Raw genomic sequence first — 46,697 nt, 5'->3', positions numbered from 1 at the left:
GGACCCCGGACCCCCACCCACCGGGCAAACGCGCCGCCGGGGCGGGGCACCCGCGCCACCAAGCCCGTCCGGCGATTGAGGACAAAACCCGCACCCGGAGCGCCGCGCCGCCCGCGGGGCACCCGCACAAACAAGCCCGTCCGGCGATTGAGGACGGAACCCCGAGCCACAGACAGGGGCAAGGCACAGAACCCCCGCCCCCGCCGTACGCTCGTACACATGACGACTGACGTACCCCTCCCCGCCCCCGGACGCGAGATCCAGACGCTGGACACCCTCTTCCCCGAGCAGGCCGAAGCCGTCGCGGAGCTCCTCGCCGAGGCCGCGCGGTCCGACGGCCGGCAAGCCGTCTCCGAGCAGGGGCGGCTGCAGCTGCGGGGCGGGCACCGGGAAGGCGTGCGGCACTTCCTGCTGACCGCCGGCGGCACGCTGGTCGGGTACGCGCAACTGGAGGACACCGACCCCGTCGAGGCACCGGCCGCCGAGCTGGTCGTGCACCCCTCGCACCGCGGGCACGGCCACGGGCGGGCTCTCGGGGCGGCGCTGCTTGCCGCCACCGGCAAGCGCCTGCGCGTCTGGGCGCACGGCGGAAAGTCCGCGGCACGACACCTCGCGCAGGTGCTCGGCCTCTCACTGTTCCGCGAACTGCGGCAGCTGCGACGCCCGTTGACCCCGCTGAACATCGCGGAGCCGGCCCTGCCCCCGGGTGTCACCGTCCGCACTTTCGTGCCGGGCGAGGACGATGCCGCGTGGCTCGTCGTGAACAGCGCCGCTTTCGCCCACCACCCCGAGCAGGGGTCACTGACCCAGCGCGACCTCGACGACCGCAAGGCGGAGCCGTGGTTCGACCCGAAGGGCTTCTTCCTCGCCGAGCGCGCGACCGATGACGGCGGCACCGAGCTCATCGGCTTCCACTGGACGAAGGTGCACGCCGACGAGCAGCTCGGCGAGGTGTACGTGGTCGGCATCCGGCCCGACGCCCAGGGCGGCGGCCTGGGCAAGGCGCTGACCGCGATCGGGCTGCGCCACCTCGCCTCGGAGGGCCTGCCCACCGCGATGCTCTACGTCGACGCGGACAACACCGCGGCCGTGGCCGTCTACGAGCGGATGGGCTTCACCACCCACGAGGTCGACCTGATGTACCGCACGGAGTCCTGAGCCTCCCTCAACACCCCCAGGGGCGGCGCCGCTTGACGCCGCCCCTGCTTTGCGCCACCCTTTCACTACTCAATTAGTGAAAGGGGTGAACATGGCAGAGTCCGCAGCGGTCGAGTTCCGCATCGACCGGCGCAGCGGCGTCGCCACGTACCTCCAGATCGTCCAGCAGACCAAACAAGCCCTGCGGCTGGGGCTGCTGGAGCCCGGCGACCGGCTGCCCACCGCCCGCGAGGTCGTGGAGGCCACCGCCATCAACCCGAACACCGTGCTGAAGGCGTACCGCGAACTGGAGCGCGAGGGTCTCGTCGAGGCGCGGCGCGGCCTCGGCACTTTCGTCACCCGGGCCCTCGGCGGCGCGGCGGCGGCCGACGACGCCCCGCTGCGCGCCGAGCTCACCGACTGGGCCCGCCGGGCCCGCGCCGCCGGCCTGGACAGGGACGACGTGGGCGCGCTCTTCACCGCCGTACTGGACAAGACGTTCGAGGGGGATCACACCGGATGACAGGCGCTGCGATCGAGGCCGTGGGCCTCGGCATGACCTATCGGAGCAGGGGCGGGAGCCGGGTGCTGCACGACTGCTCGTTCCGGCTGCCCGCCGGACGCGTGTGCGCGCTCGTCGGGCCCAACGGGGCCGGCAAGTCCACCCTGCTGGGCATCGCCGCGGGGTTCCTGCGGCCTGCGGAGGGAACAATACGGGTGCTGGGCCTGACGCCCGCCGACGCCCGCGCCCGGATGGCCTTCGTGGCCCAGGACAAGCCGCTGTACCCGCAGTTGACGGTCACGGAGACGCTCTGGGCGGGCGCCGAGCTGAACCCCGCCACCTGGGACCGGGCCACCGCCGAACGCATCACGGAGCCGCTCCCCGGCGGCGCGAAGGTCCGCACCCTGTCGGGCGGTCAGCGCACCCGGCTCGCCCTGGCCCTCGCGCTGGGCAAGCGGCCCGAACTGCTGCTCCTGGACGAGCCGATGGCCGACCTCGACCCCCTGGCACGGCACCAGCTGATGGGCGCGCTGATGGCGGAGTCCGCCGAGCACGGCACGACCATCGTGATGTCCTCACACATCCTCACCGAGCTGGAGGGCGCCTGCGACTACCTGCTCCTCGTCGACGGGGGCCGTATCCGCCTCGGCGGTGAGACGGACGACCTGATCGCCGCGCACACCCTGCTCACCGGCCCGGTGGGCGACCTCGCCCCGCACACCGTGGTCGAGTCCCGCACCACGGGGCGGCAGCTGACCGCACTCGTCAGGAGGGAGGGCCCGGTGGACGCGTCCGCCGGCTGGGAGACAGCGGAGCCGTCACTGGAGGAGCTGCTGCTGGCGCACCTGCGGTCACCGGACGCGCCACCGCTGCTCACGCCGAGCGCGGACGGCCCGGCCCGCGAGGCGGTGAGCGCCGCATGAGCACCCTCGCCCTGCGCGGCCCGGCCCGCATCGTCGTACTCCAGCACCGCCGCGCCCTGTGGATCGCGGGCGCCCTCGCACTCGCCGGGGTCGCCATGCTCATGACGGCAGTGTGGTGGAACTCCGGCCCGGCTGACACGTACACGGACAGCGGGTGCTCCTACATGGACACCTCCCCACGCTGCCTCGCGGCGCTCGACGACGTCCTCAGCCACCAGGCGTGGCTCAGGGACGTGCTGCGCTACACGGGCACCGCCATGATGGTGCTGCCCGCGGCCATCGGCGTGTTCGTCGCCGGTCCGATGATCGGCCGGGAGCTGGAGAGCGGCACGTACCGGCTGGCCTGGTCCCAGTCCGTCTCCCCCGCTCGCTGGCTCCTCACCAAGCTCACCGTTCCGGCGGCGATCACGGTGGTGGCGGTGCCGGTGCTCTCGGCCGTGTACGCCTGGTGCCGGACCTCCCCCGACACCGACCGCCCGGCCTGGTACGACACGAGCGTGTACGCCGCGACGGGCACTCTGCCCACGGCCTCGGCCCTGCTCGGCATCGCCCTCGGCGCGCTCGCCGCGCTGCTGGTGCGCCGCACGCTCGTCGCCATGAGCGTCACGGCCCTGGTGTACGGGGCGGTGGCGCTCGCGCTCGGCGCCGTACGCGACAGCCTGTGGGCGGTCACCACGGTGGTCACGCCGCTGAACGCCACCCCGGCCGGTCTTCCGGGCAGCACCCTGTTCGTCGGGAGCGGGCTGATGGCGGGAGAGCAGCAACTGCCCGGCGAAACCTGCTACCGGGACCCCGTGCCCGAGCTGGTGAACCGCTGCCTGGCCGACCACCACGTCACCGGCACGTACACCGACTACCACCCCGCCTCGCACTTCTGGCCTCTCCAGCTGGTCGGGACGGGCATCGTCCTCGTCCTCACCGCCGCCGCCGTCGCCCTCGCCTTCCGCGTCCTGCGCCGCCGCCACGCCTGACCGGAGGACCGCACGGAGCCGTGCCCGGGGAGCCGAACCGTCCCCCGGGCACGGCCACACCGCTTCCTGCATGTCATGTCGCCGTTACCGGGCATTCAGACGCCCTTGCGACCCTCTCAGGATGCAGCCAGCTGTGCCGACCCCCCGCAACGGGAGAAATCCCGGCGGAGAGCGCGCCGACCACGCGATCTCCGCGATCTCATCCCTCTCCGACGCGCCTCCGGAGCACTCCACGCGGAAGAATGGGCCCATGAGCCAGCAGCCCAGCTCCGAGGTCCCGGTCCAGCCCACCGCCCAGCCGTCCGTCGGCTCCCTCGCCGCGCACCGGCCGCACGCCACCCCGTCGTCCTCGTCCGCCGCCCTGTCCACAGCGGCCGACCTGGATCCCGAGCTCGACGCCGACGCCGACGCGTACGAGCCCGACGTCGACGGGGACGAGCTGCCGCAGGGCCGGTTCCTCGACCGGGAACGCAGTTGGCTCGCGTTCAACGAACGCGTTCTGGAACTGGCCGAGGACCCTGCGACACCGCTCCTCGAACGGGCTAATTTCCTCGCCATCTTCGCTTCGAACCTGGACGAGTTCTTCATGGTCCGGGTGGCCGGTCTCAAGCGCCGCATCGCGACCGGTGTCGCCACCCGGTCCGCGTCCGGCCTCCAGCCCCGCGAGGTCCTCGACCTGATCTGGACCCGCTCGCGCGAACTCATGGCGCGGCACGCCGCCTGCTACCAGCAGGACGTCGCCCCCGCCCTGTCGGACGAGGGCATCCAGCTGATCCGTTGGCCGGAGCTGACCGAGAAGGAGCAGGCCCGCCTGTTCACCTTTTTCCGCCAGCGCGTCTTCCCCGTGCTGACCCCGCTGGCCGTCGACCCGGCGCACCCCTTCCCGTACATCTCCGGCCTCTCGCTCAACCTCGCCGTCGTCGTACGCAACCCGGTCAGCGGCCACCGCCACTTCGCCCGCGTCAAGGTGCCGCCGCTGCTGACCCGCTTCCTGGAGGCCTCGCCGCAGCGCTACGTCCCCATCGAGGACGTCATCGCCGCCCACCTCGAAGAGCTCTTCCCCGGTATGGAGGTCCTCGCGCACCACATGTTCCGGGTCACCAGGAACGAGGACCTGGAGGTCGAGGAGGACGATGCCGAAAACCTCCTCCAGGCCCTGGAGAAGGAGCTCATGCGGCGCCGCTTCGGCCCGCCGGTCCGCCTCGAGGTCGAGGAGTCCATCGACCCGTACGTACTGGACCTGCTGGTCCGCGAGCTGAAGGTGTCCGACGCCGAGGTCTACCCGCTGCCCGGGCCGCTCGACCTCACCGGACTGTTCGGCATAGCGTCGCTGGACCGCCCCGAGCTGAAGTTCCCCAAGTTCATCGCCGGCACGCACCGCGACCTGGCCGAGGTGGAGTCCGCCTCGGCGCCCGACATCTTCGCCGCCCTGCGCGAACGCGACGTGCTGCTGCACCACCCGTACGACTCCTTCTCCACCTCCGTCCAGGCGTTCCTGGAGCAGGCGGCGGGCGACCCGGACGTCCTCGCGATCAAGCAGACGCTGTACCGGACGTCGGGCGACTCCCCGATAGTCGACGCCCTGATCGACGCCGCCGAGTCCGGCAAGCAGGTCCTCGTACTCGTCGAGATCAAGGCCCGCTTCGACGAGCAGGCCAACATCAAGTGGGCGCGCAAGCTGGAAGAGGCGGGCTGCCACGTCGTCTACGGGCTCGTCGGCCTCAAGACGCACTGCAAGCTCTCCCTCGTGGTCCGGCAGGAGGGCGACACCCTGCGCCGGTACTCGCACGTCGGCACGGGCAACTACCACCCCAAGACGGCCCGGCTGTACGAGGACCTCGGGCTGCTCACCGCCGACCCGCAGGTCGGCGCGGACCTCTCCGACCTCTTCAACCGGCTCTCCGGCTACTCGCGCCGCGAGACCTACCGCCGCCTCCTGGTCGCCCCGAAGTCGCTGCGCGACGGACTGATCGTCCGGATCAACAAGGAGGTCGCTCACCAGCGGGCCGGCCGCCCCGCCTACGTACGCATCAAGGTCAACTCGATGGTGGACGAGGCGATCATCGACGCCTGCTACCGGGCCGCCCAGGCGGGCGTCCCCGTCGACATCTGGGTCCGCGGCATCTGCGCGATCCGCCCCGGCGTCACCGGTCTCTCCGAGAACGTCCGGGTGCGCTCCATTCTGGGCCGCTTCCTCGAACACTCCCGGGTCTTCTCGTTCGGCAACGGCGGCGAACCCGAAGTCTGGTTCGGCAGCGCCGACATGATGCACCGCAACCTCGACCGCCGTATCGAGGCCCTGGTCCGGGTCACCGACCCCGCGCACCGGGCCGCTCTCAGCCGGCTCCTGGAGACCGGCATGGCCGACACCACCTCCTCCTGGCACCTGGGCCCCGACGGGAACTGGACCCGGCACGCCACGGACGCGGAGGGCCGGCCGCTGCGCCACGTACAGGAAATGCTCATTGACGCCCGGAGGCGCCGGCGTGCGACGCCCTGACCACCAGACACAGGCGGCCGTGACCGCGGGATCGGTGCTCGCACCGTATCTGCGGGCCCAGGCCGCGGACTTCCTGCGCAGCCTGCGCCTGCACCGCGAGAGCAGTGCCCCCAGCGACGCCGGACCCCAGGCCGCCGAACAGGCCGCCTGGGCCCTGCGCCGCTCGTCCCGCCGCATCAGCGGCACGCTGCACACCTTCCGCGCCGCGCTCGACCCGCTCTGGGCCGAGCACCTGCGCACCGAACTGGCCTGGCTGTCCGGCACGCTCGCCCGCGAGCACGCGTACGCCGGCCGGCTGACCCGGCTCCTCGAAGCACTGCACGGCCTGTCGGGGGCTGCCCTGCCGACGGCCCGTGCCGAGGCCGGCGGCGCCGTCGCCGTCGTCGACAAGGAGCGCGCCGTCCTCGGCGTCGGCGCGGCGCGCGCCGGCGCACTGCTGGAACGGCAGCTGACCCTCGCCCGGACCCGCGCCCACTCCGCGGCGCTCCAGGCGCTCGGGTCCTCCCGGTTCCACGCCGTGGCCGACGCGGTCGCGCTGCTGGCCTCCGAGGTGCCACTGTCCGCCGAGGCCGCCGAACCCGCCGACGAGCTGCTGCGCGGGCCCGCCGACCGGGCGGAGCAGCGGATGCTGGGCGCCGTCGCGGCGCTCCCCTCGGACGAGACGGCCGAGCCGTACAACGAGGCGCACGACGCACCCTGGCACCAGACCCGGCTGCTGCTGCGCCTGCACCGGTACGCCCACGAGGTGGTGCGGGGCGCCCCCGATCCGGTCCTGGCCGGTCCCGGTCACGCGCTCGATCTGCACCGGGACGCGGCGGAGGCGGCCGCGGCGGCCTCCGCGGCCGCCCGCACGCCCCGCATCGCACCGACGACCGCGTATGCCCTGGGGGTGCTCCACGCCGACCAGCGCCACGAGGTGGAGGCGGCGCGGTCGGTCTTCCGGGAGAGCTGGCCGTACGCGACGACGGCGGCGATCCGGCCATGACCCGGGCGGTGGGCGGCACGGTGCGGGCGGCGGGCTGTGTGCTGTGGCGCCGCCCGCCCGCCGCGGCCGACGAGGGCGTGGAGCTCTGTCTCGTACACCGTCCACGTTATGACGACTGGTCGTTCCCCAAGGGCAAGCTGAAGCGCGGCGAGTCCCCGCGGGACGCCGCCCTGCGCGAGGTCCTGGAGGAGACGGGCCACCACTGCGTGCCGGGGGCGGTGCTGCCCCTGGTCCGGTACGTCGCGAACGGCCGGCCGAAAGAGGTCACGTACTGGTCGGCCGAGGCCACGGCAGGCGCCTTCGTACCGAACAGTGAGGTGGACGGCGTGCTGTGGCTTCGCCCTGCCGCCGCCCGCGCCCGCCTGACCCAGCCCCGCGACCGCGATCTGCTGGACGCGGCCCTGCGGACCCTGCCGCGCGCGTAGCGGGTCCGGCCGCCCCGCCCCCGACGCGCGTAGCGGCTCCGGCCGCCCCGGCCCCGTCCCGTGGGTGAGGGCGGGCCCCTCGGCCCCCATGTGTGGCGTCCGCCCCAGGGGCCCGCCGGGCGGAACCAGGCCGCCCGACACGGTTCACCTCCCGTTCACTCACCCCCGCAAGCCACTTCACCTGTTCTGCCTAATTTCGGCAGTGCACGGTGCGAGGAACACACCGCACCGGACAGGACTTCCGCTCCACCCATCACCTCGCACGCCGTCGTAGACCGAAACCACCGCGGCGGCTCCTGGAAGGAACACCCGAAAGTGAAGCTTCAGCGCAAGAACCGGCTTCGTGCCACCGCGCTCGGTGCCCTCGCCGTCTCCGGCGCCCTGGTCCTCACGGCGTGCGGTTCGGACAACAACAGCGGCGGCGACACCGGCGGGAGCGGCGGCCAGACGAAGGCCGCGTCGAACGTCAAGTGCGACGGCGCCAAGGGTCAGCTGCGCGCCTCCGGGTCCAGCGCCCAGAAGAACGCCATGGACCTCTGGGTCAAGGAGTACATGGCCGCCTGCTCCGGAGTGGAGATCAACTACAACTCCTCCTCGTCCGGCGAGGGCATCGTCGCCTTCAACCAGGGCACCGTCGGCTTCGCCGGCTCCGACTCGGCGCTGAAGCCCGAGGAGGTCGCCGACTCGAAGAAGATCTGCAAGACCGGCCAGGGCATCAACCTCCCGATGGTCGGCGGCCCCATCGCGATCGGCTTCCACCTCGACGGTGTCGACAGCCTGACGCTGGACGCCCCCACCCTCGCCAAGATCTTCGACACGAAGATCAAGAAGTGGAACGACGAGGCCATCGCCAAGCTGAACCCGGGCGCCAAGCTCCCGGACAAGGCGATCCAGCCCTTCCACCGCTCCGAGGACTCCGGCACCACCCAGAACCTCGGCAAGTACCTGGGTGCCGCGGCCCCGAGCGACTGGAAGTACGAGGCCGAGAAGAAGTGGCCGGCCCCCGGTGGCCAGGCAGCGTCGGGCTCCTCCGGTGTCGCCACCCAGGTGAAGCAGGTCGACGGCTCGATCGGTTACTTCGAGCTCTCGTACGCCGCCTCGCAGCAGATCACCACGGTGGACATCAACACCGGCGGCGCCACCCCGGTCAAGGCCTCCTCGGAGAACGCCTCCAAGGCCATCGCCGCCGCCAAGGTCAAGGGCACCGGCAAGGACCTGGCGCTCGACCTCGACTACACCACCAAGGCCGAGGGCGCGTACCCGCTGGTCCTGGTGACGTACGAGGTCGTCTGCGACACCGGAAACAAGGCAGACACCCTCGGCACCGTGAAGTCCTTCCTGACCTACACCGCCTCCGCGGACGGCCAGAAGCTCCTCACCGAGGCCGGCTACGCCCCGATCCCCGACGCGATCAACGCCAAGGTCCGCGAGACGGTCGCCGGCCTCTCGTAACCCGCACACCCCGCACGACGAACCACGCACGACGCAACAGGCGGCCCGGTCCGGCGCACCTCTCCGGACCGGCGCCCGCCACCCCGACCCATCCGGTGCACCGCCGCCAGGGGAGCTCTCCGCTCCCCCACACAGACCGGAAAGACCATGGCTTCCACCACGCAGACAGAAATTCCACCGGCCCCGCCGGGCAGGCGCACCCGCGCCAGGTCCACCGGCCGCGCCGGTGACAAGATCTTCCTGGGGCTCTCCCGCGGCTCGGGCATCCTGCTGCTCGTGCTCATGGCGTCGATCGCCGTGTTCCTCAGCTACCGCGCCGCGATCGCCATCTCCAAGGACGAGGGCAACTTCTTCACCACCCTCGACTGGAACCCGGCCGGAAGCCCGCCCGTCTTCGGCATCGCCGTCCTGCTCTTCGGGACCGTCGTCAGCTCGATCATCGCGATGGCCATCGCGGTTCCGATCGCTGTCGGCATCGCCCTGTTCATCTCGCACTACGCACCGCGCAGGCTCGCCGGCGTGATCGCGTACGTCATCGACCTGCTCGCCGCGGTGCCCAGCATCGTCTACGGCATCTGGGGCGCGCTCGTCCTCGTGCCGTACCTCGAAGGCCTCAACCTCTGGCTCGACCAGTTCTTCGGCTGGACGTACCTCTTCGAGAAGACCGAGATCGGCGTCGCCCGCTCGCTCTTCACCGTCGGCATCCTGCTCGCGATCATGATCCTGCCGATCGTGACCAGCGTCAGCCGCGAGGTCTTCCTCCAGGTACCGAAGATGAACGAGGAGGCCGCGCTCGCGCTCGGTGCCACCCGCTGGGAGGTCATCCGCCTCTCGGTGCTGCCCTTCGGCCGCTCCGGTGTGATCTCCGCCTCGATGCTGGGCCTCGGCCGTGCGCTCGGCGAGACGATGGCCGTCGCCACGGTCCTGTCGCCGAGCTTCCTCATCTCGCTGCACGTGCTCAACCCGGGCGGCGGGACGTTCGCCCAGAACATCGCCGCGAAGTTCGGCGAGGCCGACGCGTTCGGGCGCGACGCCCTGATCGCCTCCGGCCTGGTCCTCTTCGTCCTCACCCTGCTGGTCAACGGCGCCGCGCGGCTCATCATCGCCCGCCGCAAGGAGTACTCGGGGGCCAACGCATGAGCCACGCATCCACCAGCGTCCAGGACCGCCCGGTGCCGACCCCGCCCGCGCCGACGGGCAGCCTCAGCAGCCGCACCCTGCCCCGCCTGGCCCCGCTCGGCTTCGCCGTCGTCTCGATCGCCCTCGGCACCGGCATCGGCGCGGCCGCCGGCTGGCACAGCCGCGTCCAGTGGGGCCTGATCTCCGCGCTGCTCTTCCTGACGATCTCTTACGTCGCGACCAGCGTCGTGGAGAACAGGCGCCAGGCCAAGGACCGCCTCGCCACCAGCCTCGTCTGGGTCTGCTTCCTGATCGCCGTCGTCCCGCTGGCCTCGCTCCTGTGGACGACCATCAGCCGCGGCTCGGAGCGCCTGGACGGCTACTTCCTGACCCACTCGATGGCCGGTGTCCTCGGGCCCGAGGCCAGCGGCGGCGTCTACCACGCCCTGATCGGCACGCTGGAGCAGGTCGGCATCGCCACGCTGATCTCCGCCCCGCTTGGCCTGCTCACCGCGGTCTACCTGGTGGAGTACGGCAAGGGCGCGCTGGCCAAGGCCGTCACCTTCTTCGTCGACGTGATGACCGGGATCCCGTCCATCGTCGCCGGTCTGTTCATCCTCTCGATCATGCTGATCGCGGGTCTTGAGCCCTCCGGCCTGATGGGCGCCCTGGCCCTGACGATCCTGATGATCCCCGTCGTGGTCCGCTCCACCGAGGAGATGCTGAAGCTCGTACCGAACGAGCTCCGCGAGGCCTCCCTCGCCCTCGGCATCCCCAAGTGGCGCACCATCCTGAAGGTGGTCCTGCCGACGGCGATCGGCGGCATCGCCACCGGCGTCATGCTCGCCGTCGCCCGCATCGCCGGCGAGACCGCGCCGATCATCCTGCTGGTCTTCGGCAGCCAGCTGATCAACCCGAACCCCTTCGAAGGCGCCCAGTCGTCACTGCCGTTCTACATCTACGAGCAGTACAAGATCGGGGAGGCCGCGTCCTACGACCGCGCCTGGGCAGCGGCCCTGGTCCTGATCGCCTTCGTCATGATCCTCAATCTGGTGGCCCGCGGCATCGCCCGCTGGAAGGCCCCCAAGACCGGCCGATAGGGCCAGCAGAAAGCAGTGATTCAGATGGCCAAGCGCATCGACATCAGCGGCCTGTCCGCCTTCTACGGCAGCCACAAGGCGATCGACGACATCTCCATGACCGTGGAGCCCCGCTCCGTGACCGCCTTCATCGGCCCGTCCGGCTGCGGCAAGTCCACCTTCCTGCGCACCTTGAACCGGATGCACGAGGTCACCCCCGGTGGCCGCGTCGAGGGCAAGGTGCTGCTGGACGACGAGAACCTGTACGGATCGAACGTCGACCCGGTCACCGTGCGCCGCACGGTCGGCATGGTCTTCCAGCGCCCGAACCCGTTCCCGACCATGTCGATCTTCGACAACGTCGCGGCGGGCCTGCGGCTGAACGGCAAGTACCGCAAGAGCGCCCTCGGCGACATCGTGGAGAAGTCGCTGCGTGGCGCGAACCTCTGGAACGAGGTCAAGGACCGGCTGAACAAGCCCGGCTCCGGCCTCTCGGGCGGTCAGCAGCAGCGGCTGTGCATCGCCCGCGCCATCGCGGTCGAGCCCGATGTGCTGCTGATGGACGAGCCGTGCTCCGCCCTCGACCCGATCTCCACCCTGGCCATCGAGGACCTGATCGGCGAGCTCAAGGAGCGCTTCACGATCGTCATCGTGACGCACAACATGCAGCAGGCGGCCCGGGTCTCGGACCGCACGGCGTTCTTCAACCTCGCGGCGGTCGGCATGCCCGGCAAGCTCGTCGAGATCGACGAGACGGAACGCATCTTCTCCAACCCCTCGGTCCAGGCCACGGAGGACTACATCTCCGGCCGCTTCGGCTGAGGGCTCCCAAGGACGGCCTTGGGGTGCTGCATGGCGGTGCCACCACAAGGCGAAGGGTCCGCCCCGCTCTCCATGAGGAGGGCGGGGCGGACCCGTTCGTACGGTCTGCGGGGCCGTTACCCGAAGATCAGCGCGACGATCCCGTAGCTCGCGGCGGCGACCAGCGCCGCCGCCGGCATGGTGATGAACCACCCGAGGATGATGTTCTTCGCGACACCCCAGCGCACCGCGTTCACGCGCTTCGTGGCGCCGACACCCATGATCGCCGAGGTGATGACGTGCGTCGTGGAGATCGGCGCGTGGAACAGGAACGCCGAGCCGAACATGATCGAGGCCCCCGTCGTCTCCGCGGCGAAGCCCTGCGGCGGGTCCAGCTCGATGATCTTCCGGCCGAGCGTACGCATGATGCGCCAGCCACCGGCGTACGTGCCCAGCGACAGCATCAGCGCGCAGACGAGCTTCACCCAGACCGGGATCGGGTCGCTGTACGTCTCGTGGCCGGAGATGACCAGGGCCATCACCACGATGCCCATCGTCTTCTGCGCGTCCTGGAGACCGTGCCCGAGCGCCATGCCCGCGGCCGAGACCGTCTGCGCGATCCGGAATCCGCGCTTGGCCTTGTGCGGGTTGGACTTCCGGAACATCCACATGATGGCGACCATCACCAGATAGCCGACCACCAGGCCGATCACCGGCGAGATGAACATCGGGATGACGACCTTGTCGAGCACCCCGCTCCAGTGCACCAGCGTCCCGCCGGCCAGCGCCGCGCCGACCATTCCGCCGAACAGGGCATGGGAGGACGACGACGGCAGGCCGAAGTACCAGGTGACCAGGTTCCAGATGATCGCGCCGACCAGTGCGGCGAAGAGGATTCCCATCCCCTTGTCGCCCGTGGGCGTCGCGATCAGGCCCTCGCTGACGGTCTTGGCGACCCCGCTGCCGAGGAACGCGCCGGCGAGGTTCATCACCGCCGCCATGGCCAGGGCCGCACGGGGCGTGAGCGCCCGGGTGGAGACCGACGTGGCGATGGCGTTCGCCGAGTCGTGGAAGCCGTTGGTGTACGTGAAGCCGAGCGCGACGCCGATGGTCACGACCAGCACAAAGGTGTCCACGTGGTTCAGGACTCCTTGACCGCGATGGTCTCCACCGTGTTCGCGACGTGCTCGAACGCGTCGGCAGCCTCTTCCAGCACGTCCACGATCTGCTTCAGCTTCAGCACCTCTATGGCGTCGTACTTGCCGTTGAAGAGCTGGGCGAGCAGCTTGCGGTGGATCTGGTCGGCCTGGTTCTCCAGGCGGTTGACCTCGATCCAGTACTCGGTGAGGTTGTCCATGGTCCGCAGGTTCGGCATCGCCGCGGCGGTCAGTTCCGCCGCCCGCGCCAGCACCTCGACCTGCTGTTCGACACCCTTCGGGAGCTCCTCGACCTGGTACAGCACGACCAGGTCGACGGCCTCCTCCATGAAGTCCATGATGTCGTCGAGCGACGAGGCCAGGTTGTAGATGTCCTCGCGGTCGAACGGCGTGATGAAGGAGGAGTTCAGCTGGTGGAAGATCGCGTGGGTGGCATCGTCCCCCGCGTGCTCCGCTGCCCGCATGCGCTCCGCGATCTCGACTCGGGAGGCAGAATCCGCCCCGAGCAGTTCCATGAGGAGTTTCGAGCCCGTGACGATGTTGTCCGCGGAGGCGGAGAACATGTCGTAGAAGCTCGTCTCCCTGGGGGTCAGACGAAAGCGCACGTGGGGTCCTCGGGGTGCTTTGGATTCGGTCAGGCTGATGCTAGGCGCATCATCCGGCCACGGCTAACCGGCATTCTTCAGTGTCGCGCATCAGGCACAGTGATCAGCACGGGGCCCCGGTCACGTTTCAGCTGAATTCGTTAGGATATACCCACCAGGGGTATCTAAACGGCAGGGTAAGGGAAAAACGGGAGGCAGCAATGACCACCACCGAGGCCACCGAGGCGGACCGCTCGCCCGACGCGACGGGCGGAGCGGGCACGGCCGAGGCCACGGCTCCCGCCGAAGCGATCGTGACCGACCACGACCGGGGGATACACGGCTACCACCACCAGAAGGCCGAGCACCTCAAGCGCCTGCGCCGCATCGAGGGCCAGATCCGCGGACTGCAGCGCATGGTCGACGAGGACGTCTACTGCATCGACATACTCACCCAGGTCTCGGCGTCCACCAAGGCGCTCCAGTCCTTCGCGCTCCAACTGCTGGAGGAGCACCTGCGCCACTGCGTCGCCGATGCCGCGGTCAAGGGCGGCGAGGAGATCGACGCCAAGGTCGAGGAGGCCACCAAGGCCATCGCCCGCCTGCTGCGCACCTGATCAGAGGTCGACAGCGCACCGGCCGCCCGCCCTGTCACCCCCGGTGATCCGCCTGCCGGGGGACGGTGGTGCGCTCGGTGTTCACCTTCACGTCGAGCACCTCGTCGATACGGTCCGCGCTGAGCCGCTCCCCGATGGCCGCGGACGCCGCGATCATCAGCTCCCCGCAGAGCTCGATCTCGGCGAGGGCCACATGGTCCGATACGGTCCGCGGGCTGAGCGTCACCACGTCACTCACCTCTCACTGCCGTCGCCGGCTTCCCAGGGTAGGGACCGCGGCACACACCGCGCATGGCACGGACGGACCATTTCGCCGCCGCCGGATGGCTAGGGCCTTCCGTCCGGATCACGCCGTTCCTGGGTCGATCTCTCCGGTGTAGATGTCACGCGCGTCCGGCAGCGGTACGGAGACCACCACCCCGAACCCGTACAGAAGCGTCGTCGACACCACCTCGCGCGCCTCTCCCTCGTTGGCGAAGCTGAAACGGTGACGCACCTTGCGCAGCCGGCCCTGCTCGTCCAGATAAGCGTCGAACGACACCGTGTCCGTGCGGAAACCGTTCGCCGCCGCCGTCAGCGCACCCCGTGAAGCAGCCGAGGCCCGGCGCGCGGCCCGCCCGATGTCCGTGGTCCCCCGGTAGTGCCGCACCGTCACCCCGGCCAGGTCGGTCTCGCCCACGTACGTCACCGCGCTCACCCCGCCCAGCAGCTCGGCCGCGGCCATCGGATCGGTGGCCCCGCCGGTCACCAGGTTGCCGTCCGCCAGCGCCGTCGTGTCGATCCTGACCCACTTGTCCGCGGGCACTCCGGCACCGCGGTTCATCATGTAGAGCGCGCCCGGCGCCAGCAGCTCCGTGATGGGCCGGTGCTCGTCCTCGCCCGCCGGGTCCTGCGGCAGCACGACCTTGAGCCGGCCGGACTGGGTACGGAAGTCGTACGCGCCCTTGCCCCTGATCGTCACCCGGGTGCCGCCGGCCGCCGTCTCCAGGGACGTGCTGACCTCCGCGCTCCCGGCCCGGTGCCCGGCCCCGTTCCCCGCCGCGAGCACCGCCGCCGCCCGTCGCACCGCTGCGACGGCGCCGGGACCTGACCGGTCGTCGGCCGCCGCACGGTCCCCGCCCCCGCCGGCCCCGGCGCACCCGGAGGCCGCGACCATCACGCCCACCACGGCGAGGGCGCACACAGCGCGCGTCCCGCCTCCGGACCTGTGCTGCTGCACCACCATCGCCTGCCAACCCCCAACGCCGACCGCCTGCCCGAGCTCCCCACCCGTTCCGCATAACGACCGCCCGTGCCCCTCGTAACGCCGCTCGCACACCACTCACCGCCGGACGGCCCTGCCCAGTACCTTGGACGCGTGTACGACCAACACACCGCCGAGGTCCCGCCGGCCGTGCCGCCGGCCCGGCCCGCCCATGAAGCCACCACCGTCGAACGCGGCTCGTTCTGCACCGCCCGCTGCACCTGCGGCTGGTCGGGACCGGCCCGCCGCTCCCGCGACCGGGCCCGCACGGACGCCGAGGACCACCGCACCGCCCCGGCCTGACCACCGGCCCTCCGCCCCGTCCCCTCCCCCCACCCCGGAGGTCCGATGAACCTGCCCAACCGGCGCACCGTCCTGACCGCCGGCGCCGCGGCCGTACTCACCGGCGCCACTGCCCTCGCATGCGACGACCCCGGCCCCGGCGCCCCCGCCGCCGGCCCCACCCCGGCCACGTCGGCCGCCACGACCGGCGCCCCCGCCACCCCGTCGAAGACCTCGCCCCCCGTTCCGGCGGACTGGCCCGCCCTGGGCAGCAGCCTCGCCGGGCACCTCGTACGCCCCGACGACGCGGCCTACCCGACCGCCCGTCAGCTCTACAACACCCGTTACGACGGGCAGCGGCCGGCCGCGGTCGCCTACGTCCGGCACGAGGCGGACATCCGGGAGTGCCTGGCGTTCGCCCGCCGCAGCGCCGTACCGGTCTCCATCCGCAGCGGTGGCCACTCCTACGGCGGGTGGTCGAGCGGCAACGGACGACTGGTCATTGACGTCTCGTCACTGAACCGCGTCGACCGGAACGGCACCATCGGCGCGGGGGCCCGGCTCCTCGACGTCTACCAGGGCCTCGCCGCGCACGGCCTGACGATCCCCGGCGGCTCCTGCCCCACGGTCGCCATCTCCGGCCTGACCCTCGGCGGCGGTCACGGTGTCGCCTCGCGCGCGTACGGCCTGACCTGCGACAGCCTCACCGGCGCGACGATCGTCACCGCCGACGGCAGGACGCTGACCGCCGACGCCAAGCACGACCCGGACCTGTTCTGGGCGCTGCGCGGCGCGGGCAACGGCAACTTCGGCATCGTCACCGAACTCCGCTTCCGAACCCGCCCCGCTCCGCAGACCGTCTCCGCGTACATGTCCTGGCCGTGGTCGCGCGCCCGGGCCGTGGTGACGGCCTGGCAGGAGTGGGGCCCTGCCCAGCCGGACGAGATCTGGTCCGCCGCACACGTCGCGGCGGGGCCGGGCGGCGGAAACCCGACGGTCTCGGTGTCGGCGTTCAGCCTCGGCACCTACGGCGATCTCCAGAACGCCGTCGACCGCCTCGCCGACCGGATCGGCGCCTCCGCGTCCTCGGTGTCCCTGCGCCGCCGCAGCTACCAGGAGGCGATGCTCGTGTACGCGGGCTGCTCGGGCATCACCGACGCCCAGTGCCACCTGCCCGGCACCACACCGGGCCGCGATCCGCAGGGTTCGCTCCAGCGCGAGACGTACGCGGCGGCGTCCGACTTCTACGACCGCTCGCTGCCTCCGGAGGGCGTCCAGGCCCTCCTCGACCGGACCGAGGCCTTCACCCGGCTCGACGGAAGCCAGGGCGGCGGCGGATCGGTGGCGCTCACCGCGCTGGGCGGCGCGGTCAACCGGGTCGACCCACAGGCCACCGCGTTCGTCCACCGCGGTTCGCGGATGCTCGCCCAGTACATCGGCGCGTGGCGCGCGGGAACTGCAGGCACCGCGCAGCAGAAGTGGCTGAAAGACACCCACTCCGCGCTGCGCCCCTACGCCTCGGGGGCGGCCTACCAGAACTACACGGACCCGGCCCTGACGGACTGGCGCAAGGCCTACTACGGCCCGGCGCTCGCCCGCCTCGACGAGGTGAAGAAGCGGTACGACCCGGAGGGGTTCTTCACGTACCCGCAGTCACTGTGACGTGGGTGGGACCCGGAGGGACCGCCCTCACTCCCGCACCCCGGCCGCTGTGACGTAGGCCTCGGGCTGACCGCCCCTCACCCGACGCCGAGGGCGGGACAGCCCTCAGGCGGCGAGCCCTTTCTCGCCTTCCGAGCCGCCCCCCGAGCCGGGGCGCGGCTCGGGGATCCCGAGCGCATCGCCACCGTCGTCGGCCTCTGCCGCGAGCGGACTGCGTGACCTGACCAGCCTGCCCAGCCGGCCCGACCGTGAGACGGCGCCCACCAGGGGGGTCAGGAGCATCATCGCGAGCGGGGCGAGGAGCAGCGCGGCGGCCGTGCCGAGCGCGAAGCCGCCGATGACGTCGGTCGGGTAGTGCACGCCCATGTAGATCCGGCAGAACCCCTCCAGCAGGGCGAGCCCGATCGCCGCGATGCCGAACTTCCGGTTCGCCACGAAGAGCCCGACGCCGAGGGCCATCGCCATGGTCGCGTGATCGCTGACGAAGGAGAAGTCGTTCTTCCCGTCCACCAGGACGTCCAGCCCCTGGTGGTCCTTGAACGGCCGCGGCCGTTCCACGAATCCGCGGATCGGGATGTTGATCAGCAGGGCGATCCCGGCCGCGAGCGGCGCCCAGACGAGGCCGGCGACGGCGCTCACCGAATCCTCGGCCGTGCCGCGCCGGCGGACACTCCACCAGCACCACACGACCACCAGGACCATGCCGAGCATGATCCCGTATTCACCGACGAACTCCATGACCCGGTCGAACCAGGTGGGAGCGGCCTTCGCGAGCCCGTTGATGTCGTAGAGCAGGCTGACATCGGGGTTCGACCCATCCAGTGCGAGTCCAGCCATCTGCCGCGGCCCCTTGCCTTGTCTGCTGCTGCTGCTGCGGCACACACCCATGTGCGCCGCTATGACGAACCCCCGTGTTCGGTTCGGTCACTTACGTGCGTGGGGCGACGCTAGGTCAATGGCTGCGGCCCCGGTCCCACCAGAGAACGACGCGTCCCGTGCGTACGTTCCACTCTCTACCGAATGATCACCATGACGTTATCGAAGAGTGACTCATCGTCGCAGCTCAGGGCCCAGGCTTCACAGAGAGTTCCGGCCACCGACGCCCGCATGTCAGGCCGCCGGCTGCGCGGTCGGAAGGGCCGCGGCACCGTCCTTGGTGACGCGTGTCGCACCGAAGTAGTCGGGCGTGTCGATCTTGTCGAACCGGATGACGGCTCCGGTGTACGGAGCGTTGATCATGTATCCGCCCCCTACGTACAGGCCGACGTGGTGAATGGCCCGGGAGTTGGCCAGGTCGTCGGAGAAGAACACCAGGTCCCCGGGGAGCAGCTCGTCCCGCGAGGGGTGCGGACCGGCGTTGTACTGATCGTTCGCCACGCGGGGCAGCTCGATGTCGACGGTCCGGTACGCCGCCTGGGTCAGCCCCGAACAGTCGAACCGCCCGCCCTGCTCCGGAGTGCCGTTCCCGCCCCACAGATACTTCGTACCGAGCTTCTTCTGGGCGAAGTAGATGGCGCCCGCGGCCTGCTGAGAGGGCTGCACCCGCCCGACGGGCCGGGCGAAGCTCTTCTCCAGGGTCCGGATGATCTTGACGTAGTTCTGCGTCTCCGCGATGGCGGGGACCCCACCCGACTTGATGACCCGGTACGCACCGGCGTTGTAGGCGGCCAGCATGTTGTCGGTCGGGTCCCCGGGCACCTTCTTCACGTACCCGGCCAGCTCGCAGTCGTACGAAGCGGCGGACGGGATCGCATCGGCGGGATCCCAGACGTCCCGGTCCCCGTCGTTGTCCCCGTCGACCCCGTGCGAGGCCCAGGTCCCCGGGATGAACTGCGCGATGCCCTGAGCGGCGGCCGGACTCTGCGCACGCGGGTTCCAGCCGCTCTCCTGGTAGAGCTGCGCGGCGAGGAGGGCGGGATTGATGGCCGGGCAGAGGTTGCCCCACTTCTGCACAAGGGGCTGGTACTTGGCCGGCACGGCCCCCTTGGCCAACGCCACGGCCCCACCCCCACCCGCGCCACCGAGGCCGGCGGCGGCGGAGTACGTACCGACGACGAGCAGCGCCACGAAGAGCATGGCGACGCCGGCGCCGATCCCACCTGCCATCCAGTATTTCCGCACCCCTCAACCATCCCCCATCGGGGAGGGGTTCATGGGTGTTTTCGACGGTGTGTACGAGTCATTGGGGTCACTGATGAGCCATCAGGACGCGCCGGCGGACCAGAAGTCGGAGTGGACGTTGGGGCGGGGGATCACTTCGGCCCCCGCGTAGCTTGGTCCTGGTGGCTCCGCAGCTGGCTCAGCCACCTCTGCCTCTCGGACACAAGGGCTGTCAACCTCGAAAAAGACTTGCCCTGCACCTCCAACAATCAGGCTTACGCCGAATCCATCCCTCGTCTGCGCAAAGATGGCCGGCACCTCCAGATCATCGTTGACCGCCTTGATCCTGTAATGGCTCTTTCGCCAAAATCGATCGACCAGCCCCAGGAGGCTCCCGCGGCGCTCCGCAGAAACGACGGTCATCACAGCACGCCTGCGGGTTACGTCACAGACACCCGTGGTTGTCGGGCCATGCACCCACTGAACCTCCGGGTGAATCTCCGCAAGGACCGCATCTAGAATTCCATCGGCATGCTCGGCGGCCGTTTGCATGTCCATGCGATCACTACCTCTTCCGCTCGGTTTCCCGCCACCGCTGACGCATGAGGCAGTTAACATACACAAGATCAGCATGATGCCAATCGCGCTGCACTTGCACCTCATCGATACCCCTCAGTTTTGATTTTCTCAGGGCGTCCCGCCGTAACGAGAGCAATGTTATTCGCCGATACTGCATCTCTATTCGGGTCGAAATAGTGAGAGTGAGCATCAAGTGAAGCTCCATCCGAACCAAGCAACTGAGGCCCGTCGTCAACCTCAAAGCGGCGCGCCCCAAAGGATCTACTTGCAGGGTCCCGACCGAACCAGAGGTCATCATCCCCCTGGTCCGCAACCTCACCGAGAAGATGCACCCCGACAGGTCCTGTAGCAGCAAAGGCAGCAGCACCTAGCGCGCTCTGCTGTTTTGACGGCAGCTTGGTCACTACATCGTTCTCCGCCGCACCAACGAAGACATGGTCTTTACCCACTCCGAGATCCTCTGCGTGATCTACACCGACCCCGGGGCTGCCCACCAGAACGATGTCATCCACCCCTGGGATACCCCCACCGTGCTGCGTGGCGGCCCCTACCGTTCGAGAGCCATACGAGTGACCAATCGCAGTCATATGGGGATCACTATTTTGATTCGTGGCCGACAAACCCCCCATGAACTGATGAAAGGAGCTGCCGCCTCTCTCGGCACGCTCATCCCCCATAACATCAAGTCCGTCCAAACCATCTGGTGACTGAGGCGCATCGTATCCGAGCCACACAATGGCAGCACTCGACGGATCATAATATCGAGCACCAATAGCCGTGTCGCGCGCCCGCTTCAGGTCACCTTCCGCAAACTCTTTATCGAGCGAGGTATTCAACCCCGGAACGTATGTGGCAACGTTCCTTGCCGTGTCTGGGTTACCGAACGAAACAACCGCCCGCCCGTTCCCCTCGTCCCCGATGCCCAGCAAGTACATGGGCGGCTCGCCGGCCCGGCGCCCCGCCTGCAACTGCCGATCAATCTCCCGCAGCCCCGCCAACTGCGTCTCCGCCCTCTCCCCGCCCTGCCCCTCCAGCTTGCCGATCAGCAACTGCAGGTTGTCGCGGTTCGCCGTGTCGCGGACCAGGGCCGGGATGCCGTCCAGGTTGCCGATCTGGTCCGGGTACACCGCGAGGTACTCCTCGCGCTGTTCGTCCGTCAGGCCCGCCCACCACTCCCGCCGCTCCGCCGGACTCGCCTCGTGCGGGATGGCCGACTTCAGGTACCCCCACGCCGCCTCCCGGACATCCGCAGCGTCCCCCGCCGCGTCCGTCCAGGTGCGGTCTGGGACCGTCAGGCCCTCCTCGGCCTTCAGCTTCCGCAGGATCCTGGCGAACCGCCAGTCGGTCTCGGCCGCCGTACGCACGGCCTTCGTCACCCGGTCCGCGATGTCCTGCGCCTTGGCCGCATTGGGGTTCGGGGCCACCAGACCCGACGGGGGCAGCAACCCCGGCCTCCCTCTCACCGCCGCCGTCCCGCCCGCCAACGGCTTCCCGTCGACCAGGCCCTCCCCCGCCTCCGGATACGTCACCGACCCGTCCGCGTGGACCGTGAACCCCAGCGCCTGCGCATCCTCCAACGCCTCCCGCAACGCCCGCTGCTGGGCCTTCATCTCGTGCGCGAGGCTGTTCAGCGTCGTACGCACGAGACCGCACTCCGTGTACACGTACTGCAGGTTCCGGCTCATCTGCCGCAACCTGCGCACGGCCGCGTCCGCTGCCGCGCCCTGCTGGGTCTCCCGCAGACCGTTCAGCAGCTGCTTCTCGATCCGGTCCCGCCCGGCGTCGGCCCGATTGCTCGCCGTGCCCCAGCCGTCGGCCGCACCCTCCAGCTCGGCGCACTTCAGGTCCCGTAACTGGGCCCAGGTCAGCCTGGAAGCTCCCGCCGTCATCGTTCCACCCCGTGCGTCCGCCTCGCCACGGGTGCGAAGGACGACTTCACGGTCTCGTTCGTCTCCCCCTGCGCCCGGGCGACCGCCCGGAGGCTGCCCGCCAGGGACCCGCACTCACGGCGCGCGGTTTCGAAGCGCCGCTCCCACGACTCGCGTACGGAACCGAGCTCGGCCAGCGCGTTCAGGCCGACGGTGCCCGCGAGCAAGCCTTCGTGCGCGGTTGCCAGTTCCGTACGCACCGGTCCGAGGTGCACCCCCATCCCCTCCGCGCCCCCGGCAGCGCGCAGCCACACCCCGTCGCTGTGCCTCAACCCGTCCCCGCCGGCGGGTCCGCCCCCGCCACCCGCCAGATCGCTCAGCCTCTGCCGCACACCGCTCACCGCTTGCCCCGTTCCTTGATCGTGGAGCGGCACTGTGCCAAACCCGACGGCCCCGACACGCCGCGCACCCCGACGCCCGGAAGCGGCCCGGCCCCCCGCTCCCCGGGCCTCCCAACGCATCACCTCCGGACCGAGATCACCCGAACGGTGGACCGGCGATGGACCGGCCCCTACGCCCCGTACGCCCTCGGGTCCTCCGTCGCGAGCCGGTGCACCGCGGCGGCCGCGCGATCCTCCGGCGGGGTGCCGGCCTCCGACATGCCCCCCATGGAGTACGCCGGTGAGCCGTCCTCCCCCGCGTACCGCAGGCACAACACCGTCCGGTCCGGGTCCCTGAAATCCGTACCGGCCCAGTTGCGTTCCGCGCCCCAGCGGGTGAGCAGCTCCGGCCGGTCCCGCGCACGCCCCGACGGATCACACCGGGGCCGCCCTCGCCCCACCGCGCATCCGCTGCGTGCGGCACCCACAAAGGGGTGCGCCCGCTCCCCGCAGCCGCGACACGGGGAGAATGCGCCCCCATGAGCCATTCGCAACCCTCCCCCACCCCATGGCACCGGCCCATGGTCGCCCGCCTGTCCCACGAGGAGCACCGCACCGCGACCATGCTGGAGCTGTTCTTCGACCTCTGCTTCGTCACGGCGGTGGCCCAGGCTGCGACGGCGTTCGAGCACGAACTCGCGGAGGGGCACATCGGTCACGGCGTCCTCGGCTACGCGATGGTGTTCTTCGCGATCTGGTGGGCCTGGATGAACTTCACCTGGTTCGCCTCCGCCTACGACACCGACGACGTGCCCTACCGGTTGCTCACCCTCGTCCAGATCACCGGCGCCCTCGTCCTCGCCGCCGGGGCGTCGGAGGCTCTGCAGCACGAGGACTTCACGGTCATCACCTGGGGCTACGTGATCATGCGGCTCGCGATGGTCACCCAGTGGCTGCGGGCGGCCCGGTCCGACCCCGAGCGGCGCACCACCTGTCGGCGTTACGCCGGGGGGATCTTCGTCGTGCAGGTCGGCTGGGTCCTACGCCTGACACTGCCCGAGGACACCGGACTCGCCACCTTCGCCGTCCTGGTCCTCGCCGAGATCGCCGTTCCCGCCTGGGCGGAACGCTCGGCCACCACCACCTGGCACCCCCACCACATCGCCGAGCGGTACGGCCTGTTCACCCTGATCGTGCTGGGCGAGTCCATCACCGCCGCCACCGGAGCCGTACACGCCGCACTCGACTCCCACGCGGCACTCGGCGACCTCGCCACCCTGGTCGTCGGGGGCATCCTGACCGTCTTCGCCCTGTGGTGGCTCTACTTCGCACGGAGTGCGAGCGTGCACGACCGGCTGACCAGCCTGCGCATGGCACTGCTGTGGGGGTACGGCCACTACCTGGTCTTCGCGTCCGCGGCGGCCGTCGGAGCCGGCCTCGCGGTCAACGTGGCCCACACGACCGGGCACGGCCATCTCTCCGACCGGGCCGCAGCGGCGTCCTACACCATCCCGGTCGCCGTCTTCGTGGCCCTCGTCTGGCTGCTGCACCACCGCACCGGCGGGCTGCGCCGGGCAGCCGACGCACTCCACCCCCTCGCGGTCGTCGCCGTCCTGGCCGCCACGTTCGGGCCCTCCCCGGTCCTGGTCACGGGCATCATCACGGCGCTCCTCATCGCCGCGACGCTGGTCCTGTCCGCACGAGGGGGCGCACACGTGAACACGGGCGAGGGCCCGGACGAGGACGCCCCCGAAGGCGCCGGAGGAACCCCGCAGGCGCCGAGTCCCTGAGCCGGCGCGGGCCCGCCGAACACCGCCGTGCCCAGCTTCGCTCAGCGCGTGCGGCGGCCCCTCAGCGCGTGCTGCGGGCCGCCGCCGGCTGCCCCGGCAGCAGGATCCCCTGTGCCTGGGCGGCCTTCCCCGGGCGCAGGGTCCACGGCACGGGAGAGGTCTCGGCCAGCCATCCGTCGGCGAGGATCCCGCTCACCACGAGGCCGCGCAGCGAGCGTGACAGCTTCTTCCAGCCCAGCCCCTTGCACAACTGCCCGTACGAAGGGCCATGGCCGTGCTCCGCGCGGAAGGCCACGGTGAACTCGGCCGCCTCCCGGCCGCACTCCGGATGCGCTTGCCTCCACGTGCTGTAGTCGCCCGCCGCAGGCCGGGGCGCGGGGACGGGGGAGGGTGCGGACATGAACGCCTTGGCGACCCGCCCGAAGGAGCCGCGGCACAGGGCGCACTGCTCCACGGCCTCCACGTGCCGCAGCAGCGCAGGGCTGACACCGGACTTCCACTCCGCCCACTGTGCGGGTGTGATCTCCACGAGTTCGGCGGCGGCCGCCGCCTCCCGTGCCGCCCTGCGCGCCGCCTCCTCGGCCGCGAGCTCCGCGACCTCCTCCGGGGTGCGGAACATCCCGGCGAGGTGGCGCACCGCCGGGCCGAGCCGGTACGTCCGCCCGGACACCTCGGCCAGGAACCCCTTCTCCAGGAGGACGGGCACGGCCGGGTAGCAGGCGACGGGCAGCTCGTCGGGTGCCTCGCCGACGAGTTCGTCGGTGCAGTACGCCGCCAGGAACAGCGCGGCCAGCCGTGCGGCCGGCGAGGCCTTCTTCACGGGTTTGGCGATGCGCGTACGCATGGCCCATCCCGAGACCTTCGACCGGGTGCCCTTGCCCAGGGGCATCGCATGGTCCGGCCCGGGCGCCATCTCCGGCACGATGATCCCGGCCGGCGTGTCCGGATCCCCGTCGAGCAGTGAGCCGGGCACCTGCCATCCGGCGGCGGCCAGTTCGCCGACAGCCTGCTGCGGATCGTCCAGTCGCAGGGACCGCAGGTCGGTGCCCGTGAGGTTCCCGACCCCGGCCCGCGCGGCCCGGATCGCCACCACGACGGCGAGGAGTTGCGCGTCGACGGTGGTCAGCGGCAGACGGACCACGTACGAGAGGAGTTCGCGCGCCGCTTCCCCCTGCCGGGGCGTCAGCAGAAACGGCGGGGGCGCGGGAGGCGGAGGCGGCGCGGCAGCGGTCTCGGCCGAAAAGGCAGGCTTGGGCACATCACATCTAACGGTGATCACACCGCGAAAGTCACGCGTGACGTGGGGCACACCGCACACCCGAGCCCGCCGCGTTGTCCGGCACGGTATCGACTGATTCGTACGGCGTCAGCGGAACAGCGAAGTCCCCACCGGAAGGGTGGGGCCGGTGGGACCTGCCGCCTTCCGGGGGAGGCGTCAGCAGGACGTCAGGGAGGCGTTAGCAGAACATGAGCGGCGGGCGGGAAGGTTCAAGTGCCAGGTCAGGAGGGGGAGCGGTTCGCCGCAAGTTCCGGGCCTCGGCTGCATCGCCACACTCGACCGCCACACACTCGGGGAATTCACATGCGTACGATCCACTCCCGCAAGCGCACCGCCGCCTTCGGCGCCGCCGTGACCGCCGTACTCGCCCTGGCCCTGACCGCCTGCGGTGGGGACGGCGGCGGCACGAAGTCGGCCGGACCTGCGGACAGCTCCTCCGCCGGTGCCGCCTCGGCGGGCTCCTCGCAGCCTGCCGGTTCCGGCGAGGACACGGGCACCCCGACCACGGGCGGCTCGGCCAAGACGGTCACGTCCGGCACGAGCACGTCCAAGGGCGGAACTTCCAAGTCCGGCACGGCCACCGGCGGCGACACCAGCGACGGTTACGCCTACGAGCACCCGTGCCGGAGCGAGGACCTGTCGGTGCGGGTGTACGCACGTGAGGGCTCGGCCACCCAGCACGTGATCGAGGTCAACAACACCGGCGCGAACGCCTGCGGCCTGAGCTACTTCCCGCGCGTCAGCCTGGGCAGCGAGAGCGCCAAGGACCACAGCGGCGACATCAGGCCGCTGATCCCGAGCGGCCTGGGTGGCGCCCCCGCCTACCCGGTCAAGCCGAAGAACGCCGCCATCGCGGTGATCGACCTCAACCCGAGCGGTGCGAGCGGGGCCCTGACCTGGATCAACGAGCTGAACGTGCTGGCCGACGGCGACCACATACCCAATGCGGAGCAGCTCAACTTCCCGCTCGGCCCCGACGTGAAGGTCCTCGACCCGAAGCTGGGCCTGTACCGCGGCACGATCGCCGAGGCCGTGAACTCCATGAAGCAGGCGGACTCGAAGTCCTGACCCCCGCCCCACCCTCCCGAGCCTCCTGACGGCCACCACGGCCCGTCAGGAGGCTTCGTCGGCGCCTCAACTCACCCGGCCTGCTTCGGCTGCGTGAAGCGGATGCGGTTGCCGAACGGGTCACGGAGGCCGCAGTCCGTCCCGTACGGACGCTCGGTGGGCTCCTCGGTGAACTCGACGCCCTGGGCGAGCAGCGTCTCGTACGTCTTGCGGCAGTCGTCCGTGGTGAGGATGACCCAGCCGCCGATCGCCCCCTTCGTCACCAGGTCGCGGACCTGCGCCGCCGTCTCCTCGGACATCGCCGGGGAGCCCGGCTTCTCCAGGAGGATCTGGCGTTCGGGATGGCCCGGGACACTGACGGCCAGCCAGCGCATGAACCCCAGGTCGACGTCGGCCGCCACCTCCAGCCCGAGCTTGCCGACGTAGAAGTCGAGGGCCTCGTCCTGGTCGAGGACGTACATCTGCGAGTGCGTGATTGCGTTGAACATGACGTTCACGCTACGGAAGAAGCCGCGCGAAAACTTATCCAGAACTGCTCGATCGGCATGAGGTCCCGAAGCCGGACCGGGGGCGGCCTCGGCATGCGGCAGACAGGTCGCGGCTCGGGGTACGCGGCATACCGACGGCGTGGGAACCCCGGCCACGAGGACCTACTTGGATACGACCCGGCCCACCGCTGCGGGGCCGGTCGTCAGGGCCTCGGACGTGGTCCGCCACGCCGGATCGCCGGGGTGGAGCCGGGTCCGGAGGTAGGCCGCGGTGAGCCCGGCCACGGCCGCTACGCGCGCGGGGCTCTCGTCGGTGGTCTCGGCGGCGTCGTATCCGGCGATCCCCCCGAGCCCGTGTTCCGCGTCGAACAGGGTGAGCAGCGCCTTGGGGCCGGGGGCGAGGGTGTAGGGGTCGGCGTGCCACTCCGGGCCCATGTCCGTGAAGTGCCGCGAGTCGTCCTTGTCCCCGGCAACGACCAGAGCGGGTGCGGCCATGGTGGAGAAGTCGATGCCCCCGATGACCGGCCACTGCCCGGCCACGGGCCCGTTGTAGACCTCGCCGCCCCGGCCGGGCGCGGCGAGCAGGACGCCGGCCTTGATCCGGGGCTCGACGAGGCGCACCACGGTCCCGGTGTCGGGGTCGGTGAGCCCGGCACCCAGCAGGAGGGCGGCGGTGAAGCCGCCGAGCGAGTGTCCGGCGACGGAGACCTTGCTGTGGTCGATCCTCCCGGCGAGCTGCGGCACGGCGTTCTCGATCACGTCGAGCCGGTCGAGGATGTGCGTCATGTCCTCGGCGCGGGAGCGCCAGAAGTCCGGGGCTCCGGGGGCGTCGGCGACCAGGTGGCTCAGTGTCGCGGAGGTGAGATGGGTGGGCTGGACGACGACGAATCCGTGTGCGGCCCAGAAGTTGGCGAGCGGCGCGTAGCCGTTGAGCGAGGAGAGGTTGTTCGAGGGGCCGTGGCCGTGGGAGAGGAGGAGGACCGGGAGCGCGGTTCCGGTCGCGGGCGCCGAGACGCGCACCTGGAGGTCCACGGGGCGGCCGGGCACGTCGAGGACGACGGGGCTGAAGGACAGGACCGGGGCGGGCGCGCCCAGGGCCTCGGAGACGACGGCGGCGGTGGATGTGGAGGTGGATGTGCTCACGGTGCGGGTCCCTTCGGTGGCACCTGCCGCTCTCGGGTCTCCTGCGACCGGCGGCGGGCAAGGTGGTCAGGGGCGTCCCGCATCGTCCGACCTGAAAGCGGAACGCCGCTCCACTTAGTATCCGGAACATCGTTCCGCTTTGTCAACCGACGAGGGCAGCGGGCGGATGAGGACCACTGACGAACCTTCGGGGGACGTCGTCGGCACCCCGTGGCAAACGGGTCGACGCCAGGCGGAACCAACACACCGCGCCCTTGGCAGCCGCAGAGGTGTTCTGTTCGTCACCTCCGGCGTGGCCTCGCCGATCCGCCGGATCGCGGCAACCTCGGCATCGGACACGACGACAACGCCCGCTACGACCCCCGGCGCCTGATCGCCCTGCTCGTCCAGGGCGTGCGGCAACCTGACACTCCCGGCGCCCGGGAAGTCCCGCCCATCTGGGCGGCCCCAGCTTCCTCTCCGCCGGGCGCCCCTGCGGCCGTTCAGGTGCCCGGTCGCATCCACGCCATCGTGAAGCACGTCGGAACACCCGTAGCCACCACTTCCTTCCGGTACGCCCTCGGCGACCGGCCGACGATCTCCCGGAAGGTCCGGCTGAACGTCCCCGCGCTGCCGAAGCCGACCTCGAAGCAGATGTCCGTCACGCTGCGGTCGGTCTCCCGCAGCAGGAACATCGCGCGCTCGACCCGGCGCCGCTGCAGGTAGCGGTGCGGCGTCTCACCGAACGTGGCCCGGAAGGTGCGCGAGAAGTGCGCCTCGGACACGTGGGCGAGCCGGGCGAGGGCCGGTACGTCGAGTGGCTGGGCGTAAGCCCGGTCCATCGCGTCCCGGGCCCGTAGCATGCGACGGTTCGACTCCTCCGAGGCGCGGCTCATCCCACCGCCCCGGCAGCGGCCGCACCGTGCCGCGAGAGGCCCTCCTCCGCTTCGGCCATCACACCCCCACCCACCAGGAAACCGACACCGCCGCCCCGCACGGTCACGATAGGCCGCCCCTGCGACAGTCCGGCTCGGCGACGCACTCCACCCAGAGCAGCTTGCCGCCCTGCCCGGGGAGACCGCCGCGCATCGGGTAGGCGCCCCAGCTCTCCGCGTAGAGCGTGACGAGGTACAGCCCGCGCCCACGCTCGGTGAGTTCCCCGGGAGGCTCTGCGTTCCAGCGGAAGGGGGCCGGAATGTGCGGCTCGGTGTCCCAGACGCCCAGCCGGATCCGACTGCGTCCGGCGTCGCGCATGCGCAGGGAGAACGGCCCCGAGGAGTGCTGGTAGGCGTTGGTGACGAGCTCGCTCGCCAACAGTTCGGCGGTCTCGGTCAGTTCCGACATGCCGTGAGCACGGAGCACGTTACGCAGGGTGGCACGGGCGACCCCGGGAGCCCGGGGATCCTGCGGGAGTTGGAGGGTGTACGTCCAGGGCGGCGCTACGGTGGCCGTGGGCATGGAGTTCTCCGATCACGAGGGACGGAAGGCGTCGATGAGGTGTCCTGCGGGGCCCGGTGACGGAACTCATCCACAGGGTTGCTCAGGACCTGTGAAAGGAACCGCGATGTCCCCGCACACCTGGCAGAAGTCTTCGTACTGCGCGCAGGGCGAAGCCTGCGTTCACGTCGGCACCGACCGACGCGGATCGATAGGCCTCACCGAATCGGGCGACCCCACCGGCGCAATACTCCGGACCACCCCCGCCGCCCTCCACGCCCTCCTGCGCACGCTCAAGGAGGAGCGCCCCCGTGGCTGACGACGCCCTCGCCTGGACCCGCGCCGCCCCCGAGGACGAGACCGGCCCCGGCCCCTGGATCGAGATCGCCTTCGGCGAGGCGGACGACCTCGTCCACCTCCGCGAGACCAGCGACCCCGGGAACGTCGTCACGACCACCCGCGACAAGTGGGAGGCTTTCGCGAAAGGCGTCCGGGCCGGCGAGTTCGACCACTTCGCCGAGCCCGCCGGCTGACGACGCACCCACATCGCGCTCAGCTCGCGGGACCCCCTCTCCGTGTCGCGAAACCCGACACGCAGGGGCCTGCCGGCGCGGGTACGCAGCGACGTGGGTGAAAGCGTGAAGGAGGTGCCGTGGACTGGTCGACGGGGCTGCTCGGCCTCGCTGCCGGGTTCCTGATCTCAGTGGTCACGGCACCCGCCGGCGTCTCGGGCGCGGTCTTCCTGCTGCCCGTCCAGGTCAGTCTCCTCGGGGTGCCCAGCCCGGCCGTGACGCCGACGAACCTGCTGTACAACGTCGTGGCCGGCCCGGGCGCACTCCTTCGGTACCACCGGGCGGGACGCCTCGGCGGGCCACTCACCCGCCTGCTCGTCGCGGGCACCGTGCCCGGTGTCGTCGTCGGCGCTGCGATCCGCGTCTTCGCGGTTCCCGGCCCGGGCGTCTTCCGCCTCCTCGTCGCCGCGCTGCTGCTCCCACTCGGACTCTGGCTCGGCTTCCGGACCTTCCGCCCGGTACGAGCCCGCCCCGTCCACCCGCCTTCGCCGCGCGGGACGAAAACGCTGGCCCTGGCCGTCGGCGTCGTGGGCGGCGTCTACGGGATCGGCGGCGGCTCGCTGCTCGGCCCGATCCTCGTGGGCCGCGGAACCCCGGTCGCCGCCGTCGCACCGGCAGCGCTCGCCTCCACCTTCGTGACCTCCGTCGTCGGCGCGGCCGTCTACGCGCTGCTCTCCCTCGCCGTGACCGGCGACGTCGCTCCCGACTGGCTTCTGGGGCTGTCCTGCGGAGCCGGAGGACTCATCGGCGGCTACCTCGGGGCCCGCCTCCAGCCTCACCTGCCCGAGACCGCCCTACGGCTCCTGCTCGGCACCCTCGCGGCGGGCGTCGGCACGCTCTACGCCGTACAGATCCTGCGCTGACCGCCCTCGCCACCTGATACCCCCGAGGCCTTGGCACGAGGCACCGGGACGGGCCAGGCCACCACGGCGAACCAGCCGAGGACCTGTCCGCCGTCGTCCGCGTCGGCATGCGAGGGGGATGAAGCCTTCTCCCCCGGACGGCGGAGACACGGGAGGCCTCGGCTCCTCCCCGTATGCGCACCGAACTCGCCCCGTGGGCCGACGAGATGGGCCGACGTGCGCGAAAGGCTGACGTCATGCGACCGACCGCGCACGCGCCCTCCCCGACCACCGCGCCCCCAGCTCCGCGTTGGGCCGTGCGCGCCGCGCACCTCGCCACCCTCGTCGTCCTGCCGACCGGCCTCTGGCGCATCGCGCTCGTCCTCGGCTTCCCGGCCGGCTACACGGCCGAGGGGTTCGCGGACTTCGAGGCCCCGGGTGCCAAGGCATGGATGCTGTTCCTGAGCGTGGCCACCGAATCACTGGCCCTCCTGACCATCGGCCTGGTGCGCCCGTGGGGCGAGGTGCTGCCGCGCTGGATCCCGCGGATGGGCGGGCGCACGGTCCCTCCCCTGGCCGCCACCGTGGCGGCGATCCTCGGAGCCGTCTGCCTCACCGCCCTGTGGACACCGTTGGCGTGGTGGTGGACCTTCCCCCACGCGGGCATGACACACACCGGCCACATCGTCGTGGGCCTGCTGTACCTGCCGCTCGTCCTCTGGGGCCCGCTGGTGGGCGCGGTCGCCGTGTCCTACTACCGCCGGTGCACGGGGCGGCCCGTGCTCGCCCGGCAGGAGACGCGGCAGAGGTGAGGGGGAACGTTCCGGCGGGAGCGTCTCGTTACGTCTGCGGCCGTACACATCGCCCGAGCCGAGGAGCAACGTGCCCGACCCCACCCCCGTCACCTCCGCCCTCCCCGCACTCCCGCCCCTGAGCGCACAGGCCGAGACGTTGCTCGCGCTCGAGGTGCACAAGATCGCCGACCTCTCGGCCGACGAGATCCGCGACTTCGCCGAGGCGGCCGAGACCGGAGCCGGCGGCGGTCTGCTCGCCGTCCACCCGGACCGGGTCCCCGCGTCCGCCCTCGCGCCCCTGCTCCGCCGCGACGACAAGCCCGGCTTCGTCGTCGTCGACATGCCCGACGTCGACCTCTTCACCCCGCTCGACACGGTCGCGGTGCCCGACGCACCGCTCTACGTCCTCGGCGGCGTCGACCGCGGCGACCACATGGCCAACTGGAGCCCGGACGAGGCGCTTCCCGCCCTCACCGCGCAAGGCCGCACTCCGCTGCTGCTCACGGAGGGCATCCACTGGGTGCTGCAGCAGCCCGCCGCCCTGGAGCGCAACCACTGCTTCATGACCATCGGCTCCCGGCTGCGCAAGGCCGGCGGCACCCTGGACGCCCGTACCCCGGCGCTGTGGATCAGCAACGGCACCGGGCGCGACGGCCGGGAGCGGCGCAACGCCCCGAAGGCGGGCTGGTGCTGGGCGGGTAACCGGCACACCTGGCTGGGATTCGGCTCCACGACGGGCCGCCACCTCCCGGACGCATAGGAGTGCGGCCGACCAGTCGGGTGTCACACCCCCTGGATACGCTCATCGCATGCCTGCCTTCCGCGACTTCAACTTCAAGCTGCTCGTCATCGAGAAGCTCATGTACGAGGACGAGACCCTCACCCCTGCGTTCCGCATCGCGGACTGTCTGAAGGCGAAGGGAATCGACGACCCACAGGACTACGCGTACGAGAACGACCTCACCCACACCGTGCTCGCCGAGGCCCGCGCCCACTTCGAGGCGCTGGAGATAAGCACGGAGCTGCTCGCGACGGTCGAGACGCTCGACCTCGACGGGGGGCTCGAGGTGTACCAGGAGTGCTCCCCGGTCTGGGACGGCGAGGACGACCTCTTCGACGTGGGTTCGCTCGACGACCTCGACCTGTTGCCCAACCTCCGGCTGATCTCGGGCGTCGACAACTGCGGCATGGGTGCCGCGTTCGACGTCGACGTGCTGACAGCGCGAGGGATCGCCGTCGACTGATCCGGCCGGCAGGCCTCGGCCTGTACGTGCGTCCTCCTACTCATGCCGGGCACTGCCCGGGCCCTGGAGACTCATGCCATGCCCCTCACCACCCACCTCGGGACCCGCCTCGGCCGGCCGGCCGCAGCAGTTGTCCTCCTGGCCCTCACCGTGACCGCGTGCGGTAGCGAACACCCCGGGCAGCAACAGGCCCGATCGGCCGACCCGCGCCCGTCGTTCACCCCCAGGCCCAAGTGCGCCCAGCCCACCGGGGCCCCTACGAAGCAGACTCCCTCTCCCGCACCCACGGCGGACGCCACCGGAATGCCGCACGAGGCGCACGTGGGAAACAGCGAGGACCGGCCGCCCAACTACGCCGGCAATCACGCCTACCGCATGTCGGGCGACCTCAGCCCCGACCGGCGCGCCAAGGGCGAGGCATCGGCAGAACGCATCCGGTACGAGCTGGAGAAGGCCCAGGAAGAGGGCGACGTCAGCGAGAAGCGGATCACGGCGGCACTGGCACACCTCGGCTGCGGAAAGCAGCACGGCCTCTACATCGGCAACGGCAACGGCTTCTACAGCGTTCACACAGGAGACGTGTGCGTCTCCGGACACGTGACGAAGGAGGAGCTGACCATGCAGGTGCATGGCGCCTATGCCGAACCGGAGCCGGGAACGGGACCGTGCGTGGAGAGCAGGGGTGGCCACTGACAAGGTGGCCGGGCACGTGTTCCGGGCCCTTTCCGCGGGCATGATCAATTGCATGAAAACGGGCAAGAGGGACGTCGACGGCAACGGCGCGAGAACCAGGACCGAGACGGGGACGGACGGTGCGAGAGCCGCCGCACGCAACAGCGTGAGCACCGGCCTCCGCGATGAACCAGGGCAGATCCTCCACTGGAACTTCTTCATAGGCGGCCACCTGAGCGCCTCCGTCCCCGTGCGTCTCGTCGAACGCACACCCGAGGGCCAGCTCGTCTGGATGGAGACGCGCACCCCGATGTGGTGCACGGCCCTGCCACGCGGCACCACCCACCTGCGCGACATCGCCCCGCACGAGCGCCCCGCCGAGGGCTACCCCGTGATCGCCGGCCGGTGGCCGATGGGCAGCGCCCTCTTCTACCAGCCGACGGGCGCCGCGCACTCCGTCCTATGGCTGTTCGGCCGCAGACAGAAGTTCCGCGGCTGGTACGTCAACCTGGAGCGCCGGGTCCACCACGGCGACGACATCGACATCGCCGACCACGAACTCGACATCAACGTGGCGCCGGACCGGACCTGGCAGTGGAAGGACGAGGAGTCCTTCGCCGAGAAGACCGGCCATCCCGCGTACTGGACCGCGGAGGAGGCCAAGGCCATCAGGACCGAGGGAGACAGGGTGGCCCGGCTCGCCGAGGCCGGAACGTTTCCCTTCGACGGGTCCTGGTGCGATTTCCGGCCGCCACCGGCCTGGCGGACCCCACCCAGACCGGCGGTCCCCCGCCATCCGCTCCTGTGACGGCAGCCAGCCCGACCTCCTCCCCTCACCTCTGATGGGTGCGCTTCGGCCCTCCCCACAGGTCTCGGCCAGGGTGGCGCGATGGCGATCATTGCCCGGCGTCACCCTCCGTGATACACAGAGTAACCAGGCACAAATCGCTCACACACCGATTCGATCCGCAGGTCAGGGCGGCCGGGCCGGTCATATGTACGAGATCCGGGTAAAGAGAGCCGCCAAGTCGTCGTACGGGAGCAGTTTCATCAGCGAAGATAGAGGGTGACCCGTGCCATGCGGCACGGGTACCGAACTACCCAACAGGGGCGGTGACTTACATGATCCTGGCAGCTGAGAAGGGCGACATCACCACCATCATCGGCGGAATCGCCCCGAACTGGGGGCCGTTCGGCACCCTGGGCAACGAGGCCCGCGTGATGATCGAGGTCGTGATGGCGATCGCGATCCTGCTCTGCCTCGGCATCGCGGTCTGGGGCGCGGCAAAACAGCGCATCGGCGCGACGGCCCTGCGCGACACGTTCAGCGCGGAACAGGGCAAGGGGCTGATCGTCGCGGGCCTGACCGGTGTGTTCATCATCGGATCACTGGGAACCGTGTTCACCATCGTCTACGGGATGGCCGTCTAGCCGGCCGCCGGACCGCACCCGGGGCAGTCCCGCCCACCCCTCACCATCCGTCCGTCGTGCCCACCGGCAGAGGTTGCGTCTCCCTGATGTCGAGTCACCACACCGCGTCCACGCGGGAAGCAGCACGGCTACCGTCGTACAGAGACACGGTTCAGGCAACGGTTGAGGGGGCGTACGCAGCATGAGTCACGACGACGGCTACGGCAACGACTCGGGGCGTACGGGCGACGGCTACAGCACCATCGGGGGCACACGCCAGACCCGCACCCGCCTCCCCGACGGCGAGGGCGGCGACGGCTACTCCCCCCGCCGCCCGGCCCGCAATTCGCGTTCACTGGTGACGGTCGTGGGCGTGATCGTCCTGCTGCTCGCCGCGATCGCGTTCGCCAACATGGGCGGGGGCGACGGGAACGGCGGGGACGCCGCGTCGGGGAGCGACGGCAAGAAGGCGGAGGCCACGTCGACGTCGGCCACGGGGACGAAGCCGGTGACGGGGAAGAACGGCGAGATCGCTTCCGGGTTCGCACATGACCAGCAGGGAGCGGAGAGCGCGGCGGCGAACTACTCCGTGGCGCTCGGTTCCGCCGAAATGTTCGATAAAACCAAGCGCGATGAGATCCTCAGCGCAGTGATTGCGCCGTCTGCTGTAAACGGGTTCCGCAGAACTCTCGATCAGGCTTACTCCGCAACCCTTTTCAAAAACCTTGGTCTCAACGAAGACGGCTCCACGCCAACCGGATTCAACTTCATCTCGCGCACCACTCCCATCGGTACCAAGATGACGAAGACCAGCGGCGACCAGGCCACCGTCGAGGTCTGGTGCACGGGACTGATCGGGCTGGCCGGCGAAGGGTCCACTAAGCCCGTTACAGATGGATGGTTCACCATCACCATGGAGCTCCAGTGGATCAACGACGACTGGAAGGCCGTTACTCACTCCCAGAAGGACGGTCCTGCTCCCGTAGGCAGCGACACAAGGGCCTCCAGCGCCGATGAGATCGCCGGGGCCGTCAATGGGTTCGGGGGGTTCACTTATGCCCGGTAAGTCGTACCGTCGAACGAGTTCCATTGCCGCGCTGGCCTCGGCGATGCAGGTGTCCGCCATCCTCCTCGCAACGCGTGTCGCCGCCGCGCCAACACCAAGCCCAAGCCCAAGCAGCAACAACGCTTGCGACCTTATCCATGGCCCCGCCAAGGACTACTGCGAAGGCGACCCCGCCCCCAAGTCCAACGCCCCCGACAGCGTCGACCCCGCCCTGGACCCCCTCACCTCCCTCGGCCGCGGCTGCGCCGACGCCGCGGCATGGATCGTGGGCAAGCTCAGCGAGGCCGTCAAGAGCACCGCCAACGTCGACTTCACCAACACCCGCTTCCTCCAGCAGTACGCGATCGTCTTCGCCGCCTCCACCGTGCTGACGCTCGTCCTGTGGCTGCTCGCCGTCGCCAAGCGCGCCATCCGCGGCGTGCCGCTCACCACCGCGATCTCCGAGGCCATCGGGTTCCTGTGGCTCACCGTTCTCGCGTCCGCTTTCACGCCGCTGATCCTGTACACGATCGTCTCCGCCACCGACGGCGTCACCGAGGTCATCTCCTCGTCCTCCGGCGGGCAGACGGACGTCTTCTTCGGGTCGTTCGCCGACGCGCTCAAGAAGGACGCCGACATCGGCGGCGGACCGATCATGCTGATCGTCGTCTCGCTCGTGTCGATCCTCGCCGCGGGCATCCTGTGGCTGGAGCTCGTGATCCGCGCCGCCCTGCTCTACGTCGGCGCCCTGCTCGGAACCGCCGTGTACGCGGGGCTCGTCGACAAGAACATGTGGGGACACGTACGCCGCTGGGCGGGCATCATGATCGCCGTGATCATGGTGAAGCCCGTCATCGTCATCGTGCTCGGGCTGGCCGGCGCGCTGTCCTCGGACGACGGGCCGGACGCGTTCTCCGCCGTCGTGTCGGGGCTGGCGATCATCCTGCTGGCGATCTTCGCCTCCGGCATGATCTACCGCTTCGTGCCCGGCTTCGGCGACGAGATCCAGGGCGCCCGCACCAACCGCAAGCAGGCCACCGACGGCTCCCAGGCCGCGGCCATGATCAGCTCGCCCGCCGCTCTCGTCTCGCAGGGCATCAAGACCCACAGCAGCCGCGGCGGCGGCCAGGACGGCGGCGGCAACAGCGGCGGCGGACGGCCCTCCAACCCGGTCAGCGGCGGAGTCGCCGCACACAGCTCCCGCAACTCCGGGAGCGGGGTCGGCGGCGGATCTGTCCCCTCCGCCGCACCTCCGCCCCGCAGCGGTTCGGGCCCCACGTCCGGCACCCCGCACGGCAGTCGGGGATCACGCGGCGGATCCGGCGGAACAGGCAGTTCAGGTAACAAGAGCACAGGAGGTGGCGGGCGTTGAGCACCCAGACGCATCCGATCGCGCCCCGCCGTACGTATCTCATCGGCCGCGCCCGGCCGAACGCGATCGTCGGCAAGAACCGCGAGACGGGCGAGATCGCCCTGATCATCGGCGGCGCGTTCCTCGGCATGATGAGCGGGCTGCTCGTCCCGGTCCTGTCCCTGCGCATCGTGCTGCTCACCGGCTTCCCGCTGCTCGCCCTGGCGATCGTCTACGTCCCGTACAAGCACCGGACCTTCTACAAGTGGTTCGAGATCAACCGCAGCTTCAAACGCTCCCTGCGCCGCGGCACGTCCTACCGCTCCTCCGCCATGGAGGCGGGCGTCAGCGCCGACGGGCGTGAGGTCGAGATCGGGCCGCCCCCCGGCATCGGACGGATCAACTGGCTGGCCGCCCCCTTCGGGCCGGACGAGATCGCCGTCCTGCTGCACGCCGACCGCCGCACCGTCACCGCGGCCATCGAGATCGAGGGGCCCGGCGTCGGGCTGCGCGACAGCGAGGACCAGGAAGCGCTCGTCGACCGGTTCGGCACCCTGCTCAAGCACGTCGCCAACGGCGACGGCTTCGTGACCCGCATCCAGATGCTGGCCCGCACCCTGCCCGCCGACCCCGACGCCCACGCCAAGGACGTCGCCCAGCGCGGCGACAAGGCCTCCCCCGGCTGGCTGCAGGAGTCGTACGAGCAGCTCCAGTCCATGGTCTCCACCTCCAGCGAGCAGCACCGCGCCTACCTCGTCGCCTGCATGCACTTCACCCGCGAGCTCGCCGCCGAGGCCAACGCCATGGCCCGCGCCGCCCGCCCGCACGCCGGCCGCAAGCTCGACCGGGACGCCGGTCTCGCCGTCGTCATGGCGCGCGAGCTCACCGACATCTGCGCCCGCCTCGCCGAAGCCGACATCCGGGTCCGTCAGCCGCTCGGCCAGAGCCGGCTGGCCTCCCTGGTCCACTCCATGTACGACCCCGACCACCCCATCGACCACATCCAGGCCATGACGAAGCGCAACGCCTGGCCCGCCGAACTGGACGCGGTCGAGCCGACGTTCCTCCAGGCCAAGACCCGCGAGTCGTCCACCCGCGCCCCCTGGTGCCACTCCACGGCCTGGGTGAAGGAGTGGCCGATGACACCCGTCGGCGTCAACTTCCTCGCCCCGCTCCTCGTCCACACGCCCGACGTGATCCGTACGGTCGCCGTCACCATGGACCTCGAACCCACCGAGATCGCCATCGAGCGGATGCTCACCGAGAAGACCAACGACGAGGCAGAGGCCAGCCGCCAGGCCAAGATGAACCGCACCGTCGACCCTCGTGACATCGCCGCCCACGGCCGGCTCGACCAGCGGGGTGAAGATCTCGCGAGCGGCGCGGCCGGGGTGAACCTCGTGGGGTACATCACCGTGTCGTCGCGCTCGCCCGAATCCCTCGCCCGCGACAAGCGGACGATCCGGGCCTCCGCGGGCAAGTCGTATCTGAAGCTGGAGTGGTGCGACCGCGAGCACCACCGCGCCTTCGTGAACACCCTGCCGTTCGCCACCGGCATCCGCCGCTAGCCCACCAGCCCGCGACACCGAGAGGGAGGTCAGTCACGCCATGCGAGATCCGCTGTCCGCGTTGTCGGACGCCTTTACCGCCTTCCTCTTCGGAAAGGTGGAGACGACCCGGCTCCCCGTCCGCACCTCGACCGGACAGGCCCAGGCGGTCTACCTGCCCACCGCGGCCCCGGGCCTCGGCGACTCCGGCGTCATCATCGGCCGCGAGGTGTACTCCGGCAAGGGCTACATCTACGACCCCTTCCAGCTGTACGGGCAGCAGCTCCCCGCCCCGCACTGGCTGGTGCTCGGCGAGTCGGGCAACGGCAAGTCCGCGCTGGAGAAGACGTACGTGCTGCGCCAGCTCCGCTTCCGCGACCGCCAGGTCGTCGTCCTGGACGCCCAGGGCGAGGACGGCGTCGGCGAGTGGAACCTCATCGCGCAGGAACTCGGCCTCACCCCCATCCGCCTCGACCCCACCTCCGCGCTCAACGGCGGCATCCGTCTCAACCCGCTCGACCCCGCGATCACCACCACGGGGCAGCTCGCCCTGCTGCGCACCATCATCGAAGTCGCCATGGGCCACGGCCTCGACGAACGCTCCGGCTTCGCGCTCAAGGTCGCGCACGCCTATGTGAACGAGACGGCGACCGACCGCCAGCCCGTGCTGATGGACATCGTCGACCAGCTGCGCCACCCGGAACCGGAATCGGCCGAGGCGATGAACGTCGACATAGACGACGTTCGGGCCTGGGGCCTGGACGTCGCCCTCGTCCTGGACCGGCTCGTCGACGGTGACCTGCGCGGCATGTTCGACGGACCGACGTCCGTCGGCATCGACCTCGACGCCCCGCTGATCGTCTTCGACCTCTCGCACATCGACCGCAACTCGATCGCCATGCCGATCCTGATGGCGATCGTCGGCGTATGGCTGGAACACACCTGGATCAGGCCCGACCGGAAGAAGCGCATCTTCCTGGTCGAGGAGGCCTGGCACATCATCAACTCCCCCTTCGTCGCCCAGCTCTTCCAGCGCCTGCTGAAGTTCGGCCGTCGGCTCGGACTCTCGTTCGTCGCCGTCGTCCACCACCTCAGCGACGTGGTCGACGGGGCCGCGGCGAGGGAAGCGGCGGCCATCCTGAAAATGGCCTCGACGCGCACGATCTACGCCCAGAAGGCCGACGAGGCCAGAGCGACCGGCCGGGTGCTCGGACTGCCCCGATGGGCGGTCGAGATCATCCCCACGCTCACCCCCGGCATCGCGGTCTGGGACGTCAACGGCAACGTACAGGTCGTCAAACACCTGATCACCGAAGCCGAACGCCCGCTCGTCTTCACCGACCGCGCCATGACCGAGTCCTCGTCGGCCGACCTCCTCCCGGAGGACGTACGCGCCGCGGAACTGGAGGCGGAACAACGCGCGGCACGGATCGAGAACCAGCAACGGCTGAACGAGTCGTCCGAGTCAACGGTGGCATGACATGGCGGGTGGGCGCGGCGACGTACGCGAGGGCGGCGGTAACGGAAACGGCGGCGGCATCCCCGACGGGCTGCTGATCGGGCTGCTGCTCTTCCTGCTCGGGCTGACGCTGCTGGCCTGGACGGCCACCGGCCTGGCCGGTCTCCTCGCCCACGGCGGCTGGCCCGACGGCGTGACCCTCGCCGAGACGCCGCTGGCCATGCGCCGCCTGATCGAGGCCCCGCACGACCTGCCCGCCGCCTGGCCGGCCACCCCGGCCGGAGAGCTCTCCGGGTACGGACTGTTCTGGGGCCTGTTCATCGGCGAACTGATGGTGCTCGTCGTGCTGGCGGTGTTCCTGATGGGCGTGATCGCCCGATGGCGAGGCGTACGGGCCCGGCAGCGCGCCGAGCGGCTGGAACAGCGGAGCGAACCCCCGCAGGAGTACGCGCACGAGGAACCGGCCCCCCGCCAGGAACCCGCCACCACCCGGCCCGTCACCGAACGCGCCGCCCCGGCCGACGACACCCCGCCCCGTCTCCCCCGGCCCCTCTCCCGCCCGTCGTCCCCTCGCCCCGCACGCCCCTCGTCGTCTACGGCCCCGCCGCCACCCGCCGGCCCACCGCCGTCCAGGCCATCCGCGAGGCGGACGGGCCCGTGCTCGTCGTCACCTCCGACCCCAGCGTCTGGGCGGAGACGAAGGACGCCCGGGCCAAGCTCGGCCCGGTCCTCGTCTACGACCCCGGCCACCTCTGCGACACCCCGGCCCGGCTCCACTGGGCCCCCACCACCGGCTGCGAACAGCCCGACCGCGCGGCCGCCCGTTCCGCCGCGCTCCTCGCCCCCGTGCGACCGCAGTCCCGCATCGACGCGGCGACGGCCGACACCGCACAGACCCTCCTGCAGTGCTGGCTGCACGCCGCCGCGATCGACGGCCGCCCCTTCCGCCAGGTCCACCGCTGGGCCCTCGGCACGAGCGCGCATGAACCGGTGCGTCTGCTCCGTACCCACCCCAAGGCGGCCTCGGGGCTCGCCGGGCTCCTGGAGTCCGCACTCACCGCGCACCCCGAACGCCGCGAGATGGCACAGGAACTGACGGTACGGGCCTTCGGCGCCCTCTCCTCGGTCCACATCCGGGACGCCTGCACCCCGAACCGCACCGACGCCCTCGCACTGGATTCTTTCGTGGGCGAGGGGGGCAGCCTCTACGTGGTCGGTGAACCGATCGAGAACCCGCGCTCGGGTCCCGGGGCGATGCCCCTGCTCACCGCGCTCGCCGCAGACGTGGTCGAGCACGGCCGCCGCATGGCCGCACGGTCATCCGACGGCCGGCTCGACCCACCACTGACACTCGTCCTCGACGACATCGCAGCCGTGGCACCCCTGCCCCGGCTGCCGGAGCTCCTCTCCACCGGCGAGGAGCAAGGCCTGCCGACCATCGCGCTGCTCCGCTCCCGTGAACAGGCACGCGCCCGCTGGACCGAGCAGCTCCAAACCCCGACCACCCTCTGAGCCAGGGCTGCGGCCCCGTACGCCTCACCACCGCACCCGAAGCCGAGCCCCACAACACCGCCGATGCACGGGCCCGCGAGCCCAAGGTCCGGGCGGAAGTCCTACCCCGGCCGGCGCTTCACGACGGCCGCGACGTCCGCGACGGCCGCGGTGGCGAACCCGTCCACGGCTTCCGAGGCCGACGGTGCGTACATTCATCGAGCCCACGCGCCGCCATGACAGGCCCTAAGGACGCGCCACCGCGTACTCCACATCCCTGGTCGCCGGGTCACCCGGCATCGGCACGGAGCCCCCCGTCGGCAGGAACCCGATCCGCCGATAGAGCGCCTCCGCCCGCGGATTGTGCTCGTGGACATACAGCCGTACGCGCTCGATCAACGGCTCACCCAGCGACCACGCCCAGTCCGTCCCGGCCCGGAACAACTCCTCCGCCAAGCCCCTGCCGCGCGCCTCCGGCCGCACGAACACCCCGACCACATGGGCCTGGTGGACCGCCGCCACCTCACCGAACCGCACCTCGCCATCCGGCCGCTCGATCAACACGGTCACCGTGCCCGCCCAACTGCCGTCGGGCGCCTCGGCGACGAACTGCCGCGCCCCGCCGTCGCCCGCCTCGGACCCACCGACCGTCCGCTCCCGCCAGAAGTCGTCGGAACGCTCCACCGCCTGCTCGTACGTCTCCAGGAACGCCACCGGTGCCAGCGGATCCTGCAGGGCGGCCAGCCGAAGGTCCCTGACCAGTTGCCATTCCTCGGCGCGCACCGGGCGTATCACGTAGTCCATGCCCAGATCCTGACCTGCGGCCGACGACTGTGCAAACAGATACAGCCATGGCCCGGCGTCGTACCCCGGTACTACGCCCGCCGCCACATCCGGCCCCAGGTCCGACGCCCGGCCACCGCCCGCTCCGTAGCGTCGAGCACATGATCAGGGCATACGAACTCACCAAACGCTACGGCCACACCACCGTCGTCCAGGACCTCGACTTCACGATCCGCCCCGGCACCGTCACCGGCTTCCTCGGCCCGAACGGCGCCGGGAAGTCCACGACCATGCGCATGCTCCTCGGCCTGGACGCCCCCACCCGCGGCCGCTCCACGATCGGTGGACGCGCCTACACCACGCACAGCGCACCCCTCACCGAAGTCGGCGCCCTCCTGGAGGCCCGCTCCGTCCACCCCGGCCGGACCGCCTACCACCACCTCATGGCGCTCGCCCACACCCACGGCATCCCACGCGGCCGCGTCGAACACGTCCTCGAACTCGCCGGACTGACGGCGGTGGCCGGGAAACGCGTCAAGGGTTTCTCGCTCGGCATGGGCCAGCGCCTCGGCATCGCCGCCGCCCTGCTAGGCGATCCGGCCACCCTGATCCTGGACGAGCCGGTCAACGGCCTCGACCCGGAGGGCGTGCTCTGGATCCGTACCCTGCTCAAATCCCTCGCGGCCCAGGGCCGCACCGTCCTCGTCTCCTCACACCTGATGAGCGAGATGGCCCTCACCGCCGACCACCTGGTCATCATCGGACGCGGCCGGCTCCTCGCCGACACCACGGTCGCCGCATTCGTCGCCACCGCGGGCGGCAGCGCGGTCAAGGTCGTCACCCCACAGGCCTCCGCCCTGCGCGACATCCTGCGCGGCCCCGGCATCGACATCACCGCCGACGGCCCGGACCGACTGGAGATCCGCGGGACGGACTCCGCCCACATCGGACGGGTCGCCGCCACCCACTCCATCCCCCTGTACGAACTCATTCCGCTCGCCGCCTCACTGGAGCAGGCCTTCATGGACCTCACCCAGGAATCGGTCGAGTACCGCACCACCGCCCCCGAACCGACCGGAGCCCTCGCATGACCACCACGGCGCCCGCCCCGCACCCCTACCGCGTCACACCGGCCCGGGTGCTGCGCTCCGAATGGCACAAGCTCCGCACCCTGCGCTCCAGCTGGATCACCCTGGGCTCCGCCGCCGCCCTCGTCCTCGCCGTCGGCATCGTCATGGGCACCACCTATACCTCGGACGGCGGCGACTCGGACGTCGACACCGTCATCCTGGTCCTCTACGGCACCACACTCGGCACACTCTGCACAGTGGTGCTGGGCATCCTCGTCACCGCCGGCGAGTACTCCTCCGGCATGATCCGCGCCTCGCTCACCGCCGTCCCCCGACGACTGCCCGTCCTGTGGTCCAAGGCGGCCGTCTTCACCGCCACCGTCCTCGGCGTCATGCTGGCCACCTCACTGCTCACGTTCGTCGTCGCACAGCTCTTCCTCCAGGACACGGATCAGGCGGCCTCCCTCACCGACCCCGGCGTACTCCGGGCCGTGGCGGGCAACGCCGTCGGGGCCACCCTCCTCAGCCTCGTCGCCCTGGGACTCGGAGCCCTGCTCCGCTCCGTCCCGGGCGCGATCGGCGCCTTCATCGGCGGCGTCATGGTCCTGCCCGAAGTACTCACCATGCTCCCGTACGACGCGGTCGAAAACACCGTCCGCTACTTCCCCACGCAGGCAGCCGGCGTCCTGGGGTCCGCGACCCCCCTCCCCGACGCAGCCTCCCCGGGCCCAGCCCTGCTCGCCCTCCTGCTGTGGGCGGCGGCGACACTGATCGCGGCGGCCGCCCTGCTGCGACGCCGTGACGCATGACGCGAGCGGGACCCGGCGCGAGGATGGACGAGTGACGCAAGAGGACACACACCGGCCCGCGGGCCCCTTCCCGCTCACCGGGCACATTCAGCGCATGCTCCAACGCGTCCGTGCGTTCGACCGCCGCCACCCCCTCGCCTGGGACGGACTGCTCACCACGTTCTGGGTGCTGTTCGCCGTCCTCGACGTCTCCACCGGCGGCTGGCGCTCGGTCGCCCTCGCCCCGGACGTACCGGGGCCGCTGGTCCTGACGATGAGCGTGGCGTTCTCCGCCCCCCTGCTGTGGCGCCGCGGCCACCCGCTCGCCGTACTCCTCTTCATGGCGCCGTTCTCCCTGGTCAACGTGTGGACGGGGGCCGTCATCCAGGCCGCCTTCCTCCAGGAGATCGTCGTCTTCCACATCGCCCTCCGGCAGCCCGTGCGCACCCTGGCATGGTCGGGAGCCGTCGTACTCGCCCCGCTCGTCATCGGTGCGGGCCGATTCCCCGACAACTGGGACCGGCTCCTCGTCCCACACCTGTACGCCTTCGCGTTCGCAGCCCTCGTCGGGATCGTGGTGCGTACGCGCAAGGACTACACGGAGGCCCTCGTCGACCGCGCCAACCGGCTCGAGCTCGAACGCGACCAGCAGGCCCAACTGGCGGCGGCCGCCGAACGGACCCGGATCGCCAGGGAGATGCACGACATCATCGGCCACAACCTCTCCGTGATCACGGGCCTCGCGGACGGCGGCGCCTACGCCGCGGCCAAGAACCCCGAACGAGCCGCCCAGGCCCTGGACGCCATCGGCACCACCAGCCGCCAGGCCCTGGCCGAACTCCGCCGGCTCCTGGGCGTCCTGCGCGACCATCCCGACCGGGCCGACCGCACCCCGCAGCCCACACTCGACGACCTCGACGACCTGGTCGAGGTCGTACGCAGAGCAGGTCTCCCCGTGGACCTGCACCGTCGCGGCACACCACCGACCGTCCCGCCCACTCCCGGCCGGCAACTCACGGTGTACCGGGTGGTGCAGGAAGCGCTGACGAACACACTGAAGCACGCACTCACTATTCAATCTCTGGCAGCCGAAGTCACGTTGACGTACCGTCCGACGGGGCTCGAGGTCCTGATCACGGACAACGGCGGCACCCCCCGCCCCACCGAGGAGCCGCCCGACGGCACCGGTCAGGGCATCAGAGGCATGCGCGAACGCGCCTCCCTGTACGACGGCACACTCGAAGCCGGCCGGCCGTCCACCGCCGCGGGCTGGCAGGTGCGGCTCCGACTCCCTCTGGAGGACTCACCCTCGTGACGACCGTGCTCATTGCCGACGACCAGCCGATGCAACGTTTCGGCTTCCGCATGCTGTTGGAGAGCCAGGACGACATGACGGTCGTCGGCGAGGCCGCCAACGGCCACGAAGCCCTCCAGCTCGTTGCCCACCACCAGCCGGATGTCGCCCTGATGGACATCCGCATGCCTCTGCTCGACGGAATCGAGGCGACCCGCCGCATCATCAGGACCGGCTCCCGCACCCGCGTCCTCATCGTCACCACGTTCGACCTGGACCGCTATGCGTACGACGGTCTCCGCGCCGGCGCCAGCGGATTCCTGATCAAGGACGCGTTGCCGGAAGAGCTCCTGTCCGGCATCCGGGCCGTATCCAGCGGCGACGCGGTAGTAGCCCCGAGCCTGACCCGCCGTCTCCTGGACGCGTACGTACAGCACTTGCCGGCCACTCCGGGCGGACCCGCGACCCCGGACGCACGGATCGAGAAACTCACCGATCGAGAACGGGAAATCCTCACCGTCATCGGCCGCGGCTGGACCAACTCGGAGATCGCCGAACGCCTCCACGTAGCCGAGTCGACGGTCAAGACCCATGTCTCGCGCATTCTCGCGAAGACCGGAGCGAGAGACCGCGTTCAAGCGGTGATCCTGGCGTACGACACCCACCTCGTCACCGCGGGCTGAGAGCTCTGTAAACGCAGAAAAGCCCCGTGCCACAAGGGCACGGGGCTTAACTATCAAAAGGAGTTCGGCGGCGTCCTACTCTCCCACAGGGTCCCCCCTGCA

The 46,697-nt window shown here is 70.6% G+C and carries 48 protein-coding genes and 1 pseudogene; 34 read left to right on the top strand and 15 right to left on the bottom strand.

Translation table 11 applies throughout. The features are described 5' to 3' along the window. Nucleotides 1-219: 219 nt before the first annotated feature. From mshD to pstB, 11 genes are all read left to right on the top strand, one after another. Nucleotides 220-1,158, top strand: coding sequence for a mycothiol synthase (mshD, locus tag ABZ434_RS32790; RefSeq protein ID WP_359144576.1), 939 nt, complete (start codon nt 220-222; stop codon nt 1,156-1,158). A gap of 91 nt (nt 1,159-1,249) precedes the next feature. Beyond that, complete coding sequence (locus ABZ434_RS32785; RefSeq protein ID WP_328895362.1) at nt 1,250-1,660, top strand: GntR family transcriptional regulator; 411 nt, start codon at nt 1,250-1,252, stop codon at nt 1,658-1,660. After that, nucleotides 1,657-2,562, top strand: coding sequence for an ABC transporter ATP-binding protein (locus tag ABZ434_RS32780; protein ID WP_359144572.1), 906 nt, complete (start codon nt 1,657-1,659; stop codon nt 2,560-2,562). The genes ABZ434_RS32785 and ABZ434_RS32780 overlap by 4 nt, the downstream gene beginning before the upstream one ends. Beyond that, a complete protein-coding gene (locus tag ABZ434_RS32775; protein WP_359144569.1) occupies nt 2,559-3,533 on the top strand; it encodes a hypothetical protein in 975 nt (324 codons plus the stop codon). Before ABZ434_RS32780 ends, ABZ434_RS32775 begins: the two co-directional genes overlap by 4 nt. A 250-nt stretch (nt 3,534-3,783) precedes the next feature. Continuing rightward, on the top strand, nt 3,784-6,033 hold the full coding sequence (locus ABZ434_RS32770; protein ID WP_359144566.1) for an RNA degradosome polyphosphate kinase: 2,250 nt from the start codon (nt 3,784-3,786) through the stop codon (nt 6,031-6,033). Then, on the top strand, nt 6,020-7,018 hold the full coding sequence (locus tag ABZ434_RS32765) for a CHAD domain-containing protein (RefSeq protein WP_359144562.1): 999 nt from the start codon (nt 6,020-6,022) through the stop codon (nt 7,016-7,018). Before ABZ434_RS32770 ends, ABZ434_RS32765 begins: the two co-directional genes overlap by 14 nt. Before the next feature lie 8 nt (nt 7,019-7,026). Next, a complete protein-coding gene (locus tag ABZ434_RS32760) occupies nt 7,027-7,443 on the top strand; it encodes an NUDIX hydrolase (protein WP_359144585.1) in 417 nt (138 codons plus the stop codon). Between the two features lie 315 nt (nt 7,444-7,758). Beyond that, complete coding sequence (pstS, locus tag ABZ434_RS32755; protein ID WP_359144559.1) at nt 7,759-8,895, top strand: phosphate ABC transporter substrate-binding protein PstS; 1,137 nt, start codon at nt 7,759-7,761, stop codon at nt 8,893-8,895. Nucleotides 8,896-9,042: 147 nt separating this feature from the next. Continuing rightward, entirely contained in the window at nt 9,043-10,035 is a 993-nt protein-coding gene (gene pstC / locus ABZ434_RS32750; RefSeq protein ID WP_359144556.1) for a phosphate ABC transporter permease subunit PstC, read from the top strand. Next, the gene (gene pstA, locus ABZ434_RS32745; RefSeq protein ID WP_359144553.1) at nt 10,032-11,114 is read left to right on the top strand and encodes a phosphate ABC transporter permease PstA; all 1,083 of its coding nucleotides are present in this window, start codon (nt 10,032-10,034) and stop codon (nt 11,112-11,114) included. Before pstC ends, pstA begins: the two co-directional genes overlap by 4 nt. Nucleotides 11,115-11,138: 24 nt before the next feature. Then, nucleotides 11,139-11,915: a phosphate ABC transporter ATP-binding protein PstB gene (pstB, locus tag ABZ434_RS32740; protein WP_359144550.1), complete on the top strand. Its 777-nt coding sequence runs from the start codon at nt 11,139-11,141 to the stop codon at nt 11,913-11,915. 116 nt (nt 11,916-12,031) lie between these two features. On the opposite strand, the gene ABZ434_RS32735 is transcribed toward pstB, so the two are convergent. Together ABZ434_RS32735 and ABZ434_RS32730 are read right to left on the bottom strand one after the other, a co-directional pair. Beyond that, nucleotides 12,032-13,030 (bottom strand): inorganic phosphate transporter, encoded by a 999-nt coding sequence (locus ABZ434_RS32735; protein ID WP_359144547.1) that lies wholly within the window; start codon nt 13,028-13,030, stop codon nt 12,032-12,034. 5 nt (nt 13,031-13,035) lie between these two features. Next, nucleotides 13,036-13,656, bottom strand: coding sequence for a DUF47 family protein (locus ABZ434_RS32730; protein ID WP_359144544.1), 621 nt, complete (start codon nt 13,654-13,656; stop codon nt 13,036-13,038). A 200-nt stretch (nt 13,657-13,856) separates the two neighbouring features. On the opposite strand from ABZ434_RS32730, the gene ABZ434_RS32725 reads away from it, so the two are divergent. Further along, nucleotides 13,857-14,252 (top strand): metal-sensitive transcriptional regulator, encoded by a 396-nt coding sequence (locus ABZ434_RS32725; RefSeq protein WP_359144541.1) that lies wholly within the window; start codon nt 13,857-13,859, stop codon nt 14,250-14,252. A gap of 34 nt (nt 14,253-14,286) precedes the next feature. Here ABZ434_RS32725 and ABZ434_RS32720 read toward each other — a convergent pair whose 3' ends face one another. After that, the gene (locus tag ABZ434_RS32720) at nt 14,287-14,481 is read right to left on the bottom strand and encodes a hypothetical protein (protein ID WP_359144538.1); all 195 of its coding nucleotides are present in this window, start codon (nt 14,479-14,481) and stop codon (nt 14,287-14,289) included. A gap of 117 nt (nt 14,482-14,598) precedes the next feature. After that, the gene (locus ABZ434_RS32715; RefSeq protein WP_359144535.1) at nt 14,599-15,477 is read right to left on the bottom strand and encodes a hypothetical protein; all 879 of its coding nucleotides are present in this window, start codon (nt 15,475-15,477) and stop codon (nt 14,599-14,601) included. A gap of 132 nt (nt 15,478-15,609) precedes the next feature. On the opposite strand from ABZ434_RS32715, the gene ABZ434_RS32710 reads away from it, so the two are divergent. Together ABZ434_RS32710 and ABZ434_RS32705 are read left to right on the top strand one after the other, a co-directional pair. After that, nucleotides 15,610-15,798, top strand: a complete 189-nt coding sequence (locus tag ABZ434_RS32710; RefSeq protein ID WP_359144532.1) for a hypothetical protein — start codon at nt 15,610-15,612, stop codon at nt 15,796-15,798. Nucleotides 15,799-15,843: 45 nt separating this feature from the next. Beyond that, a complete protein-coding gene (locus ABZ434_RS32705; RefSeq protein WP_359144529.1) occupies nt 15,844-17,439 on the top strand; it encodes an FAD-binding oxidoreductase in 1,596 nt (531 codons plus the stop codon). Between the two features lie 105 nt (nt 17,440-17,544). Here the strand turns inward: ABZ434_RS32705 and ABZ434_RS32700 are convergent, their stop codons facing one another. From ABZ434_RS32700 to ABZ434_RS32680, 5 genes are all read right to left on the bottom strand, one after another. After that, nucleotides 17,545-18,276 (bottom strand): phosphatase PAP2 family protein, encoded by a 732-nt coding sequence (locus ABZ434_RS32700; RefSeq protein ID WP_359144526.1) that lies wholly within the window; start codon nt 18,274-18,276, stop codon nt 17,545-17,547. Between the two features lie 273 nt (nt 18,277-18,549). Continuing rightward, nucleotides 18,550-19,545, bottom strand: a complete 996-nt coding sequence (locus ABZ434_RS32695; RefSeq protein ID WP_359144523.1) for a bifunctional lytic transglycosylase/C40 family peptidase — start codon at nt 19,543-19,545, stop codon at nt 18,550-18,552. A gap of 96 nt (nt 19,546-19,641) precedes the next feature. Then, nucleotides 19,642-20,157 carry a hypothetical protein gene (locus ABZ434_RS32690; RefSeq protein WP_359144582.1) on the bottom strand — a complete coding sequence of 172 codons (516 nt, stop codon included), beginning with the start codon at nt 20,155-20,157 and terminating at the stop codon, nt 19,642-19,644. Between the two features lie 41 nt (nt 20,158-20,198). After that, on the bottom strand, nt 20,199-22,007 hold the full coding sequence (locus ABZ434_RS32685; RefSeq protein ID WP_359144520.1) for an alpha/beta hydrolase: 1,809 nt from the start codon (nt 22,005-22,007) through the stop codon (nt 20,199-20,201). Further along, on the bottom strand, nt 22,004-22,387 hold the full coding sequence (locus ABZ434_RS32680) for a hypothetical protein (protein ID WP_359144517.1): 384 nt from the start codon (nt 22,385-22,387) through the stop codon (nt 22,004-22,006). Before ABZ434_RS32680 ends, ABZ434_RS32685 begins: the two co-directional genes overlap by 4 nt. Nucleotides 22,388-22,905: 518 nt before the next feature. Here ABZ434_RS32680 and ABZ434_RS32675 point away from each other — a divergent pair. Continuing rightward, the gene (locus tag ABZ434_RS32675) at nt 22,906-24,156 is read left to right on the top strand and encodes a low temperature requirement protein A (protein WP_359144514.1); all 1,251 of its coding nucleotides are present in this window, start codon (nt 22,906-22,908) and stop codon (nt 24,154-24,156) included. Between the two features lie 61 nt (nt 24,157-24,217). Here ABZ434_RS32675 and ABZ434_RS32670 read toward each other — a convergent pair whose 3' ends face one another. Further along, on the bottom strand, nt 24,218-25,414 hold the full coding sequence (locus ABZ434_RS32670; RefSeq protein ID WP_359144511.1) for a hypothetical protein: 1,197 nt from the start codon (nt 25,412-25,414) through the stop codon (nt 24,218-24,220). Between the two features lie 324 nt (nt 25,415-25,738). Here ABZ434_RS32670 and ABZ434_RS32665 point away from each other — a divergent pair, with 324 nt between their 5' ends. Continuing rightward, nucleotides 25,739-26,503: a DUF4232 domain-containing protein gene (locus ABZ434_RS32665; protein WP_359144508.1), complete on the top strand. Its 765-nt coding sequence runs from the start codon at nt 25,739-25,741 to the stop codon at nt 26,501-26,503. A 71-nt stretch (nt 26,504-26,574) separates the two neighbouring features. On the opposite strand, the gene ABZ434_RS32660 is transcribed toward ABZ434_RS32665, so the two are convergent. The 4 genes from ABZ434_RS32660 to ABZ434_RS32645 all read right to left on the bottom strand — a co-directional run bounded on the left by ABZ434_RS32660 (nt 26,575) and on the right by ABZ434_RS32645 (nt 29,571). After that, a complete protein-coding gene (locus tag ABZ434_RS32660) occupies nt 26,575-26,991 on the bottom strand; it encodes a VOC family protein (protein WP_359144505.1) in 417 nt (138 codons plus the stop codon). 162 nt (nt 26,992-27,153) lie between these two features. Beyond that, nucleotides 27,154-28,134: a chlorophyllase gene (locus ABZ434_RS32655; RefSeq protein WP_359144502.1), complete on the bottom strand. Its 981-nt coding sequence runs from the start codon at nt 28,132-28,134 to the stop codon at nt 27,154-27,156. 482 nt (nt 28,135-28,616) lie between these two features. Beyond that, nucleotides 28,617-29,009 (bottom strand): AraC family transcriptional regulator, encoded by a 393-nt coding sequence (locus tag ABZ434_RS32650; protein ID WP_359144499.1) that lies wholly within the window; start codon nt 29,007-29,009, stop codon nt 28,617-28,619. A gap of 103 nt (nt 29,010-29,112) precedes the next feature. Continuing rightward, a complete protein-coding gene (locus tag ABZ434_RS32645) occupies nt 29,113-29,571 on the bottom strand; it encodes an ATP-binding protein (RefSeq protein ID WP_359144496.1) in 459 nt (152 codons plus the stop codon). 106 nt (nt 29,572-29,677) lie between these two features. Here ABZ434_RS32645 and ABZ434_RS32640 point away from each other — a divergent pair, with 106 nt between their 5' ends. From ABZ434_RS32640 to ABZ434_RS32575, 14 genes and pseudogenes are all read left to right on the top strand, one after another. After that, nucleotides 29,678-29,869, top strand: coding sequence for a DUF397 domain-containing protein (locus tag ABZ434_RS32640; RefSeq protein WP_359144493.1), 192 nt, complete (start codon nt 29,678-29,680; stop codon nt 29,867-29,869). Next, nucleotides 29,862-30,083, top strand: coding sequence for a DUF397 domain-containing protein (locus ABZ434_RS32635; RefSeq protein WP_359144490.1), 222 nt, complete (start codon nt 29,862-29,864; stop codon nt 30,081-30,083). The genes ABZ434_RS32640 and ABZ434_RS32635 overlap by 8 nt, the downstream gene beginning before the upstream one ends. 119 nt (nt 30,084-30,202) lie before the next feature. Then, entirely contained in the window at nt 30,203-30,985 is a 783-nt protein-coding gene (locus tag ABZ434_RS32630; RefSeq protein WP_359144487.1) for a sulfite exporter TauE/SafE family protein, read from the top strand. Between the two features lie 236 nt (nt 30,986-31,221). Further along, nucleotides 31,222-31,776 carry a hypothetical protein gene (locus ABZ434_RS32625; protein WP_359144484.1) on the top strand — a complete coding sequence of 185 codons (555 nt, stop codon included), beginning with the start codon at nt 31,222-31,224 and terminating at the stop codon, nt 31,774-31,776. Nucleotides 31,777-31,846: 70 nt separating this feature from the next. Then, nucleotides 31,847-32,518, top strand: a complete 672-nt coding sequence (locus ABZ434_RS32620; protein ID WP_359144481.1) for a DUF5701 family protein — start codon at nt 31,847-31,849, stop codon at nt 32,516-32,518. Nucleotides 32,519-32,567: 49 nt separating this feature from the next. Beyond that, on the top strand, nt 32,568-33,002 hold the full coding sequence (locus tag ABZ434_RS32615; protein ID WP_359144478.1) for a hypothetical protein: 435 nt from the start codon (nt 32,568-32,570) through the stop codon (nt 33,000-33,002). 78 nt (nt 33,003-33,080) lie between these two features. Further along, a complete protein-coding gene (locus ABZ434_RS32610; protein WP_359144475.1) occupies nt 33,081-33,695 on the top strand; it encodes a hypothetical protein in 615 nt (204 codons plus the stop codon). 52 nt (nt 33,696-33,747) lie between these two features. Then, a complete protein-coding gene (locus tag ABZ434_RS32605; protein ID WP_359144472.1) occupies nt 33,748-34,482 on the top strand; it encodes a DUF402 domain-containing protein in 735 nt (244 codons plus the stop codon). Nucleotides 34,483-34,796: 314 nt separating this feature from the next. Next, on the top strand, nt 34,797-35,105 hold the full coding sequence (locus ABZ434_RS32600) for a hypothetical protein (protein WP_072489575.1): 309 nt from the start codon (nt 34,797-34,799) through the stop codon (nt 35,103-35,105). A 181-nt stretch (nt 35,106-35,286) separates the two neighbouring features. Further along, nucleotides 35,287-36,150 (top strand): hypothetical protein, encoded by an 864-nt coding sequence (locus tag ABZ434_RS32595; RefSeq protein ID WP_359144469.1) that lies wholly within the window; start codon nt 35,287-35,289, stop codon nt 36,148-36,150. Between the two features lie 43 nt (nt 36,151-36,193). Further along, nucleotides 36,194-37,501 carry a hypothetical protein gene (locus ABZ434_RS32590; RefSeq protein ID WP_359144579.1) on the top strand — a complete coding sequence of 436 codons (1,308 nt, stop codon included), beginning with the start codon at nt 36,194-36,196 and terminating at the stop codon, nt 37,499-37,501. Continuing rightward, the gene (locus ABZ434_RS32585) at nt 37,498-39,048 is read left to right on the top strand and encodes an SCO6880 family protein (RefSeq protein WP_359144466.1); all 1,551 of its coding nucleotides are present in this window, start codon (nt 37,498-37,500) and stop codon (nt 39,046-39,048) included. The genes ABZ434_RS32590 and ABZ434_RS32585 overlap by 4 nt, the downstream gene beginning before the upstream one ends. Before the next feature lie 40 nt (nt 39,049-39,088). Further along, nucleotides 39,089-40,507, top strand: coding sequence for an ATP-binding protein (locus ABZ434_RS32580; RefSeq protein WP_359144463.1), 1,419 nt, complete (start codon nt 39,089-39,091; stop codon nt 40,505-40,507). A gap of 1 nt (nt 40,508) precedes the next feature. Beyond that, nucleotides 40,509-41,998, top strand: a pseudogene (locus ABZ434_RS32575) (type IV secretory system conjugative DNA transfer family protein). A gap of 225 nt (nt 41,999-42,223) precedes the next feature. On the opposite strand, the gene ABZ434_RS32570 reads toward ABZ434_RS32575, so the two are convergent. Beyond that, the gene (locus ABZ434_RS32570; protein ID WP_359144460.1) at nt 42,224-42,781 is read right to left on the bottom strand and encodes a GNAT family N-acetyltransferase; all 558 of its coding nucleotides are present in this window, start codon (nt 42,779-42,781) and stop codon (nt 42,224-42,226) included. Nucleotides 42,782-42,921: 140 nt separating this feature from the next. On the opposite strand from ABZ434_RS32570, the gene ABZ434_RS32565 reads away from it, so the two are divergent. The 4 genes from ABZ434_RS32565 to ABZ434_RS32550 are packed head-to-tail and all read left to right on the top strand — an operon-like array spanning nt 42,922 to nt 46,595. After that, the gene (locus tag ABZ434_RS32565) at nt 42,922-43,851 is read left to right on the top strand and encodes an ATP-binding cassette domain-containing protein (protein ID WP_359144457.1); all 930 of its coding nucleotides are present in this window, start codon (nt 42,922-42,924) and stop codon (nt 43,849-43,851) included. Further along, the gene (locus ABZ434_RS32560) at nt 43,848-44,639 is read left to right on the top strand and encodes an ABC transporter permease (RefSeq protein WP_359144454.1); all 792 of its coding nucleotides are present in this window, start codon (nt 43,848-43,850) and stop codon (nt 44,637-44,639) included. The genes ABZ434_RS32565 and ABZ434_RS32560 overlap by 4 nt, the downstream gene beginning before the upstream one ends. A 31-nt stretch (nt 44,640-44,670) precedes the next feature. Continuing rightward, a complete protein-coding gene (locus tag ABZ434_RS32555; RefSeq protein ID WP_359144451.1) occupies nt 44,671-45,933 on the top strand; it encodes a histidine kinase in 1,263 nt (420 codons plus the stop codon). Next, the gene (locus ABZ434_RS32550) at nt 45,930-46,595 is read left to right on the top strand and encodes a response regulator transcription factor (RefSeq protein WP_359144448.1); all 666 of its coding nucleotides are present in this window, start codon (nt 45,930-45,932) and stop codon (nt 46,593-46,595) included. Before ABZ434_RS32555 ends, ABZ434_RS32550 begins: the two co-directional genes overlap by 4 nt. Nucleotides 46,596-46,697 lie beyond the last annotated feature (102 nt).

The organism is Streptomyces sp. NPDC005761 (genome assembly GCF_040630635.1).
Classification (GTDB): Bacteria; Actinomycetota; Actinomycetes; order Streptomycetales; family Streptomycetaceae; genus Streptomyces.
Note: the sequence above shows the minus strand (reverse complement) of the source record. Positions and strands in the feature narration are given on the sequence as shown.

Bases quoted from the DNA above. Each gene is read 5' to 3' on its own strand.
- ABZ434_RS32590 (WP_359144579.1), top strand. From the start codon at position 36,194: ATGCAGGTGTCCGCCATCCTCCTCGCAACGCGTGTCGCCGCCGCGCCA.
- ABZ434_RS32675 (WP_359144514.1), top strand. From the start codon at position 22,906: ATGAGCCATTCGCAACCCTCCCCCACCCCATGGCACCGGCCCATGGTC.
- ABZ434_RS32650 (WP_359144499.1), bottom strand. From the start codon at position 29,009: ATGAGCCGCGCCTCGGAGGAGTCGAACCGTCGCATGCTACGGGCCCGG.
- ABZ434_RS32605 (WP_359144472.1), top strand. From the start codon at position 33,748: ATGAAAACGGGCAAGAGGGACGTCGACGGCAACGGCGCGAGAACCAGG.
- ABZ434_RS32725 (WP_359144541.1), top strand. From the start codon at position 13,857: ATGACCACCACCGAGGCCACCGAGGCGGACCGCTCGCCCGACGCGACG.
- ABZ434_RS32610 (WP_359144475.1), top strand. From the start codon at position 33,081: ATGCCCCTCACCACCCACCTCGGGACCCGCCTCGGCCGGCCGGCCGCA.
- pstB (WP_359144550.1), top strand. From the start codon at position 11,139: ATGGCCAAGCGCATCGACATCAGCGGCCTGTCCGCCTTCTACGGCAGC.
- ABZ434_RS32695 (WP_359144523.1), bottom strand. From the start codon at position 19,545: ATGGCAGGTGGGATCGGCGCCGGCGTCGCCATGCTCTTCGTGGCGCTG.
- ABZ434_RS32685 (WP_359144520.1), bottom strand. From the start codon at position 22,007: ATGACGGCGGGAGCTTCCAGGCTGACCTGGGCCCAGTTACGGGACCTG.
- ABZ434_RS32785 (WP_328895362.1), top strand. From the start codon at position 1,250: ATGGCAGAGTCCGCAGCGGTCGAGTTCCGCATCGACCGGCGCAGCGGC.
- pstA (WP_359144553.1), top strand. From the start codon at position 10,032: ATGAGCCACGCATCCACCAGCGTCCAGGACCGCCCGGTGCCGACCCCG.
- ABZ434_RS32640 (WP_359144493.1), top strand. From the start codon at position 29,678: ATGTCCCCGCACACCTGGCAGAAGTCTTCGTACTGCGCGCAGGGCGAA.
- ABZ434_RS32705 (WP_359144529.1), top strand. From the start codon at position 15,844: ATGAACCTGCCCAACCGGCGCACCGTCCTGACCGCCGGCGCCGCGGCC.
- ABZ434_RS32700 (WP_359144526.1), bottom strand. From the start codon at position 18,276: ATGGCTGGACTCGCACTGGATGGGTCGAACCCCGATGTCAGCCTGCTC.
- pstC (WP_359144556.1), top strand. From the start codon at position 9,043: ATGGCTTCCACCACGCAGACAGAAATTCCACCGGCCCCGCCGGGCAGG.
- ABZ434_RS32565 (WP_359144457.1), top strand. From the start codon at position 42,922: ATGATCAGGGCATACGAACTCACCAAACGCTACGGCCACACCACCGTC.
- mshD (WP_359144576.1), top strand. From the start codon at position 220: ATGACGACTGACGTACCCCTCCCCGCCCCCGGACGCGAGATCCAGACG.
- ABZ434_RS32625 (WP_359144484.1), top strand. From the start codon at position 31,222: ATGCGACCGACCGCGCACGCGCCCTCCCCGACCACCGCGCCCCCAGCT.
- ABZ434_RS32780 (WP_359144572.1), top strand. From the start codon at position 1,657: ATGACAGGCGCTGCGATCGAGGCCGTGGGCCTCGGCATGACCTATCGG.
- ABZ434_RS32570 (WP_359144460.1), bottom strand. From the start codon at position 42,781: ATGGACTACGTGATACGCCCGGTGCGCGCCGAGGAATGGCAACTGGTC.
- ABZ434_RS32645 (WP_359144496.1), bottom strand. From the start codon at position 29,571: ATGCCCACGGCCACCGTAGCGCCGCCCTGGACGTACACCCTCCAACTC.
- ABZ434_RS32560 (WP_359144454.1), top strand. From the start codon at position 43,848: ATGACCACCACGGCGCCCGCCCCGCACCCCTACCGCGTCACACCGGCC.
- ABZ434_RS32580 (WP_359144463.1), top strand. From the start codon at position 39,089: ATGCGAGATCCGCTGTCCGCGTTGTCGGACGCCTTTACCGCCTTCCTC.
- ABZ434_RS32600 (WP_072489575.1), top strand. From the start codon at position 34,797: ATGATCCTGGCAGCTGAGAAGGGCGACATCACCACCATCATCGGCGGA.
- ABZ434_RS32595 (WP_359144469.1), top strand. From the start codon at position 35,287: ATGAGTCACGACGACGGCTACGGCAACGACTCGGGGCGTACGGGCGAC.
- ABZ434_RS32665 (WP_359144508.1), top strand. From the start codon at position 25,739: ATGCGTACGATCCACTCCCGCAAGCGCACCGCCGCCTTCGGCGCCGCC.
- ABZ434_RS32690 (WP_359144582.1), bottom strand. From the start codon at position 20,157: ATGTTAACTGCCTCATGCGTCAGCGGTGGCGGGAAACCGAGCGGAAGA.
- ABZ434_RS32660 (WP_359144505.1), bottom strand. From the start codon at position 26,991: ATGTTCAACGCAATCACGCACTCGCAGATGTACGTCCTCGACCAGGAC.
- ABZ434_RS32615 (WP_359144478.1), top strand. From the start codon at position 32,568: ATGCCTGCCTTCCGCGACTTCAACTTCAAGCTGCTCGTCATCGAGAAG.
- ABZ434_RS32770 (WP_359144566.1), top strand. From the start codon at position 3,784: ATGAGCCAGCAGCCCAGCTCCGAGGTCCCGGTCCAGCCCACCGCCCAG.
- ABZ434_RS32775 (WP_359144569.1), top strand. From the start codon at position 2,559: ATGAGCACCCTCGCCCTGCGCGGCCCGGCCCGCATCGTCGTACTCCAG.
- ABZ434_RS32715 (WP_359144535.1), bottom strand. From the start codon at position 15,477: ATGGTGGTGCAGCAGCACAGGTCCGGAGGCGGGACGCGCGCTGTGTGC.